Raw genomic sequence first — 56,563 nt, 5'->3', positions numbered from 1 at the left:
GGCGAGTTCGGCGTGCGGCAGGAACGCGCGCCCCATCGGGGTGAGGCGTACGCCCCGGGGCAGGCGCTCCAGCAGGGTGCCGCCGACCGACCTCTCGAGCGCCTTGATCTGGTGCGAGAGCGCGGGCTGGGTGACGTGCAGGGCGTCCGCCGCGCGGGTGAAGGACCCCTCCTGGACGACCGTCACGAAATACTCCATCTGCCGCAGACTCAACGCCGCGTCCCCCCATGAAGATCGTGCATGGACTCCACAACAACATTGCCTTGGACTCATGACAAGGGATGGACGGAGGGTTGATGCCATGACCATCAACACATCCGACGTGATCGTCATCGGCGGTGGCACCGGCGGCTACGGCACCGCCCTGCGCGCGGCCTCCCTCGGGCTGGACGTCGTCCTCGTCGAACGCGACAAGGTGGGCGGCACGTGTCTGCACCGGGGCTGCATCCCGAGCAAGGCGATGCTGCACGCCGCCGAACTGGTCGACGGGATCACCGAGGCCCGTGAGCGCTGGGGCGTGAAAGCGACCGTGGACTGCGTCGACTGGGGGGCGCTGGTGGCGACCCGGGACGACATCGTGCGCCGCAACCACAAGGGGGTGGAGGCTCATCTCGCGCACGCGGGCGTGCGGGTCGTACGGGGCAGCGCACGGCTGACGGGCGCGCGCACGGTGCGGGTGGAGGGCGTACGTGCCGAGGGTGCGCCGGCCGTGCCCGCCGGCAACGCGCCTCACGGACACGGCAGCAGCACACCGGATGGGTACGGCAGCTCCGTGTCCGGCGCGCAGGACCTCACCGCGCGCCGTGCGCTCGTGCTCGCGACCGGCTCGCGCCCGCGCCTGCTCCCGGGGCTCACGCCCGACGGGCGGCGCGTGGTGACCAGTGACGACGCCCTCTTCGCGCCGGGCCTGCCGGAGTCCGTGCTGGTGCTGGGCGGTGGCGCGATCGGCGTGGAGTACGCCTCCTTCCACCGGTCCATGGGCGCGCGGGTCACCCTGGTGGAGGCGGCCGACCGGATCGTGCCGCTGGAGGACACCGAGGTGAGCCGGCATCTGACGCGCGGCCTGAAGAAGCGGGGCATCGACGTGCAGACCGGCGCGCGGCTGCTGGACGCGGAGCTGCTGGACGACGGCGTACGCGCGCGCGTACGGACCGCGCGGGGCGAGACCCGGACCGTGGAGGCCGAGCGGCTGCTGGTGGCCGTCGGCCGGGCCCCGGTGACCGAGGGCCTCGGGCTGGCCGCGGCCGGCCTGAGGACGGACGAGCGGGGGTTCGTCGCACCGGCGGACTGGAGCCGGCTGGAGACGGCCGTGCCGGGCATCCACGTCGTCGGCGACCTGCTGCCGCCGCCCTCGCTCGGCCTCGCCCACGCCTCGTTCGCGGAGGGTCTGCTGGTGGCCGAGACACTGGCCGGGCAGCCGACGGCCCCGGTCGACTACGCGGCCGTGCCCCGGGTGACGTACTCATCGCCGCAGACCGCCTCGGTCGGGCTGAGCGAGGCGGAGGCACGCGCGCGCGGGCACGAGGTGGAGGTGAACTCGATGCCGCTGACGGCCGTGGCCAAGGGGATGGTGCACGGTCAGGGCGGCGTGGTGAAGGTCGTGACCGAGGCCGGCGGCGGGCAGGTGCTCGGCGTGCACCTGGTCGGCCCGCACGTGTCGGAGATGATCGCCGAGGGCCAGCTGATCGTCGGCTGGGACGCCGAGCCGGCGGACGTGGCCCGGCACGTGCACGCGCACCCGACGCTGTCGGAGGCGGTGGGCGAGGTGTTCCTGACGCTCGCGGGACGCGGCCTGCATCAGCAGTGAACCCACGGCACGCAGAGGCCGGGACCCCGGCGGCAACTGCGTCCGGGCGCCCCCGGTAGCCTCCCCCGCCGCACGCTTGACAGTTCACCCGTCCCGTGCGGCACTGGGAGGGCGAAGCCGGGCGGACTAGTCGGGGGTGAGTCTCCTGCCGGAGCTGCGCTACCCCAGCGTTCCCGAACTGGTCGCCTGCGCTCAGGCGTTGGCCGCTCAGGAACCCGGGCTGTGCGGGCTGCGCGAGGTGGGCGTCTCGCGCGCGGGAAGACCCTTGCACCTGCTGTCGGTGGGACACGCCCGGCGGGCGGTCCTGGTCGTCGCAGGTGCCCACGCCAACGAGCCCACGGGTGGCTGCACGCTCCGGGTGCTGGCCGAACGGGTGGTGGCCGAGCGGGAACTGCGGGCCGACATCTCCTGGCACTTCCTGCTGTGCGCGGACCCGGACGGCGCGAGCCTGCACGTGACCCCGGCGCCGCGCAGCCTGCTCGACTACCACCTCGGGTTCTACCGGCCGACGGGTGCGGAGCAGCCGGAGTGGTCGCCCTCGGTGCTGCCGCCGGACCGGCTGCCGCCCGAGACCCGGACGCTGACCGGGGTGATCGACGAACTGCGCCCGTACCTCCAGGTGACGCTGCACGGAACCGATCTGGGCGGCAGCTGGGTGCAGTTGACGAAGGACGTGCCGGGCCTGGCCGAACCGTTCGCCAAGTCCGCGGCGGAACTGCACATTCCGGTGGAGGCGGGTGCCTCGGACGCCGCGGGCTGGCCGGCCTCCGGTCCCGGGGTACACGTGATGCCCGGCCCGGAGACGGGGGTGGCCTACCCGAGCATGCCGGACGACGCCCGGCACAGCACCTGGTACCACACGCACCGCTACGGCGGTCTGACGGCCGTGGTGGAGGTGCCGATGTGGGCCAGCGACCTGGTGGGCGACCCGGCGCCGCACCCGGCTCCGGCAGCGGCCATCCGTCGCCTGGCCGAGCGGCTGCTGCGGGACTCCCGGGAGGTGGAGCGGATCCTCGCCGAGGCGCTGCCCCGGCTGGACGGCAGGGACGGGCCGCTGCTGCGGGCCGCACGCTGGGCGCTGGAGCTGATCCCGGGCCTGGCCGAGGACTGGGTCCACACGCCTCCGGCCGGCACGACGATGGCGTACGTGGGGAGTGTGGACGCCTTCGGGCGGCGGTTGCCGCTGCGGGCCGCGGCGATGCTGCTGCGGGTGCTGCGGGAGGCGGACGACCGGGCGGCACCGCGGCTGGAGCAGCTCGTCGCCACCTGGTGCGACGCCTTCGCGGCGCGCTTCCGGGCCCGCTGGGTGCCCCTGGAGAACCAGGTCGAGCACCAGTCCAGGACCGTGCTGGCGGCGGCACAACAGGCCCGGGAGCGGGCGGCGTGAGCAGGCGGCGCGAGCGGGCGGCACGAGCCGGATCCACGACCCGACGGCGGCGCGAGCCGAAACCACGACCGTGCCGACGGCGGCACGAGCCGGACCCACCACCGTCCCGACGGCGGCACGAGCCAGATCCACCACCGTGCCGACGGCGGCACGACAGGGCTGGGGGCGGGCGGCGGTGCCGCCTCCCCCGGTCACGGGCGCGCGTCACGCGTCCCGGTCACGCCGTCCCGTCACGGAGCGCCGGTCAGCCCTCCTCCAGGCTGAAGACGGAGCCGGTCCGCGCCCTCATCACGCACGCACTGGTGTACGTCTCCTGGAATTCGACCGGCCGGTTGTTCCACTGCCCGCGCGCGTGGACGGTCACCGGCGCGTAGATCATCGTGCAGAAGACGTGCGCGGCCGGGATGCGGTCGATGTGGCCGTCGGCGGCGGCCAGTTCGGCGCAGGCCGCGGCCGCGCGCGCATGTCCCTGGGGCGGGTCGCACAGCAGCAGGGTGCCACTGCTGTCGCTGGACCGGGCGTCGCCCCTGGTGACCGTCAGGTAGAGCCAGCTGCCCGGGAGACTGTCGTGGGAGGCCGCCCGGGCGGGGCCGGCGGCGAGGAGACCGGCGGCGGCCAGCAGGGCGCCGACCGCCGCTGTCGCTCTGGTGATGTGCGTCATGTCCGTTGCATCGGCACGGCGGACCGCCTTCCACAGTCCGGCTCACCCGATCGGGACGGCACCCGCGCGGGCGCGGCCGTCAGTTCGAACCGCGTCGGCGACGGCCCTCAGCTCGCCGCGAGCCGGAACGCCATCCGGCCGAAGGCGACCTGGTCGCCCTCGCGGACGGCGACCGACCCGATCACCCGGCGCCCGTTGACGGTGGTGCCGTTGGTGGAGCCGAGGTCCCGCAGGACCCACAGGCTGCCCTGGCGGCGGAGTTCGGCGTGCACCCGGGAGACGGTCTCGTGGTTCAGGCGCAGCCCGTTCGCGGGGTCGCGGCCGATGCGCAGCGGGTGGGTGTGCGCCGGATGCGGCAGCAGCAGTTTGGGCAGCCGCTCGGCCTGCCAGGCGCGCCGCAGCCGCACGGTGAACCCGGAGACGGCCTCGACGGTACCGAAGACCGCGCGGGAGAAGCGATTCTCCCGGGGCAGGTCGGCGACGAGGGCGGCCAGCTCGTCGGACCGGCGCGCGGCCAGTGCCAGCTCCATGCGGCGCACGAACGTGTCGTGCGAGAGCCGGCCCATGGCGACGCCGTCCCGCAGCACCTGCAGCGCCTTGTCACGCTCCGCGTCGGACAACCGCGCGGGGTACGTGGAGAACTCGAAGGACGACGTCACGGAGGTGATTGTCGGTCAGTGAACCTCCGGTGTCCAGAAAACGCGGAATCGGTGCGAACCGGCGGGTACCGGCACGACACCTGCCGCCAAAGGGCGGATTCGAAAGCGGATGGACCGTGTGGGCGGCACGATGGAGGACGCGGGACATCACGGTGAGCAGACGAAGGGGAACCGTCCGTGCAGTTCGAGGTGTGGGCACCGCAGGCAGAACGAGTGACGCTCCATTGCGAGGGCGGCACACACGCGTTGGAGCGCGACCCCGGGCGCGAGGGCTGGTGGACGGGCGAGGCGGAGGCTGGGCACGGCGCACGGTACGGCTTCGCCCTGGACGACGGTCCCGTGCTGCCCGATCCGCGGTCCCGCCGCCAGCCGGACGGCCCGGACGGGCTGAGCGCGGTGGTGGACCACGAGCGGTACGCATGGCGCACCCGGTGGGCGGGGCGCGGGCTGCCGGGCGCGGTCCTGTACGAGCTGCACGTGGGCACGTACACCCGCGAGGGCACGCTGGACGCCGCCGCCGAGCGGCTGGAGCACCTGGTGGAACTGGGCGTGTCACACGTCGAGTTGATGCCGGTGTGCCCGTTCCCGGGCCGGCACGGCTGGGGGTACGAGGGGGTGTCGCTGTGGGCGGTGCACGAGCCGTACGGCGGCCCCGAGGCGCTGAAGCGTTTCGTCGACCGCGCGCACGCGCTCGGACTCGGTGTCGTCCTCGACGTCGTGCACAACCACTTGGGCCCGTCGGGCAACCATCTGCCCGCGTTCGGACCGTACTTCACCGACACGCATCACACGCCGTGGGGCACGGCGGTGAACCTGGACGCACCCGGCTCGGACGAGGTCCGCGCGTTCCTCCTGGGCAATGCGCTGGCCTGGCTGCGGGACTACCGGATCGACGGGCTGCGCCTCGACGCCGTGCACGCGCTGTACGACACACGCGCGTGCCACTACCTGGAGGAGCTGTCCGCGGCCGTGGACGGGCTCGCCGACGAGCTGGGCCGGCCGCTGTTCCTGATCGCCGAGTCCGACCTGAACAACCCGCGGTTCATCACCCCGCGCGCGGGGAACGGCCTCGGGCTGCACGCGCAGTGGAACGACGACTTCCACCACGCCGTGCACACCACGCTGACCGGCGAGTCCCAGGGCTACTACGCCGACTTCGCGCGTGCCCCGTTCACCGCCCTCGCCAAGACCCTGACCGGCGGCTTCTTCCACGACGGCACGTACTCCAGCTTCCGGGGCCGCCGGCACGGCCGCCCGCTGGACCGCGCCCACGTGGCCGGGCACCGGCTGGTCGGCTACAGCCAGACCCACGACCAGGTCGGCAACCGCGCCCAGGGCGACCGGCTCGCCGCGCACCTCTCCCCCGGCCTGCTGGCCTGCGCGGCCACGCTCACGCTCACCGCGCCGTTCACACCGATGCTGTTCATGGGCGAGGAGTGGGCGGCGGGCACGCCCTGGCAGTTCTTCACCGACCACACCGACCCCGAGCTGGCCGAGGCGGTACGGCGGGGCAGGCGGCGGGAGTTCGCGGCGCACGGCTGGGCCGAGGAGGACGTGCCGGACCCGCAGGACCCGGCGACGCGGGAGCGGTCCTGCCTGGACTGGTCGGAGCCGGAACGCGAGCCCCACGCGCGCATGCTCGCCTGGTACCGGCAGCTGATCGCGCTGCGCCGCGCCCAGCCGGACCTCACGGACCCGGACCTCGCCGACACGAAGGTGGCGTACGACGAGGACGCCCGCTGGCTGGCCTTCCGGCGCGGGGACGTGCGGGTGGCGGTGAACCTGGGCAAGGAGCCGGCGGCGATCCCGCTGGGTACCGGCCGGGTGGAGGTGCTCGCCGCCTGGGACCCGGTCGAGGCACCGGGCCGGGACGGCCTGCTCCAGGTGCCCGGGGAGTCGTGCGTGGTGCTCATGCAGCCCTGAGCGGGCGGCTCCGGCTCGGCAGCTCGCGCGGCCGGCGGACGGGCTGCGGCTCTGCAGCCGGGCGGCTGCGGCTCTGGAGCCGGGCGGCTGAGCGGGCCGCTACGGCTCTGCAGCCAGGCGGCTGGGCCGCTGCGGCTCTGCAGCCCTGAGCGGGCGGCTACGCCTGCGTCTCGCCCTCCTGGAAGTCCGTCACCCGCTCCAGCAGGATCGGCTCCCAGACGCGCCGCAGCTGGGTCCGCAGCAGGGGCAGCGAGCCGGTGGCGCGGCCTTCCAGGTGGTCGGTGAGCCGGATGACGGTGTCGCAGCGGGCGAGCCACAGGCCGCGCAGGCAGGGACGGGCGCCGTAGCCGGCGAGGGTGGCGGCGCGGACGGCGGCCGGGGAGCCGACGGCCAGGGCGAGCCCGGCGATGTCCTCCGCGGGGTCGCCGAGCGCCGCCGCGGTCCAGTCCAGGATGCCGCGCACCCGTCCGTCGGCGCTGACCACCACGTGCGCGCCGGTCAGTCCGTGGTGGATCAGGACCGCGGTGCCGGACTGCGCGGCGAGCTGGGCCGCGCCGGGCGGCGTCAGCTGGTGCAGCCGGGCCGCGTCGAACTCGTCGGCGGCGGCGAGCCGTTCGGCGGCGTGCACGGCCATCCGGCGCAGCGCCTCCAGCGAGCGCGGTGCGGCGCGCGGCACACCGAGGGCCTCCGCCTGGCGGGCCGGCACCGCGCGCAGCCCGGTGAGCAGCCCGGCGAGGTCGGCCTCGCCGACGGCGGAGACGTCGTGCTCGTCGGCCGTGCCGCCGGGCACCCGGATGTCGAGGGTGTAGGCGAGACCGGGCGCCCAGTCGCCGTGCGCGACGCTGACCGGAACGGCCACGGGCAGGTGCGGGCGGATCAGGTCGCGCAGGCGCAGTTCCCGGCGGCGGCGGACGGCGGCCTCGCGGTCGGGTGCGAGACGCAGCACATGGCGGCCGCCGATCCACCAGGTGTGCTCGCGGTCCTCCGTCACGGGCCGCACGTCGGGGCCTCCGGTGCCGTCGTCGCCCTCCTTGAGCAGCGAACGGACCAGTCTGCGGACGCTGTCCGCGGTGGGTGTCGGTGCCTGGGTCATGAGGTGTGCGTCGCCGTTCCGGGTGTCTTCGAGAAAAGGGTCCTTCCGAGCCTGTCAGTCCACTATGACCATCTCACGGGTGGTGTTGTTGAGGCGGCGCCCGCCGTCCTCGGTGACCGTGACGATGTCCTCGATGCGCACCCCGAACCGGCCGGGCAGGTAGACGCCCGGTTCCACGGAGAAGCACATGCCGGGCACGAGCGGCTGCTCCTCGCCCTCGATCATGTACGGCGGCTCGTGCGTGGTGACGCCGATGCCGTGGCCGGTGCGGTGGATGAAGTATTCGCCGTACCCGGCGTCGGCGATCACCGCGCGGGCGGCGCGGTCGACCTCCTGACAGGCCACGCCCGGGCGTACGGCCCGGAAGCCGGCCTCCTGGGCGGCGCGCACGACGTCGTGGACCCGGCGCTCCTCCTCGGTGGGCTCGCCGACGTGGACCGTGCGGGTGGTGTCGGAGCCGTAGCCGTCCTTCAGGCCGCCGAAGTCCAGGACGACCATGTCGCCCCGCTGGATGACGCGGTCGCCGATCTCGTGGTGCGGGTTCGCGCCGTTGGGGCCGGAGCCGACGATGGTGAAGTCGACCTGGGAGTGGCCGAAGCGGCGCAGCAGGCCGGCGAGGTCGTGGCCGACGTCGGACTCGCGGCGGCCGGCGAAGGTAACCTTCCGGATCTCCTCGAACGTTGCATCGGCAGCCGCTCCGGCGGCTGCCAGCAGTTCCAGCTCGGCGCTGTCCTTGACGGCGCGGAGCATGGGCAGGGCGTCGGTGAGGGAGGCGTAGGAGGTGCCGGGCAGAGCGCGTTGGAGACCGAGCAGGTGCATCGCCCAGGTGTTGTCGCTGATGCCGAACCGGCCGCGGTCGTCGAGGAGTGCGGCGGTGACGCCGTAGGGGTCCTTGCCGTCGGTCCAGTCGCGCAGGGTAAGCGCGGCGGCGCCGGCCGCCTCCTCGGCGTCGGGGGCCTCGAGGGTGGGCACGACGAGCACCGGGTCCCGGCCGGGGGCGAGGACCAGCACGGTGAGCCGTTCGGTGACCGCGGTGGGCGTGTAGCCGGTGAGCCACACCATGTCCGGTCCCGGGGCCACGAGCAGCCCCGCGAGGCCGGCGTCGGCGGCGGACCGCACGGCACGCGCCATGCGGGCCCGGTAGTCGGCGGCGGTGAAGGGCGCGGGCGTGGTACCGGTCATCCGGGCCTCCGGGCGCGGGTGAGGAAACGGGGCGACGGCGTCTCGGGCAGCATCCTGCCCGCCCGGACAGGGCCACGCGAGCCGGCCCCGGGGACCGGCGTCCCGTGGTGTGCGGCGAGGGGGCTGGGCATGGGCCCATGATGACGCCTGGGACGGAGGGCGACCAGCGGGTTTCCCGGCGTGTACGGGACCGGGGCAGCCGTTCCGGGGACGCGGCCGGTCCGTGGCCGGGGGCGGACGCGGGTGCAGCACCGGCAGTCAGGCCCGGCTCCGGCTCCGGCTCCGGCTCCGGCTCCGGCTCCGGCTCCGGCTCCGGTCAGGGTTTCGGTTCCGGTTTCGATCGAGGCTTCGGCTCCGGCTTCGCTCAGGGCTTCGGTTCCGGTTTCGGTCGAGGCTTCGGTCAGGGCTCCAGTTCCGGCTTCGCTCAAGGCTCCAGTTCCGGCTTGGGTCAGGGCTCGGGTTCCGCTTCGCTCAGTGCTCGGGTTCCGCTTCGGTCAGGACTCCGGATCTGTCAGGTCACCACCCCGGGGATCACCGGCAACTGCTGGTAGCCGCCGGCGCTGTGGCGCACGGTGAGGAGCACCGCCTTGCCGGGGCGGCAGCGGACGACCGCTCGGGCGAGGTCGACGGCGGTGTCCACGCGGACCGCGCCGAACTGGAGCACAACGTCCCCGCGGACCAGTCCCGCCGAGTAGCCGGGGCCGGGCACGTGCACGCCGACCACCAGCGCACCCACCTTCCCGGCGTCCACCGCTTCCACACCGAGGGTGGCAGAGGGCGGGAGGGGGGCGGGGCTCGGCGCGGCAGGGGGCGCGGCCGGGGCGGGGGAGGCGTGCGGCGCGGCCTGGCCCTGCAGCTCGGCGAGCCGGCTCATGCCGATCACCGTGGCGCCGACCGTGCCGAGGCCGGCACCGCAGAGCAGCAGCACGGTGCCGGTGCACACGCCGAACAACAGGGTCCGCAGCCGCCGTCCGCGCCGGCGAGCGGCGTGCGGTCGCTTGGCCGGGCCGGACGTGCCGTCCTTCCGCCCCCGGTCCTGGCCGGGCATCGGCTTGGGACGCAACGCAGTCTGTTCCATGGTTCGCTCGCCTCCGGCTGGTGCTCTACCCGGGGCGGTGGGCCGCGACAAGACACGAACGAGTGAGAATGGCCGAAGGGTGGCGGAGGGTAGCCATAGCTGGCACCGGCTCGCACCCGCACCCGGTGGTCCGGGTGCCGGCGCGAGCCGTGGCCGAGCACGCGGGTTTCCGGCTCGTCCGGCCGGAGTGACCGTCCCCCCGTCGCAGCCCGTGTGACCGCCGTCGTCGCAGCCCGTGTGACCGCCGTCGTCTCAGCCCGTGTGGCCCCCGCCGTGGCCGCCGTGCGCCCCGCCGTGGTCGAACTTCAGGGCCTCGGGCGGCATGACGACGAAGGGCCGCATCATGCCCATGTCCTCGTGCTCCAACAGGTGACAGTGGTACATGAACCGGCCGTACGCGCCGTCGAAACGGCCCATGACCCGGAGCAACTGGCTCCCCGGCACCCGGAAGACGTCCTTGTGGCCGCGCTCGTTGGGCGCGAGCGGTACCGCCGTCCCCGCGTCGTGCCGGATCGGTGTGCGGGTGCCGCCCACCGCCGGGTCGAAGCCGGAGACGTCGTAGGCGTCCCGGCCCAGCAGCTGGAAGTCGGCCAGGTGGATGTGCATGGGGTGCACGATCGGCGCGAGGTTGAGGAAGCTCCACTGCTCGTGGCTGCCCTCGCCGATCGTGAAACCGAGCCCGTCGTTGAAGGTGCGCGCGCCGCGCCGGTACGTCTTGGTGGTGCCGTCGGGTCCGGTGATCTGGACGATGCCGTCGGCCGGGAGCTTGAGGCCGGTGGTGTCCTGGACCTCGGTCATCTCCCAGATCTCGGGGTGGCCTCCTGCGCCCTTGGTGGCGGGCGGGGTGAGCAGCACCAGGCGGTGGCCGTGCGGGATGTCGTGGGTGAGGCGGCGGAAGGAGCCGGACAACACCTCGGGCAGTTCGAAGGTGTCCTCCTCGCAGCCCTCCCCGACCCGGAACTCCAGCACGGCCGGGTACGGCACGTCGCCGGCCGGGTCGGGCACGCCCGCGGGCTGGTTGCGGCCCTTGTTCACCAGCCGCAGGGTGCGGCCGGCCAGGGCCCGGAAGTCGACCAGCAGGTCGAAGCGCTCGGCCGGTGCGGCGGTCAGCGCGGGCAGGTCGGCGTCGAAGTCGACCGGCACCGGGCGCGGCAGCAGTCCGCCGTCGCTGCCGATCTGGTGGACGGTCCCCGGCACCGGCTCGCCGTCCTCATCGATCAGGACGAGGTCGAAGATGCGCGCGTTGGAGGCGTTGACCAGCCGGAAGCGGTACCAGGCCGGGTCCACGTCGGCGTAGGGCCAGATGCGGCCGTTGACCGTGGTGTACGGGCCGGTGAACGGGATGGAGACCGGCTTCCCGGTCTCCGGGTTGCGCTGCTGGACGATCACCGTCTTGTGCAGCAGCCGTCCGTTGAGCCGGCCGTCCTCGTCGGTGTCGAGATTGCGGTCGGCGATGAGCAGCGGGATCTCGCGCTCGCCGGAGGGCAGTTGGAGGGCGTCCTCCTCCTCGTCACGGACGAGGTAGGTGCCGTACAGGCCCGCCATCACGTTCCAGCGGGTGATGTTCATCGCGTGGTCGTGGTACCACCACTGCACCGCCTGGTGGTCGTTCGGGTACTCGGCGAGCTGGGCGTCGCCGTGGCCGACGGCGTTGTCCGCCCAGCCGTCGTTGCCGCCGCCGGTCTGGGCGCCGTGCAGATGCGTCACCGACCAGGCGGGCAGGGCGGCGACGTCCTTGTTCGGCTCGGCCCCCTCGCGGCCGGGCTCGGTGGTGGCCTGTGGGCGGCCGTCCGTGCGCAGCGGCACCTCTACCGAGGTGACCGGGTACTCGCTCTCCTTCGGGATGCGGTTGGTCCAGGCGATGCGGATGCGCTGCCCGCGCCGGACCTCGATGGTCGGGCCCGGCACATGACCGTCGTACCCCCACATCAGGGTCGGCGGGAGCTGCGGGTGCAGGCGCACCCAGGTGGGGCGCAGGGCGATCTCGGTCTCGTGCAGGACGTCGTCCGCGGCGGGCCGCAGCACGGGCGGGACGGCCAGCGGCGCTACGTAGGGCGTCAGTTCGCCGGCCTCCGCCGCAGCCCTCTCCACCGCCGACCCCTCCGGCTCGGCCCCCTCCGCCGCGGTCCGCTGGGCCGGAGCCGGCTCCGCCGCGCTCTGTCCGGTGAGCCTTTCGATCGTCTCGGTCAAGGTCGAACACCCCCGTGTGTTCAGCGGTCTGTTGTTCCCCTTGCTCCGCAAGACTCCCGGAGACTCACCGAAGTTCCCTGAATGCCTCGTTCCGTACGAAAAGATTCCGAGATCGTCAGCCGAGGCTCAGCGCCGGCAGGGCGGGCGCACGGTCGGGCAGGAATCCGTGGGAGCGGCGGCCGAGCCACTCGGCCCTGTAACGGTCGACCTCCCGGTGCCAGTGGAGGATTCCGGCCAGCCAGTTCTTCAGGTCCAGCACATAGGCGTCCATGACCGTCCGCGCCTCGGCCGACAGCCGGAAGTCCTCGTACAGGACGGGCAGTTCGTTGGCGATCACGTGCTCGAACTGCTGCATGCGCTGGGTCATCAGATCGCTGACGACGCCGAGCGCTGCCGGGTAGTCCACGCCGAAGAAGTTCTGCACGACCAGGACGGCGTTGTGGATCTCGCCCTCGTGCTCGATCTCCTTCTGGTACGAGAAGACGTCGTTGACGAGGCAGGCGTAGTCGATGGCGGCGTTCTCCAGGGAGCGCACCGGTCCGCTGGCGTACACCTCGGCGGGGATCGCTGGGCCGTGGCCCATCCGGCACAGGCTCAGGGTGAGGTCGGAGCCGAAGGTCGCCCGCCGCATCTCCAGGTAGTCGACCGGGTCGGGGATGCGGTTCTGCAACTGGTTGGACAGTTCCCAGACCCAGCTCTCGGTCATGGCGTCCACGGAGGCCTTGAGGGTGCGCCGCTGGTCGGGGGTCATCCCGGCCGTGGTCCGCAGCCACAGGTCGGCCAGTGCCCGTTCCATGGCGTCGGCGGGTACCACGGCCGGCTCGCCCTCCACGGGCATGCACTCCGAGAGGCGGGCGGTGGTCAGCCGGGCGGCGGCGATGTCCCTGCGGTGGCCGTACACCAGCGGGTAGTAGTCGTCGGCGTAGGTGCCCCAGGCGAGCCACTGCGCGCTGAGGTCGAGGGCCGCTGGGGTGGCGTCCGGGTCCAGGCCGGCGGCGCACAGGGCGAGGTCGCAGGCGGCGAGCTTGTCCTCGTCCCAGACGCCCTCCCGGAGGATGCCCGTCCGGTGGCACCAGTCGACGAGGCGGGCGCGGGCCACGTCCAGGTGCGGGCTGAGCCGTACCTCGAAGGGCATGTACAGGTCGGGGATCCGGGCCGGACCGACCTTCTGGTAGGGCACGTGGGAGTAGGCGCGTACGCGCTCCTGGGCGGCCGATGCGAGGAGCGCGCCGACGTCGGCGGCGGAGATGCCGGGCCCCTTCGTCAGCTGCCAGGGCGAGTCGGACCGCGCCCCCTTGTTCATGTAACGGCTGGAACGCATGTGCCACTCGTGGCCGCCGGACTGCCAGTCCTGCAGCCCCTTCGTGTAGGCGGCGACCGCGGCCACCTCGGCGGCACCGAGGCCCTTCTCGAGGGCGACGGCGGGGACTTCGGTGAGCGCGGTGTGCTCGAACTGGTGGAGCCGGGAGGTGAGGATGTCGTTGACGGTGTCGGCGGCCTCCTGGGTGGTGCTGCCGAAGAACTTCTCCAGGACGAGCACGCCGTTGCTGTTCTCGCCCTCGTCCTCGACCTCCCGCTGGTAGGAGAACAGGTCGTTGCGCAGGTGGACGGCGTCGGAGAACGTCTCCATGAGGACGCGCAGCGGCCGGGTGCCGGCGACGGCCGCGGGCACCTCGGCGGTCGCGTACTCCACGAGCCCCGCCGACCAGGGTGCGCCGCCCACCTTGCGGCGCATCTCGATGTACTCGACGGGGTTGGCGATGCGCCCCTCGTTGATGTTGGACAGCTCCCACATCGACTCGTTGAGCAGATGCTCGGTGGCGACGGAGAAGCGGCGGCGCCACTCGACGGACATCGCCGGCACCGTCCGCGCCCACAGGTCCTTCAGGCCCGCCTCCACCGGGTTCTCCGGTTCCGGCACGGGCGTTGCCGGGTCGAGCGGCATGAACAGCGGCAGGCGGTCCAGGTGGGCCTTGCCGGCGGCGCGGTCGGGGGTGCGCTTGAACATGTCGAGGAAGTGGTCGTCGAAGAAGAACACCCACACGTACCAGTCGGTGATCAACGAGAGGGCGGTTCCGTCGCAGTCGGGGTGGGTGTAGGAGCACAGGAGCCCGTAGTCGTGCGCCTCCAGGTCGGCCTGCTCCCAGATCCCGGAGCCCTCCAGCATGCCCATCTCGCGTGCCCACCGGGTCGAGTGGGCGCGGGCCTCGTCCAGGTGCGGATTGAGCCGCGCGGGATACGGCATGTAGAAGTGCGGGAGTTCGAACGGCTGCGTCATGGCCGGGGCCCTACCCGCCGCCCCGGAGCCCCATCCGCCCGTCGGCACATGATCACACCATCGCGTGAACCGCCCCCGAATCCGGGAACTCCGGCGCGCGGCTGTGGCGTTCGAGCCCTTGCCGCACCCCCGCGCGCGGGCCACGGTAGGCGCATGACCTCCTTCGTGCTGCCCCATGAGGTGCACGGCGACGGCACCCACGAGCTGTTCGCGGTGCACGCCTGGTTCGCCGGCCGGTCCGTGTGCGCGGCCGTCCCGCCGGACCTCGGCCGCGTCTCCTTCAGCTACGTGCCGGCCGGCCGGCGCGGCTACGGCGAGGCCCGGGACGCCCCGGGCTCCTCCACGACGGCCGCGACGGACGCGGCGGACGCGGCGGACGCGGCGGTCCAGCCGGGGGAGGCCCGCGCGGCGCACGGGAGTGAGCCGGCGTGAGTGTTCGCGAGGCGCCGCCGGTGCCGGACGTCTTCGATCCGCTCAGGTACGCGGCCGGGGTGCCCCACGCCGACTACCGGGTCCTGCGCGACCACCATCCCGTGGCCTGGCAGGAGGAGCCGGAGGTGCTGGGCTGGCCCGCCGGGCCCGGGTTCTGGGCGGTGACCCGGCACGCGGACGTCGTCCGTGTGCTGAAGGACGCGACGGCGTACTCCTCGTACGCCGGCGCCACCCAGATCCGGGACCCCGACCCGGAGGATCTGCCGTTCATCCGGCGGATGATGCTCAACCAGGACCCGCCCGGGCACGGCCGGCTGCGGCGGCTGGTGAGCCGGGCCTTCACACCGGGGCGGGTGGACCGGTTCGCGGCGGTCGCCCGGGGACGGGCGCGCTCACTGCTCGCGGACGCCCTGGCGGCGGCGCGGCAGGGGGACGGCACGGCCGACCTGGTGGCCACCGTCACCGACGAGTACGCCCTGCTCAACCTGGCGGATCTGCTGGGCGTCCCGGAGAGCGACCGGCGGCTGCTGCTGCACTGGACGCAGCGGGTCATCGGCTACCAGGACCCGGACGAGGCCGGTGCCCCCGTGCTGGACCGGGCGGGCAGGCCGGTCGATCCACGGTCACCGGCGATGCTGCGGGACATGTTCGCGTACGCCCGCGAGCTGGCCGCGCACAAGCGCCGGTCGCCCGCCGACGACATCATGACGACGCTGGCCCACGACCCCGAACTCACCGGCGCCGAGCTGGACATGTTCTTCTTCCTGCTCACCGTCGCCGGCAACGACACCGTGCGCAGCGCGGCCCCGGGCGGGCTGCTGGCGCTGGCGGAGCATCCGGAGGCGTACGAGCTGCTGCGCGCCGGGAAGGTGGGGATGCCGTCCGCCGTCGAGGAGTTGCTGCGCTGGCACCCGCCGGTGCTGACCTTCCGCCGTACCGCCGCGCGGGACACGGAGCTGGCCGGGCGCAAGGTCCGGGCCGGCGACAAGGTCGTGGTGTTCCACGCCTCGGCCAACCGTGACGAGCGCGTCTTCGCCGGGCCCGACCGGCTCGATCCGGCCCGCTCCCCCAATCCGCACGTCTCCTTCGGTGACGGCCCGCACGTGTGCCTGGGCGCCCACTTCGCCCGGCTCCAGCTGCGGCTGCTGCACGAGGAGGTACTGCGTGCCCTGCCGGTGCCGCCGCGCCTGGCCGGACCGGCCGGGCGGCTGGTGTCGAACTTCATCAACGGCGTCAAGTCATTGCCCCTGCTGCTCACCTGACGGGTCGACCTGGATCAGCGCATGCGTGCCGCCCGTACGCCAGCGCTGTCCCTCAGCGGCCACCAGGGCGGACTCGGTCGCGGCCGACAGGCCGGTGATCACGTCGGACTTGAGGGTGCGCAGCGCGGCGACCGGCCCGGGGAAGTACGCCGTCGTCCGCCGGAACGCCGTGGTGGGCGGCCAGAGCCGGTCGCCCACCAGACGGCGGTAGTTCAGGTCGCCCTTGACGACGGTCAGCGTTGCCGCCGCGAACTCGGCGCGCAGATCGTCGGGCATCGCGGAGTACGGCAGCGGGGCGCACCAGAAGGGGTGGGTGCGGACGGTGAGCCGGCCGTCGGCCATGGCCGCCCACAGCGCGCGCCCGTAGGCACCGGCGGCCCCCGGCGCCGTGCGCAGCCGGTGCAGGGCGTCGACCACGTCGGCGGTGGTGGCGTCCGAGACGTAGTACGGGTACGGCTTGACGTGCAGCACCGCCCGGGCGGCCCGGCCCTCGGCGAGGAGGTGTGCGATCAGCAGGAGATCGGGGACGAGTTCCCGGCCCGCGTTGTCCGCGACCAGCACCAGCGTGCCGTTTCCGGCGGGCGGCAGCAGGGACCACAACGTCTCGCTGTCGTCGGCGACCAGGGCGGGGGCCGGTTCGCGGTCCCCGGCGCCCTCGGCGGAGAGCCGGAAACCGAGGTCGGCCCGGTTGCCCCACAGCGAGCCGTGCAGCAGGGCGCGCGCCCGCTCCTCCTCCGGCAGCTTCTGCAGGGCGTCCAGGGCCGCCAGTTCCTCATCGGTCTCGGAGGCGTCGAGTTCGGCGCGTTTGAAGGGGCGGAAGGGGTCGATGCCCTGCCAGGAGCCCGGCCCGAACCAGCCGACGGCTTCGAGCAGCCGGCGGTAGAAGTAGCTCTCGGACCACAGCCACGGCACGTCGTACCAGGAGCGCCCGGCATGTCCGGCCAGGCCCCAGGCGAGCCACCGGTCCCCGTCCGGGGCGCCGGCGGGGAGCGGCTCGACCGTTCCCTCGGTGCAGCTGTGCAGCAGTTCGTCCAGCGCCTCGTGCTGCCCGGGCCCGTAGGGGAAGGCGTCCCGTACCTGCCGGATGATCGCGGGGTGCCGCTCGGCCAGCACGCTGTGCGGGAAGGAGCCGGGCTCGTTGCCGAGGATCACGGGTGCGAAGGGGGTGTCGGGCATGTCCGTCACCGTATCGCCCGGCTCAGGCGCTTCTGGTCTCCCGCTCCAGCTGCGTGGCGAGACCGACGTAACGGGGGCGGCGGTGCACGGGGACGAGTCCGCGGATCATCAGGTGCCACATCTCGGCGACTCTGCGCGGCAGCCGTCCGGCGGGCTCGAGCGAGCGGCCGGCGACCCGGGTGCCGATGAAGAAGCAGACGAGGGAGTGGGCGACGGCACCGACGTCGAGGTCACCGTGCACATCGGACTCCCGGACGGCTCCGTTGAACTTGCGGGTCGCGAAGTCCAGCCACTCGGTGAACGGGTGCCGCAGCGGCGGCCGCACGGCAATGTCCGCCGCGGCCAGGCGGAGTCCGGCGCGCGGCACCGGGTCCTCCACGGCGAGCCGGGCGATCCCGAACGTGGTGCGCATCAGGGACTCCAGCGAGGAGCAGCCGCGGCCCTCCACATCCGCTACCAGCCGTTGAGCGGCCCTGGCCTGGAGTTCCAGGATGGCGTGCGCCAGGTCCTCCTTGGCGGCGAAGTGGAAGTACAGTGCGCCCTTGGTGACCTTCGCGTGTGCGACGATGTCGCTCAGGCTGGTGGACTCGTAGCCTTGCCGGTCGAACAGGTCGGCGGCGGCCGTGATGATCGTTGCGCGGGTCTGTTCGGCGCGTAACTGCCTCGCCATGACGGGACCCCTCCTGCCGTGCGTGCGAACGGGACATGCGGTTTGTTTTTAACCCCCCGCATACGATAACTCACAGAATGGCAACAGGTTTGCGGAGTCCCCAGGTCACGGCGGTAAACGTGTGATCTTCACGGCCGGCAGCGGACGGATTCCCGGCGACTTCGTGAACGGACAAGACCAGAACGGCTCCTCCTCTCGTCGGCGACGGCGCCCGGCGGCCCTCCGCCGACCGGCGTCGGCACCCATGATCGCCACGATACGAGGCTTTCGGGCGGCTCCTCAACGGGGTCCGGGAGCAGGCGCAAAACAGCCGAACGAGTCGGTGCTTTCGCGCCCCCGAGGCCGCTTCTGCGCGCCGGGCGGCCTGAACGCGACGGAGGCCCGGACCGTACTGGACCGCACAGTCCCCGTTCCCGTGCCTGCCGAGGAGACGTCCCGGATGACTCGGATGACCGCCCGACTGGGCGTCAGGGTGGCCGCCGCCGCGGCACCGCTCCTGCTCCTGCCGTGGGCGGCGGTGCCGGCCCAGGCCCACGGCGCCCCCACTGACCCGGTCAGCCGGGTCTACGCCTGCTCCCCCGAGGGCGGCGGTGCCGCCCGGTCCGCGGCCTGCCGTGCCGCCGTCGCGGCGAACGGCGCTCCGTTCACCGCGTGGGACAACCTGCGCGTGGCAGGGGTGGGAGGGCGCGACCGGCAGGTGATTCCGGACGGCAGGCTGTGCAGCGGGAACCTGCCGGCCTACCGCGGCCTCGACCTGGTCCGGCGGGACTGGCCGGCGACGCGGCTGACGCCCGGCGGCCGGCTGACGCTGACGTACGCGTCGACCATTGCGCACACCGGCACGTTCAAGCTGTATCTGACCAAGCCGGGTTACGACCCGGGCAAGCCGCTGGCCTGGGACGACCTCCCGGAACGGCCCTTCGCCGAGATCAGCGACCCGCCGCTGCGCGACGGCGCCTACCACCTTGGGGTGACACTGCCGAAGGACCGGACGGGTCGTCAGATGCTGTACACGATCTGGCAGAACACCAGCACGCCGGACACCTACTACTCGTGTTCCGACGTGGTCTTCCCGGAGCGCGGGCGAGCCGCCGGTCCGGGCCGGGGCACGAAACCGGCGGCTCCGACGGCGACTTCACCGAGCCCGCGCTCCGCATCGCCGGCCGCGCCCGGGTCACCGACGGCGAACCCGACTCCCGCGGCCCGGCCGGGCGACGCCTCCCCCGCGGGCACCGCGCACGACGGCGCACCGGTGGCACAGGCCACGCACGGTGACACGGGGCCGTCGGCACCACTGGTGGCGGGCGGTGCCGCCGCGGTGCTGCTGATCACCGGGGGCACCGCCCTCGCCGTCCGGCTGCGACGGCGCTGAAACCGGCGCGGTCTACGGGTCAGTTGACGTAGACCCGCGCGCCGGAGTCGGTGACGGGGGCGTACCTGGCCGTGAAGTAGCCGTTGGCGAAGCACAGGGACGAGCCCGAACTCTTGGTGAACTGCTGGTTGGTGAAGGTGATGCTGCTGTCGGCGTTGTCGGCCTTCCCGGTCAGGCCGGCCGCCTGGTAGACGCAGGTGACGCTGCCGAGCAGGGTGCGCAGCTTGACCGTGGCCTGGACGACGGAGCCGCTGGCGGGCTGGACGGTCAGGGTGCCGTCGGAGGCCACCGTCGCGGAGTAGGGCAGGTTGTCGATGGTGATGCCGTTGACCCCGAGGACACCGGTGACGTTGCTGGAGCAGGTGCTGCTGTCGAAGGTGTGCGCGGTGACGGACTCGGTGGCTGTGCCGGGGGCTGCCGGGTTGCCGGTGACGGTCGCGGTGAACCGGGAGGACGTGCACTTGACGCCGCTGGTGCCGGTGGCGCTGGAGTAGAAGTTCGCTGTCGTGCCGGAGGCCAGCGGCGCGGTGAGGGAGTCGCCGACGGCGACCGCGGTGCCGCCGGTGCCACCGGTGGTGAGGACCGCGCCGTCCGCGGAGGCGGGGCCGGCCCAGCTGAGGGCGAGCGCGGTGGCGGTGCCGGCGACGGCGAGGAGGGTGCGAGTACGCATGCGGGTGCCCCTTTTCCGAAGTGGGGGATCAGATGAGGTGAGGTGGGGGGTTGGGGGTGCCGGAGGGGTGGCGGTGGTCCGGCGGTGCCGTCGGCCGCCCGAGAGGTGGCGGTGGTCCGGTGGTGCCGTCGGCCGCCCGAGAGGTGGCGGTGGTACCGCGATGCCGCCGGCGCTGGGCCGTTGCGCCTTCTCCGTACGCGACGGACCGGCGACGGCGGCGGGCCGGACACCGGCCGGAGGCCTCGGGGGAAGGCCTCCGGCCGGGCCGGGCAGGGGGGCGGACGGACACGGAACGGCCGGGGGGAAGCGACCGTGCCGGAGCCTCGCCGAAGGTGCTGAACCGTGGAGCGCTTGCCGCGTGGGCCGGGAGTGCGGCCGAGGACGCGACCGGTGCGGCCCGGAGGAACGGGCCGTGGCCATGCCGGGAGTCCATGGTGGTGCCGCTTGCCGGATCCGGCGCCACGGATCCGTGGAAACAGGGGAAGTTGTAGACCTGATTAACCGTCAACGTCAAGCGGGAGAAGGGCAGTTGGTGCAGGCGGGCGCCGCCCGCGCACATCCGACACCCTTTTTTCACATTTCCCTTGACCCTTCAAAGTAACCGGCGGTAACTTCCTCGGAGGCTACTGCCGCGTAACGAGAAAGCCCTTGCATCCGCCGGGAGTTGCGAGGAGGTGTACGCGACAGCCGCTGTCCGCGCCAGGACACCGCGCCACTGAAGCCCAACCCGCATTGATCCATGCCCATGGGAGCAGACATGGCCTCGTCCCCGGACGTCCCGTCCGCCGGCAACACCCCCGAGAACCCGGAAAGCGGTTCCCCTCCCGAAGCCCCGCAGACCACCGGAACCGCCGGCGCCGAGAGACGGGGACGCGTCCGGGCCCGCCGTGCCGCGGTGATGGCGGTACCCGCCACGCTGGTCGCCGCCACCCTCGCGGTCCTCACGGCACAGGGGGCGCTCGGTGTGCAGTTCGCGATCTCCGGCATGCCGTTCACGGTCACCGCGACGGAGCTCAACGGCACCGGATTCGAGCAGTTCGGCAACCTCGACAACATGGCGGAGGGCAGCCCGAACGCCGGGGACACCGGCGGGCAGGTGCTCGTCGTCACCTCCGCGATCAAGAACGCCACGCTGACCAAGCTGTGCCAGAGCGTCGACCTCGGCGGCACCAACCTGCTGATCACCGCGGGCAGCGGGGCGGAGAAGGTCACCGCGAGCGATCTGACGACCGACTCCACCGAGCTGTCCGGTGACGCGGCGTTCAACAACATAGAGATCGGCAACGACGCCAGCACGCTGACCAAGGCCGGGGTGAAGGGCCCGATCGGCGTCTTCAGCCAGCAGGCCGACACCGTGCGCATCGCCAAACTCCGGCAGACCAACTACGCGACCATCGCAGGCGTGTTCAAGCTGCCGGGCCTCAAGCTCCGGTTCAGCGAGTCGGGTTGCTGATCACCGTGCCGGACCGTCCACGTCTGGGGCCGAGGCTCGCCTTCCGCGGATGGCGGGCCCGCCGGCCGTTCTGGGGCGGGCTGCTGCTCGCCCTGGGCGGCGGCGAGATCCTGCTCACCGAGAAGGCCTCGCTGAAGGTCGTCATGCACATCGGCATGCAGGGTCTGGCCGGCTATCTGCTGCCGACCCTGATGGTGCTGCTGGGCCTGCTGATCCTGTTCAACCCGTCCCAGCGGCTCTTCTACTCCATCACCGGCGTCCTGCTGTCGCTGGGCACCTGGCTCACCTCGAACCTGGGCGGCTTCTTCCTCGGTCTCCTCCTCGGCGCCACCGGCAGCTGCCTGGCCTTCGGCTGGCTGCCCGACCAGGAGCCCCGCACCGGCCGCCGCAAGCGCCGCAGGCAGGCGCGGGCCGCGGCACGCGCGCCGGCCCCGAAGGGAGCGCAGGGGGCGGCCTGAACGCGGCCGGGGAGAGTCCGGGGCGGGGACGCCGCGATGCCTGCCGGCGGGCGGCCCCGGTCCCGGGTTCAGAGGCCACGGAGCCCGGGGGCCGGTACGGCGGCGAGCGTCTCCCCCTTGGTGAACCGGCCGACGAGGAGGCGTACGACGTCGACGACGGCGGCCTGTTCGGTGGTGTCGACGAAGTACACCTGCCGCCGGCCCTCGCGACGGGAACGGACGAGTCCGGCGAGCTTGAGCTTGGTCAAGTGCTGGCTGACGGCGGGCAGCGCGCCGCCGACACGCTCGGCGAGTCCGGTGACGTCGCTCTCGCCGTGCGCCAGCGCCCACACGAGGTGCAGCCGGGCGGGCGAGGCCAGCAGCCCGAAAGCGGCGGCCGCCCGGTCGAGCACCTCGGCGGAGGGGTCCTGGTGGCCGGTGCCGGGCGCTGTCGCCACTGTCGCCGTCCTCCCCTGGTGTGGTTGCTGTGTCCCGGCTGTGTCCCCCGGATCTTCGTGCTCAGTCTAGATCCGCGGAACTTCCCGGCCACCCCACTAGTTTCTACGTTGCTGTAGAAGTTTTCGTCGGGGCGCCGGGGAGCGCCGGACAGCCGATACGAGGAGTACGGATGGCCCTGTGGGACCGCGTCAAGGAGTCCGCGTCGCAGATGCAGACCCAGTTGGTGGCGAAGAAGAACGACTTGAAGAGCGGTGCGTTCCGCGATGCGAGCATGGCGATGTGCGCGCTGGTGGCAGCCGCCGACGGGACCGTCGACCCGTCGGAGCGGCAGCGGGTGGCCCAGCTCATCGCGACGAACGAGGTGTTGCAGAACTTCCCGGCGGACGACCTCCGCCGCCGCTTCGAGGAGAACCTGAACAAGCTGACGACGGACTTCTCCTTCGGCAAGGTGAGCGTGCTGCAGGAGGTCGCCAAGGCGAAGAAGAAGCCCGCCGAGGCGCGTGCGGTCGTCCAGATCGGCATCGTCATCGGCGGCGCGGACGGCGACTTCGACAAGACCGAGCAGGCCGTGGTGCGCGAGGCGTGCTACGCCCTGGACCTGCCGCCGCACGAGTTCGACCTCTGAGGACGGCGACGCGAGCGGAGCGAGGGCACCGGGCCGGGCAGAGGGAGGCCGGTGCCGTCGAGGGCGACGCGGGTGTCCCCCGTCATCGGGGGCACCCGCGTCGGTATGCCCGTGGTCGTTCCGGGCGGTGGTCCGTCAGCCGAGTCCGACGGACTTCAGCCAGGCCTTGGCGACGTCCATCGGGTCCTTCTTCTCCGCCTGCAGCTGGGTGTCCAGCTTCAGCAGGGTCTCGGTGTCGAGCTTGGCGGAGACCGCGTTGAGCGCGGCGACGCCCTCCTGGGACAGCGTGCCCTTGTGGACGAGCGGCTGGACGTTCTGGAACCCGAAGAGGTTCTGCGGGTCCTGCAGGACGACGAACTTCTCCTCGCTGATCTTCGGATCCGTGGTGAAGATGTCCGCGACCTGGACGTCGTCGTTCTTCAGCGCCGCCCGCGTGAGCGGACCGCCCACGTCCAGCGCCTTGAAGGACTTGAACTCCACGCCGTAGACGGACTTCAGGCCCACCAGGCCCTGCCGCCGGGTCTGGAACTCCGGCGAGGCGCCGATGACCAGGTCCTTGGCGACGTCCTTGAGGTCGGCGATGGAGGACTTCTCGGTCAGGTGGTACTTCTTCGCGGTCTCCGCGTTGACCGTGACCGAGTCCTTGGCCTGCGCCGACGACGGGTCCAGCAGCATGAGCCGGGAGTCCAGTTCGGCGTTGACGGCCTTCGTGGTCTCCTCGAGGGTCTTCGGGGCGGCCTTCTGGTCGAGGTGCGCCAGCAGCGCGCCGTTGTACTCGGGCATCACGGAGACGGAGCCGTTCTTGATCAGCCCGTAGGTGGTCTCGCGGCTGCCGATGTTCTGCTTGTACGTGACCTTGATCCCCTTGGCCTTGAGGGCCTCGCCGTAGATGTCGGCGAGCAGGTTGCTCTCGGGGAAGTTGTTGGACCCGACGACCACGCTGTCGCCGCTCGCCTTGCCCCCGGTGAGGGGGTTGTCGTTCGTGCCGCCGTCGGAGGAACAGCCCGCCAGCAGAGCCGTCGCCGCCGCGAGGGCGACCACCGCCGCGCCTCGGCTCTTCCGGATGGACCTGCTGATGTGGGTTGTTGAAGTCACTTGTCGATCCAATCCAGCCAGATCTCGGTCAGTCAAGTGCCACAGATCACCAATTGGCTTCGATCTGCGCTCACATGGGCACGGTGACCGCCAGCCGCCGGCGGTCGCATCCGCTCGCCGGCCGTCAGTCGCCGGCGGTCGTATCTGCTCGCCGGCCGTCAGCCGCTCCGCCGTACTCCCGGTGACACGGTGAGCCGGGACACCGCCCAGAACACGGCCAGGGTCACGAGCGCCAGGCCAGCGACCAGGGTGGCGCCGCCGACGACCTTCTCGTAGTCCTTCTGGTAGAGGCCGTCGATGATGTACCGGCCGATGCCGCCGAGGCCGACGTAGGCGGCGATCGTGGCGGTGGACACGATCTGGATGGCCGCCGTGCGCAGGCCGCTGTAGATGAGCGGCAGCGCCACCGGCAGCTCCACCTGGAACAGCACGCGCGCCTCGGGCATCCCCATGCCCCGGGCGGCGTCCACCGGGGAGGGGTCGACGGAGCGCACCGCCTCGTAGGTGGTGACCAGGATCGGCGGTACGGCGAGGACCACCAGCGGGATCATCACCGGCAGCGTGCCGAGGCCGAGCCAGATGACCATCAGCACGAGCAGACCGAAGCTGGGCAGGGCCCGGCCTGCGGTGGCGATGAGCGCGAGGGTGTTGCCGCCGCGGCCGTAGTGGCCGGTGACGAGCCCGACGGGCAACCCGATCACGGCGGCGATCACCAGGGCTTCCAGCGAGTACCCGACGTGCTCGGCGAACCGGGTGGGGATGCCGTCGTACCCGTGCCAGTGGGCGCTGTCGGTGAAGAAGGCGCGTGCGAAGTCCAGGACGTTCACCGGCCGGCCCCCTTCTTCGGCATCCAGGGGGTGAGGAGGACCCGGACGAGGACCAGCGCGCCGTCGGCGAGTACGCCCAGCGCCCCGATGGTCAGGACCGAGTTCACGGCGAGGGCGGAACGCTCGTAGGTCTGGGCGTCGTACAGCATGTTGCCGAGGGCGCCCTGGTTGCCGATGAGCATGCCGACGCTGACCAGGGAGATGCTCGACACGGTCGCCACCCGCAGACCCGCGATGATGGCGGGCACGGCGATGGGCAACTGGACCTGGAGATAACGGCGTACGGGCCCGAAGCCCATGGCCTGCGCGGCGGCCAGGGTCTCCGGCGGCACCGAACGGACGCCGTCCACGATCGCCGGTACCAGCACCACCAGGCTGTAGAGCGCGAGCGGGACCATGACGGTCGTCTCGCTCTGCCCGAAGTAGTCGATGAGGACGACGAAGAAGGCGAGCGACGGGATCGCGTAGAGCACGGTGGTGATGCCCAGGACGGGCGGGTAGATCCAGCGGAACCGCACGCACAGCTGGGCCACGGGCAGCGAGACGATCAGCCCGGCCAGCACGGGCAGCAGGGCCTCGCGCAGATGCAGCCCGACGAGACCGAGGTAGCTGTGCTGGAGGTCGCTCGGGAGGTCGAAGAAACCGTTCATCGCCCGGCCTTCGCGTCGGCCCGCTCCGCCACCCGGCTGTGGGCGTCCCGGATCGCCTCGCCGATGACCTGCTGGGAGACCACGCCGACCGCGCGGCCCTCGCCGTCCACCGCGACCGCCCATCCGGTCGGCGAGAGCACGGCACCGTCGAGCGCGGTGCGCAGCGAGTCGGTCGCCGGCAGGAACGGCCTTCCGTAGTCGAGGAGCTGTTCCCGGTCGACGGCGCCGGCGGTGAGCTTGTCCGGTTCGCTCCAGCCGAGCGGCCTGCCGTCGGAGCCGGTGACGAGGAGGTAGGGTGCCGTGGCCCGGGAGGCGATCTCGCCGGCGTCCGCGTCGACCGGGACCACGGGTGCGGTCTCCAGCGCCAGCCCGTCGGCCGGGAAGAAGGAGAGCCGGCGGATGCCGCGGTCGGCGCCGAGGAAGTCCTCCACGAAGGAGTCCGCGGGCGCGCTGAGCAGTTCGGCGGGCGGCGCGAACTGGGCGAGCCGGCCGCCGGTGCGCAGCACGGCGACCTTCGTGCCCAGCTTGATCGCCTCGTCGATGTCATGGGTGACGAACACGATCGTCTTGCCCAGCTCCTCCTGGATGCGCAGGAGTTCGTCCTGGAGCCCCTTGCGGACCACGGGGTCGACGGCGGAGAACGGTTCGTCCATCAGCAGCACCGGCGGGTCGGCGGCGAGGGCGCGGGCCACGCCGACGCGCTGCTGCTGGCCGCCGGAGAGCTGGTACGGGTACCGCTTGGCGAGTGCGGAGTCGAGGCCGACCCGTTCCATCAGCTCGGCGGCCCGGGCCCGGGCCTTCTGCTTGTTCCAGCCGAGCAGCCGGGGCACGGTCGCGATGTTGTCGAGGATGGTCCGGTGCTGGAAGAGCCCGGCGTTCTGGATGACGTAGCCCATGGACCGGCGCAGGGTGTTGACCGGCTGCTGCCGGATGTCCTGGCCGTCCAGCAGGATGCTGCCCTCGCTGGGCTCGACCATCCGGTTGATCATCCGCAGGGTCGTCGTCTTGCCACAGCCGGAGGGCCCGACGAGGACGGTGATCGCGCGGTCCGGTATCTCCAGCGAGAGCCGGTCGACCGCGACCGTCCCGTCCGGGTACCGCTTCGTGACTGACTCTATCCGTATCAAAACGCCGCGTACCCTTCGGGTCCGACCGATCCTGGGCTGGTCCGTTGAGAGTCTAGACCGCGAGTGTTTCCGCAGTTCGGCCGGACAGTACTCGTCAGCGGCGCAGCACCGGGGTGTCCGGCCGGCGAGACCGTACCGCGCGGCTCCGGGCCCGGCCTCGGTGCCACCACCACCGCCACCACCGCCATCGCCACCGGCACCGGAACCGGCGCCATCGAGCCCGCTGCCGCACCGTGCCCGGAGACCGGAGAGCGCCACCGGGCGTGCGCCTACGATGGGCGACGTGTCGTCACCTGTGGAACGTGATGAACAACTGGCCCTGCTGTGCAGCCAGTTGCCCTTGCTTCGCCGTCTGCACCAGGGACCGGTCGGTGCGGCCCGGCGGCGGACCGTCGACCAGGCCGTACGGGCCGCCCGCACCGGTGAGCCGGTCGAGGCGCACCTCGTCGCACTCGGCCTGCTGGGCGATCGTACGGACCCGGTGCACTCCGAGCCGGACGGCCGCTCGTCCCTGCCGACCCCCGTCGCCGACGACGGCCCGCACACCGTGCCCGGCACGCACGTCTGCCCGCGTGGCGTCTGCGCACGGCGCGAACAGCGGCGCCCGGACCGGGAACTGCCGGTGTGCGAGGTGTTCGACGTGGCCCTGCGCTTCGACGCCGAGAGCTGAGCGGGCCGGCCGTGCTCACGGGACTCGTCACCGACGTCGGCCGCAAGCTCGCCGAACGCTGGGCCGCGGCACTGGTGCTGCCGGGGCTGGTGTTCACCGTGCTCGCGGCCGCCGGCCTGACCCTGGGACAGCGGCACTGGGCGGACGCCGAACTGCTGCGGCAGCGGCTGCGCACCCTGACCTCGGGCGGCTCGGGCTCCACCCGGACGGCGGTGCTGCTGCTCGCGGTGCTGGCCGCGTCCGTCGCCGCCGCACTGCTCGCCGACGCGCTCGCCGGACCGTACGAGCGTGCGCTGCAGGGCAGTTGGCCGCGCCTGCTGCGCGGACCGGCGGGCCGGCTCACCGAGCGGCGCAGGCGCGCCTGGGACGCCCGGGACGCGGCCTGCGAGGCGGCCCGGGGCACCGGCACGCTCGCCGCGCGGGAGGCCGAGCGGAACGCGATCGCCCTGGTCCGGCCCGAGTGCCCGACCTGGACCGGGGACCGGCTGCACGCCCCGGCCGCCCGGATCCGGTTGCACTACCGGATCGAACTCACGGACGCCTGGCCCCGGTTGTGGCTGCTGTTGCCGGACACCACTCGGCTACCGCTGGCCGAGTCCCGGCAGCGGCTCGACGAGGCGATGCGGCTCGGCGGCTGGGCGGTGCTGTACGCGCTGCTGAGCACGGTGTGGTGGCCGGCCGCGGTGGCCGGGGTGGGAGCCGGCCTGGTCGCCCGGCGGCGGGCACGGGAACGCGCCGAGGAGTACGCGGAGCTGGTGGAGTCCGCCGTGGACCTCCATCTGCCGGAGCTGTTCGAGCGGTTCGACGAGGAGACGCACCCGGTGCGGGCGAGCCTCGGCCACGCGGTCACCGAGCGGTTCCGCAAGGGTGCGGGCGCACGGCGCCGATGACGGGAACCGGACGCGCGGGGCAGGGCTCCGCGGACAGGGAGTGGGGACCATGGCGACGGAGACGGGGTACGAGCGGGAGCCGGCCGGCGAGGGCCGGCGGGCCGACCGGGAACGGCTGGTGGGGTCGGTCCTCGCCCGGCTGGACCGGCTCGCGGCGCCCGGCGGGGCCGCGGACCTGCTCAGCGAGGCGGCACTCACCGAGGCCGACGCGCTGCTGAGCCACCTGGTGCTCACCCCCGCGGAGGGCGGCCCCGGCGTGGACCGGGAGGTGGCGTACACGCTCGGTGTGACCCTGCTGGCCCGGGCCGGGGCCCGCCAGGACGCCGCCGCGCGCGAGGCGGACGCCCGCACGGGCCTGCTCCTGCTCGGCCCCTTCCACTGCCATCCGCCGGACAGCCCCGACGTGCTGGCGCCGCCGCTGCGCGCCCGGCTCGACGAACTGCTCGGCACCGGGCGCCCCGAGGACCGCGGTGCCGTCGTCCGGGCGCACGCCGCCGCCCTGGCCGATCTCGGGCACCTGCTGCTCCGGCTGGGCATCGGCCTGTCCTGGACCCAGGCGCTGGAGGCGTGCGCCGAACTGACCCGGGGCGCCCTGCCGCACCTGGCCACGGAGGGACCCGCCCGGGCGCTGGCCGGCTGCAATCTGGGCTACGCGCTGCTGATCCTCAGCCACGGGACCGGAGACGGGACCGGAAAGGGGACCGGCAGCGAGACCGATGACGGAACCGGAAACGGGACCGGCGACGGAACCGGAAAGGGAACCGGAGACCCGACCGGCGACGGGACCAGAAGCGGAACCGATGACGGGACCGGCGACGGAACCGGAAACAGGACCGGAGAGGGAGCCGGCAACGAAACCGGCGACGGAACCGGAAAGGGAACAGGAGACCCGACCGGAGAAGGAGCCGGAGAAGGAACCGAGGAGGGAGCCGGGGACGGGGCCGGCCCTCGGCGGCGGGCGGCCGGCCGCCGGACTCGTGGCGGCCGTACCGGGCACGGCCGTCTCGACGAGGCGGCCGACGTGTTCCGCACCGCGTACGCGGCCACTCCCCCGGACCACCCGAACCACGCCCGCTGCGCCAACGGCCTCGCCCTCACGCTGCTGGGCATCGCGGCGAGGACCGAGGACCGCACCCGGCTGCCCGAGGTGATCGATCTGCTGCGCACGGCGACCCGGAGCGCCGGCCCGGCCGACGGCAACGCGGCGCAGATGTACTCCGACCTCGGCCACGTCCTCACCCTGTACGCCAGGGGCGCCGAGCGGGCCCAGGACATGTCACCCGAGGTCCGGGAGGAGGCCGTCGGCGCGCTCCGGCGCGCCCTCGACCTCACCCCGGCCGAGGACCACGCGGCGCTGCGCACCCATCTCGACCGGCTGGCCGAGGCCGCGCTGATCGGTGCCGCCCGGGCGGAACCGGCGCGCGCCGCCGCACTCGCCGCGGAGGCCGCCGAGGCGTTGCGCCGGCTGCTCGGCCTGACCCCGCAGGGCCACCCCGACCGGGAGGGTGTCCGGCTGCGGCTGGCCGTCCATCTGGTCGCCGCGGGGCGGCTCGTGGACGGCATCGCCCTGCTCGCCGCCGCCGACCCGATGTTCGCCGGGAACGCCGGGAACGCCGGGAACACCGGGGACGCCGGGAACGCCAGGCTGATCGCCGAGGCCGCGGCACGGGTGCGCGCCGATGCGTTCCGCCCCGACGAGCCGCCCGGCGCGTCCGCCCTCCCGCCCGGGCTGCAGGCCGACTCGGACGCCGTCGACGCCATCGTGCGCGACGCGATGTCCGGGGCGGACCCGGGCCATCCCGTCGCCGCCGTACTGGACCTGCTCGGCATGGGCCCGCAGGGCGGCAACGGCGCGCGCGGCCAGGAGCTGACGGACCTCGCCGGACTGGTCGTGGGCCACCCCGGCCAGGCCTCCCCGGCCGACATCCTCGAGCGCGGCGCGGAGCTGGAGTTGCGGCGTCTGGCCCGGCTGCCCGAGGCGGAACGCGTCCGGGCCCTCGCCGCCGTCCTGCGGGGCGGCACCGGGGAGCCGGAGCCGCCGGAGCCGGTCGACACCGGCCTCCTCGGGGAGATCCTGGCCGTGTACGACCGGCTGCTCGCCCTGGCCGCGCCGGGCTCCCGCACGCACCGGCTGCTGCGCAGCGGACGCAACGGGCTAGCCGTGATGAAGTCCCTGCAGGACTCCCAGAACCTCCGGGAGGGCGACCCCGCCCGGCTGGACCTGGTGCGCGGGACCCTGCCCCAGCTGCGCGAGCTGTACGAGGAACTGCCGCGGCAGCTGACGGACCTGGGCTTCGAGCCGGAACTCTTCGCCGGACAGGTGGCGCTGTCGTTCGCCGAGGAATCCCCCTTCGAGCGGATCCAGGCACTGGAGGACGGCATCCGTGCCTGCCGCAGGAGGCTGGCCGGTCTGTCGCCGGGCACCGGGGAGTACGACGAGACGCGCACGACGCTGGCCGTACAGCTGTTCAACCGGCACCTGATGTGGTCGGAGGAGACGGACTACACCGAGGCCGAGGCCCTCACCCGGGCGCTCACGGCGACCACCGAGCCGGACGGGCGCAGCGCCCTGCTGCTGCACCGGTGGGCCGCCGCCGTGCACCACCGCCTGGACAACGGCCGCCGGTTCGGCGCCGGACCGGCGGGACCGGGCCGCTCCCCCAGTCTGGTCATCCGGCTCGCCTCCGACGCCGCGGCGCGGGCGCTGGACCGGCACGACCCGGTGGACGCCCTGGAGACCCTGGAGGACGGCCGGGCCCATCTGCTGTCCACCGCGCTCAACGCCCGCCGGGAACTGGCCGCGCTGCACGGCGCCGACGCCGCCCTGCACGCCCGGCTGCGGACCGCCCTCGACCGGCTGCGGGCGGTGCGCCGGAGCATGGAGCCCGGCCGCCGGCCCACCCCGGAGGAGACCACCGAGCAGCGCGCCGTGCTCGACCGCGCGGCCCGGCTGATCACCGAACTGAAACAGCGCCCCGGCTTCCAGCGCTTCCTCACCCCGCTGCCCCTCGCCCTGGCCGACCTGCGGCCGGCCGCGGCAGAGGGCCCGGTGGTGAGCGTCAACGTCCATCCGCGCCGCTGTGACGCACTGGTGCTGCGTCCCGAGGGGGTGCTGACGGTGCCGCTGCCCCGGCTGGCCGCCGCCGACCTCACCGCCCAGGCCGAGGCCCTCCGGCCGGCCCTCGCCGCGCTCATGGCGGGCCCGCGCGATCCCCTGTACCCGGGGGCCCGGGACATCTTCACCGGCACGCTGGCCTGGCTGTGGGACGTCCTCGCCGAACCGGTCCTGGACGCCCTGGACTTCTCCGGCCCGCCGGCCCCGGGCGCCCCCTGGCCCCGCCTGTGGTGGGCGCCGTCCGGAGTGCTCAACTCCTTTCCGCTGCACGCCGCCGGGCACCACGGGCCGGGCGCGCCCGCGGGAGCCGCCGTGCTGGACCGGGTGGCCTCCTCGTACACGCCCACCCTGCGGGCCCTGCTGTACAGCAGGGCCCGCAGGCGCGCGGCGCCGGGCCGGCGCGGTGTCGTGGCGGTGGCCATGCCCGAGACGCCGGGGCAGGTGCCGCTGCCGCGGACCGTGGCCGAGGCCGCCGCGGCACTCGCGGCGACCGGCGGCACCCCGCTGACCGGCCCCGACGCCACCCGGGCGGCGGTGCGCGACGCGCTGCTGGACGCGGCCGTGGTGCACTTCGCGTGCCACGCCGGCAGCGACCCCGAGGACGTCACCGCGGGCCGGCTGATGCTCGCCGACGGCGACCTGTACGTCGGCGAGCTGGCCGGACTCCGCCTGGAGACGGCCGAGTTGGCGTATCTCTCGGCCTGCGGTACGGCCCGGGCCGGCACCGCGCCCCCGTTCGCCGACGAGGTCATCCACCTCGCCTCGGTCTTCCAGCTCGCGGGCTACACCCAGTCGGTGGCGACGCTCTGGGAGGTCGGGGACGCCTTCGCCGCACGGGCGGCCGCCGCCTTCCACCACGCCCTGGCCCCGTCCCTCCCGTCCCCCGCCCCGCTGCCCGCGGCGCTGGCCCTGCACGACACGGTCCGCACCCTGCGCACGGCCGACCCCGAGCGGCCCTGGACGTGGGGGGCGCTGGTGCACGCCGGGGCGTGAGGCGGGGCGGCTGATGCGTGCGCCGGAGGCGGTGCGGTGCCCCTGCGGCCCCGTGGCGGACGGGACTCTGCCGCGCTCCCCCGCCGCACGGCCGAAGCCGCGCCCCGCCGAGGCGCGACTCGGCCGACCCGCGCGCTGCGGCACGGTTCAGCCGCCGCCCACCGCGGGCGGGTTCAGCCACCTCCCGGCCCCTGCGCGTCCGCGTCCGCCGGAGCCGGGCGCAGGTGCGGCCGGGCCGCGAGGATGGCGACGTCGTCCTCCGCGTGCTCGGCGTCAAGACGGGCGAGGACGGTGTCCAGGACCTCGCCGACACCGCCGTCTGCGGGGAAGCGCAGGGCGGCCAGCCGGGCCAGGGAGTGGTCGATGTCCTCGCCGCGGCGCTCCACGAGTCCGTCGGTGAACAGGACGAGGGTCTCACCGGGCTCCAGCCCGTGGTTGGCCGACTCGTACCCGCCGAGCCCGGTGCCCAGCGGCGGTCCGACGGGCGCCGGCAGCAGCACGGCCTCGCCCTGCCGGCCGATGAGCACGGGCGGCAGGTGTCCGGCGCTGGCCAGCGTGATCTGGCCGCGGCCGGGGTCGACCCGGGCGAGCAGGCAGGTGGCCGGTCTGCGCTCCTCCTCCCCGGAGGCGATGTCGTCCATCTGCCGCAGCACCCGGTGCGGGGGCAGGTCGGCGGAGGCGATGTAGCGCAGGGAGGAGCGGTAGGCGCTCATGTCGACGGCGGACTCCAGGCCGTGTCCCATCACGTCTCCGACGACCAGCAGGGTCCGGCCGAAGTGCAGTCGCACCGTCTCGCACCAGTCGCCGCCGACCAGGGTGCGCCGTCCGGCGGGCAGGTAGCGGATGGCGACGTCCAGGTTGGGGTGCGGGCGGCCGGGTTCGGCGAGCAGGGCGCGCTGCAGATCACCGGCGGTGCGGCTGACCTGCTCGTACGCGCCGGCGTGCCGGATGTGGACGGCGGCGCGCTCGGCGAGCATGGCGAGCAGTTCGGCTTCGGCACGGCGCAGCGCCGCTCCGGGGCGGGCCCACACGAGGACGCCGTACCACTCCTCGCCGCTGGTCAGCAACAGGCAGAGGGCGGCGCCGGGGCGGGTCCCGCCCGCGTACTCCAGCCAGGGTTCCGGTGCCGCGTCGACGGCCGGTACGCCCACCTCGCGGGCCGCGGCCCTGGCCCAGCGGGCGTCGGGCAGCAGTTCGGGGTTCCCGTGGATCGCGTCGTAGCCGGAGAAGCCGTCCCCCGTGCGCCGCAGTACGGCGGCCGTTCCGCCGGCCAGCCGCACGGCGGCCCGGGTCAGCTCGGTGCAGATGGCGTCCGCGTCGAGGGTGGTGCCGACCCCGGCCAGCGCTTCCCGCAGGTCGCCCAGCCGCACCGCGGCCTCCGCGGCCTGCTCGTCCTCGCCCCGGACGCTGTCCTTGCGGCGGTCACCGTGGACTGCCAGGGGCCTGCGACGGGACTGGATCCACCGCGCCACACCCCACACTCTCACAGAATCTCAAACCGTGACGATCAGGGCGTCAGGCCCGTCCGTCCCGGCAGCCCCCACGGCCGGGCCGCCTCGACGGGGCGCCCCGGCCGAGTCGTCGGCGGCCCGGCGCAGGCGTCTGCGACACGGCCGAGGCGGCGGAGCGCCCGGCCGCGGGCTCAGTCCTCGTCGGGGGTCAGCCGCAGGGAGATGGAGTTGATGCAGTACCGCTGGTCCGTGGGGGTCGGGTAGCCCTCGCCCGCGAAGACATGGCCCAGGTGCGAGCCGCAGCGGGCGCACCGCACCTCGGTGCGGACCATGCCGTGGGAGCGGTCCTCGATCAGCTCCACTGCGTCGGTGTCCTTCGGGTCGAAGAAGGACGGCCAGCCGCAGTGCGACTCGAACTTGGTCTCGGAGGTGAACAGTTCCGCGCCGCAGGCACGACAGGAGTACACGCCCTTGGTCTTGGTGTCCGTGTACTCACCGGTGAAGGCCGGCTCGGTGCCGGCCTGGCGCAGCACGGCGTACTCGGCGGGATTCAGCTCCGCGCGCCACTGCTCGTCCGGCTTGTCGACCTCGTACGACATGAGCCTCAGCCCCTTTACTGCGACAGGCGATCCAGGATCAGCGGGCCCAGGTCCGTCACGTCGCCCGCGCCCATGGTGATAACCAGATCACCGGGCTTCGCCATTCCCGCGATCACCGCGGGGGCCTCGCCCTTGTCGTGGACGGCGGTGACGTCGGCGCCGGCCGCGCGCGCGGCCTCGATGATCAGCTCGCTGGTCACGCCGGGGATCGGGTCCTCGCGGGCCGGGTAGATGTCCAGGACCACCGAGGCGTCGGCGAGGGCCAGCGCCTGTCCCATCTCCTTGCCCAGCTCCTGGGTGCGGGAGAAGAGGTGCGGCTGGAAGACGACGAGGATGCGGGCATCACCGGCGGCGGCGCGCATGGCCTCCAGGTCGGCGGTCATCTCGGTGGGGTGGTGGGCGTAGGAGTCGATCACCTGGACCCCGGCCGCCTCACCCTTGAGCTGCAGGCGCCGCTTGACGCCGGTGTAGGCGGCGAGCGCGGGTGCCAGCTGTGCGGCCGGGACGCCGAGCGCGGCACCGGCGGCGAGCGCGGCGACGGCGTTGAGGGCGTAGTGGCGGCCGGGCACGGACACCGCGAAGGTCAGCTCCTGCCCGTCGAGCACGGCGGTGACCTGGCTCTTCAGCCCCTGCGGGACGATCGACAGGACACGCACGTCGGCGTCCTCGGCCTCGCCGTAGGTCACCACGCGCACCGCGTGCGTACGGACGCGCCGGGTCAGTTCCCGGGCGCCCTCGTGGTCAGCGGAGACGACCAGGGTGCCGCCCTCGGTGACGCGGCCCACGAACGTCTCGAAGGACTCGTAGATCTCGTCCATGGAGGCGTAGTTGGCGTGGTGGTCCAGCTCGACGTTGAGGATGATGGCGACCTCGGGCGCGTACTTGTGGAAGCTGCGGTCCGACTCGTCGGCCTCGGCGACGAAGATGTCGCCCTCGCCGTGCAGGGCGTTCGAGCCGGGCGCGTCCAGGTCGCCGCCGATGGCGTACGACGGCTCCAGGCCCAGCTCGGTCAGGGAGACCGCCAGCATGGAGGTGGTGGTGGTCTTGCCGTGGGTACCGGCCACGGCGATCGGGCGCAGCCCCTCCATCAGCGCGGCCAGCGCGTCGGAGCGGTGCACCACCGGGATGCCCAGCTCGGCGGCGCGGGCCAGCTCCGGGTTGTCCTCGCGGATCGCCGACGAGACGACGACACAGCTGGCGTCGTCGGCGAGGTGTGCGGCGGCGTGCCCGATGTGCACGGTCGCGCCGAGCGCCCGGAGCGCCTCGGCGGTCGCGGAGTCCTTGGCGTCGCTGCCGGCCACCGCGGCCCCGCGCTGGGCGAGGATCTTGGCGATGCCCGACATCCCGGCGCCGCCGATGCCGATGAAGTGCGGTCGGTCCATGGCGGTAGGAAGGCCGGGTGCCATGCGTTTCTCCCAGGGACGGTACGAGCTGAAGCAGCCCTAGCCTATGCGCTGGGGCACCGGGTCCCCCGCAAGGAGGGTGGGCCGGTCCGGCCCGGGGCCCGCGGAACGGCGCGGGGAGCCACCACGCGCCCGCGTCCGGCGGACGCACCGCGCCCCGGACGCCGCCCGGCCCTCACTCGCCCTGCGCCTTGCTGTGCGAGAAGAGCTTCAGCACCGGCACCCCCACCTTGTGCCGGGCCCGGGAGGCCCAGTCCCGGTGGAAGAACTCCTCCACGTAGTGCGGATCGGTCAGCACGATCACCTCGTCGGCGCCCACCTCGGCCACCAGCGACTTCAGCGCGTCCAGCGGGTGATCCTCGACCAGCCGCCCCTCGGCCCGGCTCCCCGCGGCGCGCAGCGCCTGCAGCGACACGTCCAGGGCCTGCTGCCCCACGCTCCGGGCCTCGTGCCCCTCCGGCGTCTCCCCCTCGCGCACGGCCTCGTCCAGTTCGCCGAGCGCGATGTCGTCGATGGCCCGCAGCAGCCGGTCCGCCTGGTCGCCGCGCGGCTGGAGCAGCACGTGGAAGGTGACGGGCTCGTCCCCGTGCAGGGTGGTGACGAACTCCACGTCCACGGACGTCAGGGCCTTCTCGATCATCAGAACGCTTGTGAACACCAGGCGCCTCTTCTCCTTAGTGGGCCCGGCAGGGCCCCTGCGGAAACCATCCTTCCCCGTGATCGCACGGGTACTGCCGACTAAGTCTGCCCGCCGGAAGCAAACCGGAACGAAGCATTCCGCTGAATTCAGGAGCGACGGTAGCGACTGAACAGGAACCCGTCCTCTTCCAGCAGGGACACGAGCCCGAACCGGCGCGGTACGGCGACCGAGGGTCCTCCCGCGATGCGCTGGGCGTCCCCCGCGGTGAGCATCGGCGAGACGGTCAGGCACAGCTCGTCCAGCACCTCAGCGGCGATCAGCTGGCCGAGCAGCCGGGGACCGCCCTCGGTGAGCAGACGGGTGTGGCCGAGGCCGGCGAGGGCCTGGACGGCGCGGGCCGGCTCGACGCCCATGCCCTCGCCGGCGATCACCACCCGTGCCCCGGCCTTCTCGGCGGCGGCGACCCGGTCGGGGGCGGCCGCGGCTCCGGTCAGGATCAGCGTCGGGACCGTGGGGGAGGTGAACAGCGGGAGCGTGAAGTCCAGTTCCAGGCTGGCGGTGACGATCGCGATGGCCGGGACCGGGGTCTGTCCGGCGGCGGCGCGGGCCCCGGCGAAGTCCGCGCGCACCCGGGCGGGACGGTAGCCCTCCTGCCGCACCGTTTCCGCGCCGACCACGACGACGTCCGCGAGCGCCCGCAGGGTGCCGAAGATCCGCATGTCGGCGGCGCTGGAGATGGGCTGCGAGCGGCCCTCGTGCTGGGCGGCGCCGTCGAGGGAGGAGACCATGTTGGCCCGCAGCCAGGGCCGCGGGGCGCCGGGGGCGGGCTCCGGGTAGGCGTAGGCGGCGGCCAGCTCGGCCAGGCTCCACTCCCGGTCCCCGGCCGTGGCAGCCCCGGCGGATGCGTCTGCCGGGGCACCACCGGGAGTGCCGGCCGGGGCACCGCCCGGAAGGCCGGCCGGGCTACCGCCGGAAGCGCCGGTGCCGGTGGTTGCGGGAGTCCCACCGGCGGGAGCACCCGCCCGGGCCGCCGCCCCCTCCCCCTCGGGTCCGGCGGCCGCCGCGCCTCCGCCGGGGGCCTGGGCTGCTGTTTCTTCGGTCACAGGGAAGAGCCGTCGCATGTCGTGCAGTGTGACACGGCGCTTAGCATGGGTAACTGTGTCGTCCTCCACCGCCGCCCCAGGATCCAGCCCTCTGCCGGACGCGGGCCCGCTGTCCCTGTGCGCCCGCGAGCCGCACGTCCCGGCGGACCGTCTGGTCGCCGAGATGGTGCCGCCCCCGCGCTTCGACTCGGTCCGCTTCTCCACGTACATCCCGGACCCGAACCAGCCCAGCCAGACCGAGGCCGTCCGGGTGCTCGAGGGCTTCGCGGCCGGACTCGGCGGGGCGCACGCCGTCGGCGGCGGCAAGCGCGGCTTCCTCGGGTTCGGCAGGCCGAAGGCCCCGAAGACCCCGGCCGGCCCCCGGGGCGTCTACCTCGACGGCGGCTACGGCGTCGGCAAGACCCACCTGCTCGCCTCCCTGTGGCACGCCACCCCGGCCGAGCCCGCGCTGAAGGCGTTCGGCACCTTCGTGGAGCTGACCAACCTGGTCGGGGCGCTCGGTTTCCAGAAGACCGTGCAGACCCTCAGCGGTCACCGCCTGCTGTGCATCGACGAGTTCGAGCTGGACGACCCCGGCGACACGGTCCTCGTGTCGACGCTGCTCGGCAAGCTGGTCGATGCCGGCGTGGCGCTCGCCGCCACCTCCAACACGCTGCCCGGCAAGCTGGGCGAGGGCCGGTTCGCCGCCGCCGACTTCCTGCGCGAGATCCAGGGCCTGTCGGCCCGCTTCCGCACCCTGCGCATCGACGGCGAGGACTACCGTCACCGCGGCCTGCCCGAGGCCCCGGCGCCCTTCTCCGACGAGGAGGTCATGAAGACGGCCTTCGCCACCGGGGGCGCCTCGCTGGACGACTTCTCCAGCCTGCTGGAGCACCTGGCCAAGGTGCACCCGAGCCGGTACGGCGCGCTCACCGACGGACTGCGCGCGGTGTGCCTGACCGGCGTCCGGCCCGTGCCGGACCAGTCGACGGCGCTGCGCCTGGTGGTGCTCGCCGACCGGCTCTACGACCGCGAGGTCCCGGTACTGGCCTCGGGCCTGCCGTTCGACAAGCTGTTCAGCGAGGAGATGCTGAACGGCGGCTACCGCAAGAAGTACTTCCGTGCGATATCCCGGCTCACCGCGCTGGCCCGCGACGCGAAGGGACTGGTCGGCGCCTAGGGCCCCTCATTACCCGGGCGGCCCCTGCGACGGCAAGGGCGAGTTCAGGCCAGGCCACCCGCATTTTTCACGCTCTCTCGTGCGCATGACGCGCAGTTAACCCTGCAAAGGACTTTGCAGGGTTAACGTGTTTCTTGACCATCCATTGACCAATGCTTGGTCCGGACAAGAGACGTGAACAAACCGAAGGGGGGCTCATGTTCCGAGGTACGACGGCCCGGACCCTGCTCACCCTCCTCGGCATGACGCTGCTCACCCTTCACCTCTTCGCCCCCACGGGAAACTTCGCACCCGCGCACACCGTCGGTCAGGCACTGGCCAAGACCGAGACCGGAATTGCTCCCTCCGTGCAGTCGGCGAAGGGCACCGAGACGCTTCGCGCCCCGGGCCGCCCGGCCGATCCCGCGGGCATCCCGCAGGTGCGCGACCGGCACCGCGGACCCGCCTCCGGCTGCGCCCAGGAGCACCCGCCCATATCCGGCCGGGCGGCCGAGGCGGCGACGGCGGCCCACTCCGGCGTCCCGCACGGTCACACCCCCGGAACTTCCAGAGCCCGCACACCGGCAGCGCTCCAGGTCTTCCGCTGCTGAGGCCGGGCCGCGTTCCCTCCCCCCACAACCGTCGTTCGAGCCCGACGCGCCAGGCAGGCGCGCCAGGAGGAACCCACCCATGCAGCCCCTCATCGACAACGCCCGTTCGTTCGGACAGCGCCCTGAGGAGTTCGCCGGACTCGCCGAAGGCCAGTCCCCTCAGGTCCTGTTCATCACCTGCTCCGACTCCCGGGTCGTCCCGGCCCTGATCACGGGGGCCCGCCCCGGCGAGCTGTTCGAGCTGCGCACCGCGGGCAACATCGTCCCGCCCTACGCCTGCGGACGGCCCACCAGCGAGGCCGCCACCATCGAGTACGCCGTCGAGGTGCTCGGCGTCCGCGACATCGTGGTCTGCGGACACTCGCACTGCGGTGCGGTCGGCGCCCTGGTCCGCGGCGACGACCTGACCGCCGTACCGGCCGTGCGCGACTGGCTGGCGCACGCCACTCCGCGCCCTGCGGGCGCCGCCGAGGACCCGGAGGTCGCCGAGGGCGTGCAGAGCCACGTCCTGACCCAGCTCCTGCGGCTGCGCTCGTACCCCTGCGTCGAGCGGAAACTGGCCGGGGGTCAGCTGGAACTGCACGCCTGGTACTACGAGGTGCACACCGGCGCCGTACGGACGCACCGCCCGCAGACCGACACCTTCGAGGCCCTGTGAGCGCGCCCATGACCAGCAACCGCACCCTCATATCCCGATTCCCCCATCTGCGGCAGGACTTCGCCGCCTCCCTCGTCGTCTTCCTGGTCGCGCTGCCGCTGTGCGTGGGCGTGGCCGTCGCCTCCGGTGTCCCGGCCGAACTGGGCCTGATCACCGGCATCGTGGGCGGCCTGGTGACCGGCGTGCTGCGGGGCAGCAGTCTGCAGGTGTCTGGCCCGGCGGCCGGCCTGACCGTGCTCGTCTTCGAGGCGGTCGAGGAGTTCGGCCTGCCGGTGCTCGGCGTGATCGTGCTCGCCACCGGGCTGCTGCAGGTGGCCATGGGCATGCTCCGGCTGGGCCGCTACTTCCGGGCCATCTCCGTCTCCGTCGTCGAGGGCATGCTGGCCGGCATCGGTCTGGTACTCATCGCCGGGCAGCTGTACCCGGCGCTGGCGGCGAAGGCCCCCGACTCCGGGCTCGGCAAGATCGCCGGGCTGCCCGGCGCGTTCCTGGACGCCCTCGGCGACACCGGCGCCCTGACCTCGCTCGCGGTGTGCGCGGGCACGGTCGCGGTGCTGCTGCTGTGGAAGCACGCCCCGGCGAAGGCGCGCACCGTGCCCGGACCGCTCGCCGCGGTCGGGCTCGCCACCGTGGCCGTCCTCGCCCTGCCCGTGCCGGTGGCCACGGTCGAGGTCAAGGGCCTGCTCGGCTCCGTCCAGCCGCCGACGGCGAGCGCGTTCGGCGAGCTGGCCGGCCTCGGCCTGCTGGGCACGGTCGTCGCCTTCACGCTGATCGCGTCCGCCGAGTCGCTGTTCAGCGCGGCGGCCGTGGACCGGCTGCACTCCGGCCCGCGCACCCAGTACAACCGGGAACTCGTGGCCCAGGGCGCCGGAAACGCGGTGTGCGGGCTGCTCGGCGCACTGCCCATGACCGCGGTGATCGTGCGCAGCGCGGCCAACGTGCAGGCGGGCGCCCGGACGAAGGCCTCCCGGGTGCTGCACGGGGTCTGGCTGCTGCTGTTCGCGGCGCTGCTGCCCGGCGTCCTCGCCTACATCCCGCTCCCGGCCCTCGCGGGCGTCCTGATCCACGCCGGCGGCAAGCTGGTCCCGGTGCGCGCGCTGGCCGTGCTGTGGCGCGAGCACCGCGGGGAGGCACTGGTCCTCGCCGTCACGGCCGTCTCCATCGTGGCGGTCAGCATGTTCGAGGGCGTGCTCATCGGTCTGGCGCTGGCGGTGGTGAAGACGGCCTGGGAGGCCTCGCACGTCAAGCTGGAGGTCGTGGACAAGGGCGCGGGCCCGGTGGACGCGCACCTGTCCGGCAACGCGACCTTCCTGCGGCTGCCGAAGATCCTCGACAGCCTGGAGTCGCTGCCCCAGGACCGCCCGGTCCGGCTGGACGTCTCCGGCCTGCACCACCTGGACCACGCCTGCCGCACCGCCCTGGAGAACTGGGCCGCACGGCACAGCGCGGCGGGCACGGAACCGGTGGAGCTGCGCATGGCCGCGTGAGGGTCCTGCCCGTGGGGCCGGGACGCCGGGAAACCTCGGCATCCCGGCCCCACGGGCCTATCGTGGCAACAGCAGACATAACCGGCCTCTGTGCAAGGAGGTCACCATGGTCGAGGACCTGCTGGTGGCCGCGGCGGCGGTGGGATCCGCCGGTGTGGTGTACCTGGCTATGGCGGCGCGAGTGGTCAAGCAGTACGAGCGGGGCGTGCTGTTCCGGCTCGGCCGTGTCGCCGGTGACGTGCGGTCGCCAGGCCTGACGCTGATCATCCCGTTCGTGGACCGGCTGCAGAAGGTCAACCTGCAGATCGTGACGCTGCCGATCCCGGCCCAGGAGGGCATCACCCGCGACAACGTCACGGTCCGGGTGGACGCGGTGGTCTACTTCCGTGTGATCGACGCGACCAGCGCCCTGATCAAGGTCGAGGACTACAAGTTCGCGGTGTCGCAGATGGCGCAGACGTCCCTGCGGTCGATCATCGGCAAGAGCGACCTGGACGATCTGCTCTCCAACCGCGAAAAGCTCAACCAGGGCCTGGAGCTGATGATCGACAGTCCGGCCGTGGGCTGGGGCATCCAGGTCGACCGGGTCGAGATCAAGGACGTCTCGCTGCCGGACACGATGAAGCGGTCCATGGCCCGCCAGGCCGAGGCGGACCGCGAGCGCCGGGCCCGGATCATCAACGCGGACGCCGAACTGCAGGCCTCCAGGAAGCTCGCCGAGGCCGCCCAGCAGATGTCCGGCACCCCGGCCGCGCTCCAGCTGCGGCTGCTGCAGACGGTGATGGCGGTGGCGGCCGAGAAGAACTCCACGCTGGTCCTGCCCATCCCGGTGGAGCTGCTGCACTTCCTGGAACGGGGCGGGCAGTCACCGGTTCCGGAGGCCCTGCAGGGGAAGCCGGAACCGGACGGCGAACCGCACCCCGACGGCGAACCTCGGCCCGGCTAGCAGACGCCGTCGCCACCCCCGACCGGGACGGAAGGAGCGCCCGTGCCGAAACACCCGGGCAGCCAGCGCAGAGAAGCCCTCCGGGAGCAGCTGCGGCTCCCGGAGGGCGAGCGCATCGATCTCGCCGGGTACGACGCCCGGGCCACGCCCGGCGCCCCGGACGGCAAGCAGGCCGGGCTCGCGGACACCGCCCGGTCGGGCAGGCGCCTGGCCCGGCTGCAGGAGCGGCTGTGGGCGGCGGGCACGGCGGGTGACCGGCGCCGGCTGCTGCTCGTGCTCCAGGGCATGGACACCAGCGGCAAGGGCGGCACGGTCAAGCACGTGATCGGCCAGCTCAACCCCTCGGGGTGCCGGATCAAGGCGTTCAAGGCGCCCACCGAGGAGGAGCGGCGCCATGACTTCCTGTGGCGGGTGCGCCGCGCACTGCCCGAAGCCGGCGAGATCGGCATCTTCGACCGCTCGCACTACGAGGACGTGCTCATCGCCCGCGTCCGGCACCTGGCCCGGCCCGCCGAGGTCGGCAGCCGCTACGGCCTGATCAACGACTTCGAGCGGTCCCTCGCCGAGGACGGCGTCACCCTCGTCAAGTGTTTCCTGCACATCTCCCCCGAGGAGCAGAAGCGCCGTCTGCTGCGCCGCCTCGACCGCCCCGACAAGCACTGGAAGTTCACCCCCGACGACATCGAGGAGCGCGCCCTGTGGCCCGCCTACCAGGAGGCGTACGAGCTGGCCCTGGAGCGCTGCGCGACGCCGTACGCGCCCTGGTACCTGGTCCCTGCGGACCGCAAGTGGTACCGCAACTGGGCCATCACCCGGCTGCTGCTTGAGCACCTGCGGGAACTGGACCCGCGGTACCCGGAGCCCGGTTTCGACCTGGCGGAGTGCCGGGAACGGCTGCTGGAACAGCCGTGAGCCGGACGGGGCGCGGCACGCGTTCGGCCGCCGCGGCCCGCAGCCGCTCCGGTGCGCGGCGCGGGAGGGAGCCGGCACACGTGAGCCTCACCGGCGGGGGTACCCGGCGGCCATGCGTGAGCAGCGGAAGGTCACCGATTCGTACTGGTTGCGGACCGCCCCAGGGCCGGCCCACCCCGCCCTGGACGGAGATCTCGACGTCGACGTGGCCGTCGTGGGCGCGGGCATCGCCGGCCTGAGCACCGCCCACGAGCTGGCCCGGGCCGGGCAGCGGGTGGCGGTGCTGGAGGCCGGGCGGGCCGCGGGCGGGGTCACCGGCTACACCACCGCCAAGCTGACCGCCCAGCACACCCTGATCTACGACCGGCTGCGGCGCACCCGCGGGCCCGAGGGGGCGCGGCTGTACGCCCGGTCGCAGACGGAGGCGATCGAGCACGCGGCGGCGCTGGTGGCCGCGCTGGACATCGAGTGCGAGTGGGAGACCAGGGACGCCTACACGTACGTCCGGGACCGCTCGCGGGTGGCCGAGGTGCGTGCCGAGGCGAAGGCCGCCCGGGAGGCGGGCCTGCCGGCCGGGTTCACCGCGGAGACCGGGCTGCCGTTTCCGGTGGCGGGCGCGGTCCGGGTGACCGGGCAGGCGCAGTTCCACCCGGTCAAGTACCTGCGGGCGCTCACCGCCGACCTGCTCGCGCACGGCGGCCGGGTGTACGAGCAGACCCGGGTCACCGGTCTGACGGAGGGCGAGCCGTGCCGGCTCCGGACGGAGGCGGGAGCCACCGTGACCGCCCGGGACGTCGTCGTGGCCACCCACTATCCGGTGTTCGACCGGGCCCTGCTGTTCGCCCGGCTGTCGCCGCGCCGGGAGCTGGTCGTCGCCGGGCCGCTGGGCGACGGCGCGGACCCTGGGGCCATGTACATCACGCCGGACGAGAACACCCGCTCGGTGCGCACCGCGCCCTACGGCGAGGACGGGCAGCGCCTGCTCGTCGTCACCGGTGAGCACTTCACGCCCGGCACCGGGGATCCGCGGGCCGGCTTCGACCGGCTCGCCGGCTGGGCCGAGGTGCACTTCCCCGGGGTGACCCTGGACCAGGCCTGGGCCACCCAGGACAACGAGTCCACCGACACCGTCCCGCTGGTCGGCCCCTTCCACCCGGGCGCCCGGCACACCTACGTGGCCACCGGCTTCGGCGGCTGGGGCCTGAGCGGCGGCATCATGGCCGGCCTGCTGCTGACCGCGCTGATCACCGGCCGGGACTGCGCCTGGCGGGAGCTGTACGACCCGCGCCGGCTGAAGTCGGTGGTGCGTGAGGCCCCGTCGCTGCTGAAGACGCAGGCGGAGGTGGCCCGGCATTTCGTCGGCGACCGGCTGAAGCCGGCGGCCACGGTCGACGAACTGGCGCCCGGCGACGGCGCGCTGGTCCGCTCCGGCGGCGAACGGGTCGCCGTGCACCGCGACGCGGACGGCGTGCTGCACGCGGTGTCGGCCCGCTGTACCCACCTCGGCTGCCTGGTCTCCTTCAACCGGGCGGAGGGCGCCTGGGAGTGCCCCTGCCACGGCTCCCGCTTCGCCGTCGACGGCACGGTCCTCCAGGGCCCGGCGGTACGGCCGCTGGAACGCCGCGAACTCGGCTGAGGGACACCCGGGCACGAGCCACGGGCCGGACCCCGGCCGGCACCCGGACCCCGCCGGCACCCGGGTCACCCGTCGGGTCACCCGCCCGCCGGGCGGGTGACCGCACCGCCGCGCCATGTGTCACATCACCATATAAATAGACATCCAGGCCTACGTTCGTACGGTGACCCCCTCAGTACGCCGCATCGCCGCCGCCCTGTGTGCCCTGGGCGCGGCGCTCACCGCCTGCGGAACCACGGGCACCACCCGCCCCGCCCCGGCCGGGTCCCCCGGCTCCGCCCGCCCGTCCGCCACGCGCCCGCCGGTCCTCGCCCCGGGCCCCGGCGGGCTGACCCCGGTGTTCGAACACGGCCCGCGCACCCTGGGCAAGACCGTGGCGTTCACCTTCGACGCAGACATGACCGCCGACCAGGGGCCCCGGGCGGCCTCCGGCGAGCACTTCGACAACCCCGGTCTGATCGCCGCCCTGCGCACGCTGAAGGTGCCGGCGACCGTGTTCATGACCGGCCGGTGGGCCGACCAGTACCCGGATCAGGCCCGCAGTCTCGGCCGCGACCCGCAGTTCGAGGTCGCCAACCACTCCTGGAGCCACTACGCGTTCACCGCCGGCTGCTACGGCCTGCCGACCGTCACCGCCGACCGGATGCGGACGGACGTCCAGCGGGCGTACACATCCCTGCGCAAGGCCGGCGTACCGAACCCGATGCCCTACTTCCGTTTCCCCGGCGGCTGCTACGACCAGCAGGCGCTGCGCGCGCTCAGCGGGCTCGGGGTGACCGCGGTGCAGTGGGACGTGGTGAGCGGTGACGCGTTCGCCACGGACGCGGACGCGGTGGCCCGGCAGGTGCTCGACGGGGTGAAGCCGGGCTCGGTGGTCGTCATGCACTGCACCCGCAGCGCCGCCCCGACCACCGAGAGGGTCGTCCGCGCGGTCGTACCGGAGCTGCGCAGCCGCGGCTACCGGTTCGTGAAGGTCTCCGAGCTGATCGGCCGGGCGAACGCACCGGCACCGACCGGGCACCGGCCCCCGTCCCACGCGAAGACGTGAGCGACGACGGCCACCGCACGACCGCCGGGGCGGTGAAGCCGGCCGAGACCGACGGCCCGACCAGCGCCGGCTCAGGGTGACCGGCGGGCGGTGAGCCAGGACGCCGCGGCGAAGGCGGCGGCCGTGAGCAGGGCCGCCGCGGCAAGCGGCAGCAGCGGTACGGCGGCCCGGCCGGTCTGCGAGCCGGTGACCAGGCCGCTGACGGCGGCCTGCGCCGGGGAACCGGTGAGCACCACCGCGAGCAGCGCGCCCAGCAGCGTCGCCGGCACCGCGCGGCCGGTGGAGCGCAGCACCGGGCGGTTGGCGAGCGCGCCGACGGCCGCGCCGAGCAGCGCGCAGACGAGGGCGGCCGGCAGCCCTGCCGCGGCGGCCCGGAGCAGCGGGACGTGCACCCGGTGGCCGTCGCTCACCGGCGCGCTGATCAGCGTCACCACCACGGTGGCCGACATCCCGAGCAGCACGGCCGCGAGCAGGGCGGTGAGCAGGCAGGCGAGGTGCGCCCGGACGGGACCGCGCACGGCGGCGACACAGGCACGGGCCGCGGGCGGCTCACCGGTGACACAGATCCGTACCAGCCAGGCGGTCACCGGCAGCAGGGCCGCGGCCGCGTACCCGAGCGAGTTGAGAACCGGCTCGCCGCCGCGCACCCCGATCCCGAGGAACGCGGCGTACAGGATCACCGGCGGGAGCCAGCGCTGGGAGCGCAGCAGCAGGTCGGCCTGGTAGCGCAGGAGAGCGGTCATGGGCGGCTCCCGGGATCGGGGGGCGGGGCGCCGGCGGGTTCGACGCGGACCACGTGCCAGGGCGGCCGGGCCGTGAGCAGAGCGCGCAGCAGGACGTCCGAGCGGGCGGCGGGGACGCCGAGGAGGTGGCAGCCGTGGGCGGTCTCCTCGACGGAGACGGCGAGCCGTGCGGCACCGGCCGGCAGCCGGCCGTCCGCCGGGCCCCGCACGGTGACGCGGGTGACCGGCCCGGCCGGTGGACTCACGCCGCCGGTACGGCGTTCCAGGCCTCCGCCGGTCACGGCGTACCGGGCGGCGGGAACCCCGGCGAGCCGGCCGGGGTCGTGGTCCACGAAGACGACGGCGCCTCCGGCGGCCGTCCGCTCGGCCACCGCCCGCTCCAGCTCCGCCCGCGCCGCCGTGTCGAGACCCGTCCACGCCTCGTCCAGCACCAGCAGTTCCGGGTCGCCGAGCAGCGCCTGGGCGACGGCGACCTTCTGGCTGCTGCCCTTGGACAGCCGCGCCATGGGCGTGGCGGCGTACGCGCCCGCACCGAACCGCTCCAGCCAGGTGGCCGCGAGCCGGGCGGCGGGGCCGCGGGACAGGCCGTCGATCATGCCCAGATGGGTCAGGTAACCGAGGGCCGTGAAGGGCAGGGCGGACGGGAACCGCTCCGGCACGTACGCGGTGCGCGGGCGCCCGGTGACACATCCCTCGGTGGGCGCGTCGAGCCGGGCGAGCAGCCGCAGCAGGGTGGACTTGCCGGTGCCGTTGGCCCCTTCGATCCGGGTGAGGGTGCCGGGGGCGACGGTGAGGTCGACGCCTCGCAACACCCAGGGGCCGCGGATGCCGTAGCGGCGGCCCACGTCGGCCAGGCGCAGACACGGTGCACGGGGCTCGTCCCGGGGTGGCGGGCAGGGCTCCGGGGGCGGGGTCACCGGGGCATGCCCCGGCTCAGCTCGGCCGCCCGGGCACGCACCGCCGCGGCCCAGGGTCCCCCCTGCGGCGGCCCTGACGTCCCGGCGGCCGAGACCTGCACGTCCGTCAGGGGGCCGTCAGGGAAGGCCTCGAGCCCGGCCCAGTCGATGCCGATCCCGGCGCGCTCGGCGAGGACGACGACGATGCCGACGAAGTTCTCGGAGAGGGCCTGGATGATGCTGTGGCCGGTCCGCCGGTGCCGGGCGAGCAGCGCATGCGTGAAGATCCCGAGCACGGCCGGGTCGATCTTGCACTCGTCGTTGCGCATCGGCCCGAGGCCGGACGGCAGCTCCAGCTCGGCCTCGAACACCGCGACCTGCCGCAGGAACAGCTGCGCGGCCCGGGTGGCCGGATTCCACAGCGAGTCGTCACCGATCTCGAAGTACTGGCTCATCGTCATCCCCTCCGGTCGATCAAGACGGGTCGGAACAGCCCGTGGGTTCATCGCCGGTCGCCACAATTTCCCGGGCGGGCACCGCGCGTTGATCCGCCCGTCCGGGCCTTCGTAGGGTGGGCTTCCGTGAGCCATGTTCCAGCCCCTTCCGGTGACAGTCCCTTCCGTGCCGAGCGCACCGCGCGCGACGAGGCCCCGCAGTTCGTGCTGCCGCTCGTCGTACGGATCGAGCGCAGCGCCCCGCCCGCCCGTACCGACGCGCTGGAGACGGCCGCGCGGGCCGTGCTCGTCCTGCTCGGCGACGAACGTGCGCACGGTGACGGAGAGTGGGCCGAGGCCGTGCGGAACTGGGAGGACGCGCGGATCCGGAAGGTGGTCCGGCGGGCCAGGGGCGCCGAGTGGCGGCGCGCCGGGGCCCTGCCCGGGATCACGGTGACCGGGAAGTCCGCGGAGGTGCGGGTCTTCCCGCCGGTCCCGCTGGACGGCTGGCCCAAGGACCTGGCGAAACTCCAGGTCTCGGGCACCGAGCTGGACGACCCCGAGCCGCCCCTTCCGGCCGGCCCCGCCGAGCCGGTGCTCTGGCTCAACCCGGACCTGGAGATGTCGGCCGGCAAGGCGATGGCCCAGGCCGGCCACGGCGCCCAGCTGGCCTGGTGGGCCCTCCCCGCGCCCGCCCGGACGGCCTGGCGGGACGCCGGCTACCCCCTCGCCGTCCGCACGGCCACTCCGGCCGCCTGGCCCCGCCTGACCGCCGGCGGGCTGCCCCTCGTACGCGACGCGGGCTTCACCGAGATCGCCCCGGGTTCGTGCACGGTGGCCGCGGAGCATCCGGCACTGCGCCGGGACGGCTGACGAAGGCCGGCACCCGTGCCGAACCTCAAATGTTGCTCTGAACGCGTCAGGGAGGGGGTTCGACCGCAGCCGCCGGGGCCATACCCCCCTCACTCGACGCACGAGCACGGGCCGAGGAGGGGGAACAGCATGCGGCGACTGGGGACGGGGATCGGCTGGCGGCCGGAGATCGCGGACGTCGTGGAGCGGATGCCGGGCATCGACTGGGTGGAGGTCGTGGCGGAGAACGTCTGTCCCGGCCACGTCCCGCAGTCGCTGCTGCGGCTTCGCGGGCGCGGCGTGACGGTGGTCCCGCACGGCGTCTCCCTCGGCCTCGGCGGTGCGGACCGTCCCGACGAGGGGCGTCTCGCGGCGCTCGCCGAGCGGGCGCGGGTGCTCGGCGCTCCGCTGGTCACCGAGCACATCGCGTTCGTCCGGGCGGGCGGCGCGCTCACGGCGTCGCCGCAGCTGGAGGCCGGTCACCTGCTGCCGGTGCCGCGCACCCGGGACGCCCTGGACGTGCTCTGCGAGAACGTCCGGATCGCCCAGGACGCGCTGCCGGTGCCGCTGGCCCTGGAGAACATCGCCGCGCTGTTCTCGTGGCCCGGCGAGGAGCTGACGGAGGGGCAGTTCCTGTCCGAGCTGGTCGAGCGGACCGGCGTACGGCTGCTGATCGACGTCGCCAACCTGCACACCAACCACGTCAACCGCGGTGAGGACCCGGCCGAGGCGCTGGCCGCGCTGCCCGTGGAGGCCATCGCCTACGTCCATGTCGCGGGCGGCTTCGAACGCGACGGTGTCTGGCACGACAGCCACGCCCACCCCGTGCCGCGCCCGGTCCTCGACATCCTGACCGGCCTCGCCTCCCGGGTCGCGCCGCCCGGAGTGCTCCTGGAGCGGGACGAGAACTTCCCCGGACCGGCCGAGCTGGAGGGTGAGCTGACCGCGATCCGGAAGGCCGTGGCGGTGGGGCGGGCGCGTGCGGGGCGGGTCGCCCCGGGCCGCACCCCGGTGGTGGCGGGCGCCGCCGGTGAGCGGGCCGGGGGTGTCGGGGTGCTGGCGCGCCCGCTGACCGGTGTGCGTGAGCGGCTCGGGATGGCGCAGGCCGCCGTGCTGTCGTCCCTGGTCGCGGGGACGCCGGTGCCGGAGGGGTTCGACCGGGCGCGGATGGGGGTGCAGGCGCGGGCGCTCGCGGCGAAGCGGGCGGGTGTGGTGGCGAAGGTGGCACCTGAGCTGCCGGTGATCCTCGGGGAGGGCTACCGGGAGGCGTTCCTGGAGTACGCGCGGCAGCGGCCGATGAGCGACGGGTACCGGCGGGACGCCCTGGATTTCGCCGGCCATCTGCTGAAGCTGGGACGCCCGGCCGACAAGAGGGCGCACCGCGAACTGCGGAACTGGTGGCTGCACCGAGCAGGCCCGGCTCCCCACGAGACCCCCTTGCCGGCACGCCTGCTACGCGGAGCCCTCCGACGCCGGACCCGGCCGGCCCCCTGAGAACACCGACCGCCGACCCCGACTCCCAGGGGCGCGGGGCACCACGCGACCGGCCACGACGCACCTGCACCCGGCCACCCGGAAACCACCGCCAGGATGCAGACCGACGGCACCGCAACCCCCAGGGGCGCGGGGAACCGCCCGACCGGCCACGACGCACCCGCACCCGGCCGCCACCCGGACCCGCGCCCACCGCGCCGCACAAGCCCCCTCCCCCGCGGGCGAAAGCCGTTGCGGTTCCCCCAGTAATATGCCAACCCCGCACCCACCCCCGAGCACCCCCTGGCGTGCGGTGCAGGAGGCACCATGCGACCGCGACCCCCCATCAAGGGCCGAGGCATATTCAGCGGTACCGGACTCGTCGTCGTCGCGCTCGCGGCGACACTCGTCGCGCTGCTCGTTCCGCTCTGGACCTACCCCGGCCGGCAGGACCCGGCGAGCGCGAACGTGTTGAGCGCGCAGACGGTCACGACGCCGTACGGCCCGCTGTCCGCGCAGGACCGGGACTTCGTCACCAAGGTCCGGCTGGCCGGACTGTGGGAGCTGCCCGCCGGACAGCTCGCGCAGCGCAAGGGCACCAGCGCCGCCGTCCGCACGGCCGGCCGGCACCTCGTCGACGGCCACACCTCCCTGGACGCGCACGTACGGACCGTCGCGACCCAGCTGGGCGTGCCCCTGCCCAACGAGCCCAACGCGCAGCAGAAGCAGTGGCTCGACACGCTGGACGCGGCCGAGGGCCAGGACTTCGACCGGCAGTTCGCCGCGATCCTGCGGCTCGCGCACGGCCGGGTGTTCTCGCTGGTCGCGCAGGTACGGGCCGGCACGCAGAACTCCCTGGTCCGTGACCTCGCGGACGACGCCAATGCGACGGTCCTGGACCACATCAAGGTCCTGGAGGCGACGGGGTACGTCGACTTCGCCGCGCTGGCCGAGGATCTGGCGGCCTCCGCCTCCCCGGTGCCGGCCCCGCAGGAGGTCGATCCGAACGCCGCCGTGCCGGTCGTGCCCTCGCCGGGCGAGTCGTACTCGCTGCCGCCCGCCGCCGCGAGCCCGCCGCCAGGGACGACCAGCCCCTGAACTGCGCAGGAAACGGAACGTCACATCCCGGCAACACTCCGTCCGGATGATGAAAAGGGCATGGCGTCCGCCCGGACCCCTGGCATACAAACACGTCATGTTCTGGGTCCTTCTCCTGCTCCTGGCCTGGGTCTTCGCCGGCACGGCCTGCGCCCGGCTGTGCCTGTCGGCCCTCCGCACCGCGGCCGCGGAGGCGCACGGCGCACCGGCCGACCGCGAGCGTGATCTGACGCTGTACGAGGCGGCCTTCCTGTCCGGCGGTCCCGCGCGGGTCGCCGACGTCACGCTGGTCTCCATGGCCCGGCAGCGACGGCTGCTGCTCGCGCACACCGGCTGGGCCACGGTGGTCGACCCGGAGGGCCACGACGAGATCGAGGACTCCGTCATAGGGGCCATAGGACCCGGCGGACAGTCGCGGATCGCTCCGGTGCGGGCCCGGGCGGCCGGCGCGGAGGCCGTACGCCGGCTCGCCGACGGGCTGGTGCGCGCGGGGCTCGCGGTGCCCGAGGGCAGCGGGTCCGGCGTGGGGGCCGCCGTACGCCGGGTGCGGGCCGCCGCGGTGGCCGTGGTCGCGTCCGGGGTGACCGCACTGCTGCTGCCCGTCCAGACCGGCACGCCACGTCTGCTGGTGGCCCTGTGGTTCGCCCTTCCCCTGACGCTGTCGCTGAGCTGCCTGGCCATCGCCCGGTTCGAGGTGCACCCGTACTCACGCTGGGCCTCCCCTGCCGGGCAGCGTCTGCTGAGCACGCTGGCCGGCACACCCGCCGGCGACGAGCGGTCGTTCCTCACCTCCGTCGCCGTGCGCGGCGTCCGCGCCGTCGGCGAGCCGGAGCTGCGCGCGGCCTTCGCCCACCGCGACCAGCCCTGGCGGGAGTGAGAGAGCTTCCGCGGCCCTCGGGGCAGGTGCCGGGGGCGCATCGGGGGCATTGCCGGCGACACCGGCCGAACGGTGCTTGCCTTCCCCGACAGTCGTACGAAACATCCCTTTTGTCGTCGCCGGGCCGTGGCAGCCGTGCCATCGCCGCCGCGCGCACCGAAGGGAAACGCGATGAAAGCTGCCGCCCTCTACTCGGCCGCCGGGTCCTTGCTCCTGACCACCCTGGCCGCGGCCCCGGCGAGCGGCGCGCCCGGCGGCACCGGCCGGCCGGGTGTCCCCGGCGCGGCCGAGCTGCACGGCACCGCGACCGCCGCGGCCCGCGCCCGGGCGGCCGGCATCGACTTCGGCCGGTGCTCCACCGCCGACCTGCCGGAGGCACCGGCCGGCGTGCAGTGCGGCACGGTGACCGTGCCGCTGGACTACGCGCACCCCGACGGCAAGCAGATCCGGCTGACCGTCAGCATCTCCCGCGCCACCCAGAAGGACCCGCACAACAGCAAGCGGAAGGTCCCCCGGCAGGGCGCCCTCGTCTACAACCCGGGCGGCCCCGGCGCGTCCAGCATGTACTTCCCGCTGATCGGGACGGTCCCGCAGTGGGAGCGCATCGCCGCCGCCTACGACCTCGTCGGCTACGCCCCGCGCGGCGTGGGCCGTTCGGCGCCGCTGTCCTGCGTGGACCCCGAACGCTTCTTCAAGGCGCCCACCGCCTCACCCGTCCACCCGTCGGAGGCGTACAAGCAGCAGCGCATCGCCCAGGCGAAGGCGTACGCGCGCGGCTGCGCCCTGCGGTCCGGCAGCAGGCTCCGCCACTACACCTCGCTGAACAACGCCCGCGACCTGGACGTGCTGCGGGCGGCGCTGGGCGAGAACCGGCTGACGTTCATGGGGGCGTCGTACGGCACCTACTTCGGCGCGCTGTACGCGGCGATGTTCCCCTCGCACCTGCGGCGCATGGTGCTGGACTCGGCGGTGAACCCGGACCCGCAGCAGATCTGGTACCGCAGCAACCTCGACCAGTCGGCCGCCTTCGAGGAGCGCTGGGCGGACTTCCGGGACTGGATCGCCCGGCACCACGACGTCTACCGGCTCGGTGACACGCCGGCACGGGTGCAGCGCAGCTACGACACCGCGCGGGAGCGCCTGGCCGGGAAGGCGGCGGGCGGCAAGGTCGGCCCTAGCCAGCTGCAGAAGACGTTCCTGACAGCCGGGTACTACGACGATTTCTGGCCCAGCCGGGCCCAGGCCCTCTCGGCCTATCTGCACGGCGATCCGAAGCCGCTGGTGCGGCTGGCCGCGCCGCCCCCCGAAGGGGCCGCCGCCGCGGAGAACGGCAGCGCGGTGTACACGGCCGTCGAGTGCAACGACGCCTCCTGGCCGACGGACTGGAAGGTGTGGGACCGCGACAACACCCGGCTCGCCCGGGTGGCGCCCTTCGAGACCTGGGACAACGCCTGGATGAACCTGCCGTGCGCCTACTGGCCGGCGCCCCGGCAGCGGCCGCTGGACGTGCGGACCGGGCCGGGCGAGCTGCCGCCGGTGCTGATCCTGGCGGCCGAGCGGGACGCCGCGGCCCCCTATCAGGGCGCCCTGGAGATGAACCGGCGGCTGGCCGGCTCGGTGCTGGTGACCGAGCGGGACGCGGGCACGCACGGGATCGGGGGCGGCCCGAACCAGTGCGTCAACGCGTACCTGGAGGCGTATCTGCTGGCGGGCCGCCTGCCTGTGCGGCACGCGTCGTGCGCGCCGCGCCCGGAACCGGTCGCCTCCGGCGGCGCGGCCGACGCCAAGGTGCGGCGGGACACGCTGAAGGGGAAGGCCAGGGTGCGCTAGGCGCGACCACCGCTCCGAGAAGGGACCGCCGGGGGCTTCGCCGCCGCCCGCACCGGCCTCGCCTTCTGCGGCGTCGTGGCGCGTGCCGGGCCTCAGGCCAGGTCCGCCACCAGGTCGGAGACCGACTTGCGGCGGCCCGTGAAGAACGGGACTTCCTCGCGGACGTGCATGCGGGCCTCGGAGGCGCGCAGGTGGCGCATGAGGTCGACGATGCGGTACAGCTCGTCGGCCTCGAAGGCCAGGACCCACTCGTAGTCGCCGAGGGAGAACGAGGCGACCGTGTTGGCGCGCACGTCCGGGTAGCCGCGGGCCATCTTGCCGTGGTCGGCGAGCATGCGGCGGCGGTCCTCGTCGGGCAGCAGGTACCAGTCGTAGGAGCGCACGAAGGGGTAGACGCTGACGTAGTTCCGGGGCGTCTCGTCGGCGAGGAACGCCGGGATGTGCGACCGGTTGAACTCCGCCGGGCGGTGCAGCGCCATGTTCGACCAGACGGGCTCGAGCGCGCGGCCCAGCTTCGTGCGGCGGAAGAGGTTGTACGCCTCCTGGAGCTGGTCGCTGGTCTCGGCGTGCCACCAGATCATGAGGTCGGCGTCGGCGCGCAGACCGGAGATGTCGTAGGTGCCGCGGACCGTCACGTCCTTGGCGGCGAGCTGGTCGAACAGCTCCTGGACCTCGTCGGCGTATCCCGCGCGGTCCTCCGGCAGTGCGTCCTTCAGCCTGAACACCGACCAGAGGGTGTAGCGGATGACCTCGTTGAGGTCCTTGGCCAGCTTGCCCTTGTTCGGGATCCTGCCGGACTCGGTGGTGGGGGCGTCGTCACTCATGGTCCCTATTCTCCCGCTCCGCCGTGCAGGCTCTGCACCGGGTCGGCCGTCAGCGCCCGGACCCGGTCCAGGTCGCCGCCGAGCTGGTCCACGGCCGCGTACGCGCTCGCGATGCACGCCGGGATGCCGACGCCGTCGTACTGCGCGCCGCACACGGCGAGGCCCGGCAGCCGGGCGACCCGCTCGCGGATGCGGGCCACCCGTGCGTGGTGTCCGACCGGGTACTGCGGCAGGCCGTCGGTCCAGCGGGTGACCCGGGTCTCCAGGGGGACGGCGTCCAGGCCGGTGGCCGCCCGCAGGTCGTGCCGGGAGACCTCGACGAGGCCGGCGTCGTCCCGGCCGAGGATCCCGGTCTCGCCGTGGCGGCCCACCGACGTGCGCAGCACGACCACGTCCGGGTCCTCCTCGGCGATCCAGCCCCACTTCCGGGAGGCGAAGGTGGACGCCTTGATGGTGCGGCCGTCGACGGGGGGCACCAGGAAGCCGCTGCCCTCGGGCAGGTCCAGGCCGGCCCGCCGGTAGGCGAGGGTGACCAGGGCCATCGAGGCGTACTCGACGGCGGCCAGCTCGGCGGCGGCCCCCGGGGACTCGGCGCGCAGCAGTGCGGCGGCGGCCGGGGCGGGAACGGCGACGATCACCGCGCCGGCGTGCAGCACGCGGTCCCCCGCGGTGATCCGCCAGCTGCCGGCCGCCTCCCGGCGCAGTTCCCGCGCGGGTGTGCCGGTCAGGATCGTGCCGCCCCGTGCGCGCACGGACTCGGCGACCGCGAGCGGCAGCCGTCCGACGCCGCCGGCGATGCCCATGAACACCGGGCCGGTCTGCTGCTGGGCGGCGGCCTTCGCCTGGATCTCGCGGACGCCCTCCGTGAGGGAGGCGTGGGCACGGGCGGCCTGGAAGAGCTGCGGGACGGCCGAGCGCATCGAGATGCGGTACGCGTCGCCCGCGTAGACCCCGCCCAGCAGGGGCTCGACCAGGCGGTCGACGACCTCGCGGCCCAGCCGGGCCGCCACGTACTCCCCCACGGCCACGTCGTCGCCGATCTCGGTGCGGGGCAGGTCCGCGTCGTGCGCGATGCGGGCCAGGCCCTCGTCGGACAGCACTCCGGACAGGGCCGCGGCCGTGCCGGGCACGCCCATCACGTGGCCCTTGGGCATGGGCCGCAGGGCACCCCGGGTCCAGATCGAGGCGGTCGCGGTGGCCGGCGGCCGGAGCTGCTCACCGAGGCCCGCCTCGCGGGCGAGCGTCACGGCCTCGGGGCGGCGGGCGAGCATGGACTCGGCCCCCAGGTCGACACGCACCCCGGCGATCTCGCCGGGCAGCAGCTTGCCGCCGACCCGCTCGGCCGCCTCCAGCACGGTCACGCGGGCGCCCCGCCCCAGAAGCCGGTGCGCGGCGGCCAGTCCGGCGATCCCGGCCCCGATGACGACGACGTGCCCGAGACCCCTGTCCGTTGCGCTCATGCCCCCACTCTCTCAGACCCCACCGACGCTCCCGCCGAGGCCCGGGGCCCGCGAGAACCCCACCGCGCACTCCCGCCGAGACCCGGCGTCCGGGCAGACCCCACCGGCACTCCCGCCGAGGCCCGCCGGCCCGGGGCCCGCGAGAACCCCACCGCGCACTCCCGCCGAGACCCGGCGTCCGGGCAGACCCCGCCGGCACTCCCGCCTGGCCCCGGTGTCCGGGACGAGTCCGGACCGTGACCGCATCGGGACCGGCCGCCTCA

The 56,563-nt window shown here is 73.8% G+C and carries 51 protein-coding genes (1 of these 51 only partly in view); 25 read left to right on the top strand and 26 right to left on the bottom strand.

What is annotated here, in order from left to right; all coding sequences use genetic code 11:
• On the bottom strand, window positions 1-213 hold the start of the coding sequence (locus JK359_RS20280) for a LysR family transcriptional regulator (RefSeq protein WP_201837519.1). It extends 729 nt beyond the left edge of the window; the window shows 213 of its 942 coding nt (coding positions 1-213); it begins with the start codon at window positions 211-213; its stop codon lies off the left edge, out of view.
• 88 nt (window positions 214-301) lie between these two features.
• Here JK359_RS20280 and lpdA point away from each other — a divergent pair, with 88 nt between their 5' ends.
• Window positions 302-1,807 (top strand): dihydrolipoyl dehydrogenase, encoded by a 1,506-nt coding sequence (gene lpdA / locus JK359_RS20275; RefSeq protein WP_201837518.1) that lies wholly within the window; start codon window positions 302-304, stop codon window positions 1,805-1,807.
• 136 nt (window positions 1,808-1,943) lie between these two features.
• Complete coding sequence (locus tag JK359_RS20270; RefSeq protein WP_201837516.1) at window positions 1,944-3,194, top strand: M14 family zinc carboxypeptidase; 1,251 nt, start codon at window positions 1,944-1,946, stop codon at window positions 3,192-3,194.
• 244 nt (window positions 3,195-3,438) lie between these two features.
• Here JK359_RS20270 and JK359_RS20265 read toward each other — a convergent pair whose 3' ends face one another.
• Both JK359_RS20265 and JK359_RS20260 read right to left on the bottom strand, forming a co-directional pair.
• A complete protein-coding gene (locus tag JK359_RS20265) occupies window positions 3,439-3,855 on the bottom strand; it encodes an SSI family serine proteinase inhibitor (protein ID WP_201837514.1) in 417 nt (138 codons plus the stop codon).
• 107 nt (window positions 3,856-3,962) lie between these two features.
• Window positions 3,963-4,514: an FHA domain-containing protein gene (locus tag JK359_RS20260; protein ID WP_201837513.1), complete on the bottom strand. Its 552-nt coding sequence runs from the start codon at window positions 4,512-4,514 to the stop codon at window positions 3,963-3,965.
• A gap of 177 nt (window positions 4,515-4,691) precedes the next feature.
• Here JK359_RS20260 and treZ point away from each other — a divergent pair, with 177 nt between their 5' ends.
• Window positions 4,692-6,437, top strand: coding sequence for a malto-oligosyltrehalose trehalohydrolase (gene treZ / locus JK359_RS20255; protein WP_201837512.1), 1,746 nt, complete (start codon window positions 4,692-4,694; stop codon window positions 6,435-6,437).
• Window positions 6,438-6,594: 157 nt separating this feature from the next.
• On the opposite strand, the gene JK359_RS20250 is transcribed toward treZ, so the two are convergent.
• From JK359_RS20250 to cyc2, 5 genes are all read right to left on the bottom strand, one after another.
• On the bottom strand, window positions 6,595-7,530 hold the full coding sequence (locus JK359_RS20250; protein WP_201837511.1) for an aminoglycoside phosphotransferase family protein: 936 nt from the start codon (window positions 7,528-7,530) through the stop codon (window positions 6,595-6,597).
• Between the two features lie 54 nt (window positions 7,531-7,584).
• Complete coding sequence (locus JK359_RS20245) at window positions 7,585-8,712, bottom strand: aminopeptidase P family protein (protein WP_201837510.1); 1,128 nt, start codon at window positions 8,710-8,712, stop codon at window positions 7,585-7,587.
• A 511-nt stretch (window positions 8,713-9,223) separates the two neighbouring features.
• Window positions 9,224-9,790, bottom strand: a complete 567-nt coding sequence (locus JK359_RS20240) for a PDZ domain-containing protein (RefSeq protein ID WP_201837509.1) — start codon at window positions 9,788-9,790, stop codon at window positions 9,224-9,226.
• A 252-nt stretch (window positions 9,791-10,042) separates the two neighbouring features.
• Window positions 10,043-11,980, bottom strand: coding sequence for an O-aminophenol oxidase PhsA (gene phsA, locus JK359_RS20235; RefSeq protein ID WP_201837508.1), 1,938 nt, complete (start codon window positions 11,978-11,980; stop codon window positions 10,043-10,045).
• 115 nt (window positions 11,981-12,095) lie between these two features.
• A complete protein-coding gene (gene cyc2 / locus JK359_RS20230; protein ID WP_201837507.1) occupies window positions 12,096-14,258 on the bottom strand; it encodes a germacradienol/geosmin synthase Cyc2 in 2,163 nt (720 codons plus the stop codon).
• 153 nt (window positions 14,259-14,411) lie between these two features.
• On the opposite strand from cyc2, the gene JK359_RS20225 reads away from it, so the two are divergent.
• Together JK359_RS20225 and JK359_RS40190 are read left to right on the top strand one after the other, a co-directional pair.
• On the top strand, window positions 14,412-14,690 hold the full coding sequence (locus JK359_RS20225; protein ID WP_201837505.1) for a hypothetical protein: 279 nt from the start codon (window positions 14,412-14,414) through the stop codon (window positions 14,688-14,690).
• Complete coding sequence (locus tag JK359_RS40190; RefSeq protein ID WP_201837503.1) at window positions 14,687-15,952, top strand: cytochrome P450; 1,266 nt, start codon at window positions 14,687-14,689, stop codon at window positions 15,950-15,952. Before JK359_RS20225 ends, JK359_RS40190 begins: the two co-directional genes overlap by 4 nt.
• Here the strand turns inward: JK359_RS40190 and JK359_RS20215 are convergent.
• Together JK359_RS20215 and JK359_RS20210 are read right to left on the bottom strand one after the other, a co-directional pair.
• Window positions 15,929-17,128, bottom strand: a complete 1,200-nt coding sequence (locus JK359_RS20215) for a damage-control phosphatase ARMT1 family protein (RefSeq protein WP_201837501.1) — start codon at window positions 17,126-17,128, stop codon at window positions 15,929-15,931. The two genes, JK359_RS40190 and JK359_RS20215, sit on opposite strands and share 24 nt — an antisense overlap.
• Window positions 17,129-17,150: 22 nt before the next feature.
• On the bottom strand, window positions 17,151-17,798 hold the full coding sequence (locus JK359_RS20210) for a ScbR family autoregulator-binding transcription factor (protein WP_201837500.1): 648 nt from the start codon (window positions 17,796-17,798) through the stop codon (window positions 17,151-17,153).
• A 439-nt stretch (window positions 17,799-18,237) separates the two neighbouring features.
• Here JK359_RS20210 and JK359_RS20205 point away from each other — a divergent pair, with 439 nt between their 5' ends.
• Window positions 18,238-19,170: a lytic polysaccharide monooxygenase auxiliary activity family 9 protein gene (locus tag JK359_RS20205; RefSeq protein ID WP_201837499.1), complete on the top strand. Its 933-nt coding sequence runs from the start codon at window positions 18,238-18,240 to the stop codon at window positions 19,168-19,170.
• Between the two features lie 19 nt (window positions 19,171-19,189).
• On the opposite strand, the gene JK359_RS20200 is transcribed toward JK359_RS20205, so the two are convergent.
• A complete protein-coding gene (locus JK359_RS20200; RefSeq protein ID WP_201837498.1) occupies window positions 19,190-19,840 on the bottom strand; it encodes a Tat pathway signal sequence domain protein in 651 nt (216 codons plus the stop codon).
• Between the two features lie 757 nt (window positions 19,841-20,597).
• Here JK359_RS20200 and JK359_RS20195 point away from each other — a divergent pair.
• Both JK359_RS20195 and JK359_RS20190 read left to right on the top strand, forming a co-directional pair.
• A complete protein-coding gene (locus tag JK359_RS20195; protein WP_201837605.1) occupies window positions 20,598-21,293 on the top strand; it encodes a DUF6230 family protein in 696 nt (231 codons plus the stop codon).
• 5 nt (window positions 21,294-21,298) lie between these two features.
• Window positions 21,299-21,751 (top strand): DUF6114 domain-containing protein, encoded by a 453-nt coding sequence (locus JK359_RS20190; protein WP_307788191.1) that lies wholly within the window; start codon window positions 21,299-21,301, stop codon window positions 21,749-21,751.
• Between the two features lie 68 nt (window positions 21,752-21,819).
• Here the strand turns inward: JK359_RS20190 and JK359_RS20185 are convergent, their stop codons facing one another.
• Window positions 21,820-22,188 (bottom strand): ArsR/SmtB family transcription factor, encoded by a 369-nt coding sequence (locus tag JK359_RS20185; RefSeq protein ID WP_201837496.1) that lies wholly within the window; start codon window positions 22,186-22,188, stop codon window positions 21,820-21,822.
• A gap of 170 nt (window positions 22,189-22,358) precedes the next feature.
• Here JK359_RS20185 and JK359_RS20180 point away from each other — a divergent pair, with 170 nt between their 5' ends.
• Window positions 22,359-22,814 carry a tellurite resistance TerB family protein gene (locus JK359_RS20180; protein ID WP_201837495.1) on the top strand — a complete coding sequence of 152 codons (456 nt, stop codon included), beginning with the start codon at window positions 22,359-22,361 and terminating at the stop codon, window positions 22,812-22,814.
• Between the two features lie 135 nt (window positions 22,815-22,949).
• On the opposite strand, the gene JK359_RS20175 is transcribed toward JK359_RS20180, so the two are convergent.
• The 4 genes from JK359_RS20175 to JK359_RS20160 all read right to left on the bottom strand — a co-directional run bounded on the left by JK359_RS20175 (window position 22,950) and on the right by JK359_RS20160 (window position 26,513).
• Window positions 22,950-23,909, bottom strand: coding sequence for an ABC transporter substrate-binding protein (locus tag JK359_RS20175; RefSeq protein WP_201837494.1), 960 nt, complete (start codon window positions 23,907-23,909; stop codon window positions 22,950-22,952).
• 158 nt (window positions 23,910-24,067) lie between these two features.
• Complete coding sequence (locus JK359_RS20170; protein WP_201837493.1) at window positions 24,068-24,736, bottom strand: ABC transporter permease; 669 nt, start codon at window positions 24,734-24,736, stop codon at window positions 24,068-24,070.
• Window positions 24,733-25,386: an ABC transporter permease gene (locus JK359_RS20165; RefSeq protein WP_201837492.1), complete on the bottom strand. Its 654-nt coding sequence runs from the start codon at window positions 25,384-25,386 to the stop codon at window positions 24,733-24,735. Before JK359_RS20165 ends, JK359_RS20170 begins: the two co-directional genes overlap by 4 nt.
• On the bottom strand, window positions 25,383-26,513 hold the full coding sequence (locus JK359_RS20160; protein ID WP_201837491.1) for an ABC transporter ATP-binding protein: 1,131 nt from the start codon (window positions 26,511-26,513) through the stop codon (window positions 25,383-25,385). Before JK359_RS20160 ends, JK359_RS20165 begins: the two co-directional genes overlap by 4 nt.
• A gap of 283 nt (window positions 26,514-26,796) precedes the next feature.
• Between JK359_RS20160 and JK359_RS20155 the strand changes: the two genes are divergently transcribed.
• Genes JK359_RS20155 through JK359_RS20145 form a run of 3 tightly spaced genes read left to right on the top strand, consistent with a single transcriptional unit; the run spans window position 26,797 to window position 32,181 of the window.
• Window positions 26,797-27,183 (top strand): hypothetical protein, encoded by a 387-nt coding sequence (locus tag JK359_RS20155; protein WP_201837489.1) that lies wholly within the window; start codon window positions 26,797-26,799, stop codon window positions 27,181-27,183.
• A gap of 11 nt (window positions 27,184-27,194) precedes the next feature.
• A complete protein-coding gene (locus JK359_RS20150) occupies window positions 27,195-28,073 on the top strand; it encodes a hypothetical protein (RefSeq protein WP_201837487.1) in 879 nt (292 codons plus the stop codon).
• Window positions 28,074-28,122: 49 nt separating this feature from the next.
• Window positions 28,123-32,181 (top strand): CHAT domain-containing protein, encoded by a 4,059-nt coding sequence (locus JK359_RS20145; RefSeq protein ID WP_201837485.1) that lies wholly within the window; start codon window positions 28,123-28,125, stop codon window positions 32,179-32,181.
• A 173-nt stretch (window positions 32,182-32,354) separates the two neighbouring features.
• Here JK359_RS20145 and JK359_RS20140 read toward each other — a convergent pair whose 3' ends face one another.
• From JK359_RS20140 to JK359_RS20120, 5 genes are all read right to left on the bottom strand, one after another.
• A complete protein-coding gene (locus JK359_RS20140; protein ID WP_372445440.1) occupies window positions 32,355-33,653 on the bottom strand; it encodes a PP2C family protein-serine/threonine phosphatase in 1,299 nt (432 codons plus the stop codon).
• A 170-nt stretch (window positions 33,654-33,823) separates the two neighbouring features.
• Window positions 33,824-34,231, bottom strand: a complete 408-nt coding sequence (gene msrB, locus JK359_RS20135) for a peptide-methionine (R)-S-oxide reductase MsrB (protein ID WP_201837481.1) — start codon at window positions 34,229-34,231, stop codon at window positions 33,824-33,826.
• 14 nt (window positions 34,232-34,245) lie between these two features.
• Window positions 34,246-35,637 carry a UDP-N-acetylmuramate--L-alanine ligase gene (murC, locus tag JK359_RS20130; RefSeq protein ID WP_201837479.1) on the bottom strand — a complete coding sequence of 464 codons (1,392 nt, stop codon included), beginning with the start codon at window positions 35,635-35,637 and terminating at the stop codon, window positions 34,246-34,248.
• Between the two features lie 172 nt (window positions 35,638-35,809).
• Window positions 35,810-36,292, bottom strand: coding sequence for an indole-3-glycerol phosphate synthase (locus JK359_RS20125; protein WP_201837477.1), 483 nt, complete (start codon window positions 36,290-36,292; stop codon window positions 35,810-35,812).
• A 128-nt stretch (window positions 36,293-36,420) separates the two neighbouring features.
• Window positions 36,421-37,404 carry a pyrimidine reductase family protein gene (locus tag JK359_RS20120; RefSeq protein WP_372445445.1) on the bottom strand — a complete coding sequence of 328 codons (984 nt, stop codon included), beginning with the start codon at window positions 37,402-37,404 and terminating at the stop codon, window positions 36,421-36,423.
• 28 nt (window positions 37,405-37,432) lie between these two features.
• Here JK359_RS20120 and zapE point away from each other — a divergent pair, with 28 nt between their 5' ends.
• The 8 genes from zapE to JK359_RS20080 all read left to right on the top strand — a co-directional run bounded on the left by zapE (window position 37,433) and on the right by JK359_RS20080 (window position 45,813).
• Window positions 37,433-38,536, top strand: a complete 1,104-nt coding sequence (zapE, locus tag JK359_RS20115; protein ID WP_201837475.1) for a cell division protein ZapE — start codon at window positions 37,433-37,435, stop codon at window positions 38,534-38,536.
• Window positions 38,537-38,733: 197 nt separating this feature from the next.
• Window positions 38,734-39,126, top strand: a complete 393-nt coding sequence (locus JK359_RS20110; protein ID WP_201837473.1) for a hypothetical protein — start codon at window positions 38,734-38,736, stop codon at window positions 39,124-39,126.
• A 79-nt stretch (window positions 39,127-39,205) separates the two neighbouring features.
• Window positions 39,206-39,784, top strand: coding sequence for a carbonic anhydrase (locus JK359_RS20105; protein WP_201837471.1), 579 nt, complete (start codon window positions 39,206-39,208; stop codon window positions 39,782-39,784).
• An 8-nt stretch (window positions 39,785-39,792) separates the two neighbouring features.
• Entirely contained in the window at window positions 39,793-41,271 is a 1,479-nt protein-coding gene (locus JK359_RS20100) for a SulP family inorganic anion transporter (protein ID WP_201837469.1), read from the top strand.
• Window positions 41,272-41,377: 106 nt separating this feature from the next.
• The gene (locus JK359_RS20095) at window positions 41,378-42,217 is read left to right on the top strand and encodes a slipin family protein (RefSeq protein WP_201837467.1); all 840 of its coding nucleotides are present in this window, start codon (window positions 41,378-41,380) and stop codon (window positions 42,215-42,217) included.
• Between the two features lie 42 nt (window positions 42,218-42,259).
• Window positions 42,260-43,129, top strand: a complete 870-nt coding sequence (locus tag JK359_RS20090; protein ID WP_201837465.1) for a PPK2 family polyphosphate kinase — start codon at window positions 42,260-42,262, stop codon at window positions 43,127-43,129.
• Window positions 43,130-43,241: 112 nt separating this feature from the next.
• Entirely contained in the window at window positions 43,242-44,765 is a 1,524-nt protein-coding gene (locus tag JK359_RS20085; RefSeq protein WP_201837463.1) for an FAD-dependent oxidoreductase, read from the top strand.
• A 163-nt stretch (window positions 44,766-44,928) separates the two neighbouring features.
• Complete coding sequence (locus JK359_RS20080) at window positions 44,929-45,813, top strand: polysaccharide deacetylase family protein (protein ID WP_201837461.1); 885 nt, start codon at window positions 44,929-44,931, stop codon at window positions 45,811-45,813.
• A gap of 71 nt (window positions 45,814-45,884) precedes the next feature.
• Here JK359_RS20080 and JK359_RS39235 read toward each other — a convergent pair whose 3' ends face one another.
• The 3 genes from JK359_RS39235 to JK359_RS20070 are packed head-to-tail and all read right to left on the bottom strand — an operon-like array spanning window position 45,885 to window position 47,907.
• Window positions 45,885-46,556 carry an ABC transporter gene (locus JK359_RS39235; protein ID WP_236678139.1) on the bottom strand — a complete coding sequence of 224 codons (672 nt, stop codon included), beginning with the start codon at window positions 46,554-46,556 and terminating at the stop codon, window positions 45,885-45,887.
• Entirely contained in the window at window positions 46,553-47,473 is a 921-nt protein-coding gene (locus JK359_RS39230) for an ABC transporter ATP-binding protein (RefSeq protein WP_307788189.1), read from the bottom strand. The genes JK359_RS39235 and JK359_RS39230 overlap by 4 nt, the downstream gene beginning before the upstream one ends.
• A complete protein-coding gene (locus JK359_RS20070) occupies window positions 47,470-47,907 on the bottom strand; it encodes a DUF6086 family protein (protein ID WP_201837460.1) in 438 nt (145 codons plus the stop codon). The genes JK359_RS39230 and JK359_RS20070 overlap by 4 nt, the downstream gene beginning before the upstream one ends.
• Before the next feature lie 126 nt (window positions 47,908-48,033).
• On the opposite strand from JK359_RS20070, the gene JK359_RS20065 reads away from it, so the two are divergent.
• The 5 genes from JK359_RS20065 to JK359_RS20045 all read left to right on the top strand — a co-directional run bounded on the left by JK359_RS20065 (window position 48,034) and on the right by JK359_RS20045 (window position 54,016).
• Window positions 48,034-48,759 carry an aminoacyl-tRNA hydrolase gene (locus JK359_RS20065; RefSeq protein ID WP_201837458.1) on the top strand — a complete coding sequence of 242 codons (726 nt, stop codon included), beginning with the start codon at window positions 48,034-48,036 and terminating at the stop codon, window positions 48,757-48,759.
• 129 nt (window positions 48,760-48,888) lie between these two features.
• On the top strand, window positions 48,889-50,232 hold the full coding sequence (locus tag JK359_RS20060) for an MbnB/TglH/ChrH family RiPP precursor modification enzyme (protein ID WP_201837456.1): 1,344 nt from the start codon (window positions 48,889-48,891) through the stop codon (window positions 50,230-50,232).
• Window positions 50,233-50,538: 306 nt separating this feature from the next.
• Entirely contained in the window at window positions 50,539-51,309 is a 771-nt protein-coding gene (locus JK359_RS20055; protein ID WP_201837454.1) for a DUF4142 domain-containing protein, read from the top strand.
• Between the two features lie 97 nt (window positions 51,310-51,406).
• Window positions 51,407-52,186: a TIGR04222 domain-containing membrane protein gene (locus JK359_RS20050; RefSeq protein WP_201837452.1), complete on the top strand. Its 780-nt coding sequence runs from the start codon at window positions 51,407-51,409 to the stop codon at window positions 52,184-52,186.
• A gap of 171 nt (window positions 52,187-52,357) precedes the next feature.
• On the top strand, window positions 52,358-54,016 hold the full coding sequence (locus JK359_RS20045; protein WP_201837450.1) for an alpha/beta hydrolase: 1,659 nt from the start codon (window positions 52,358-52,360) through the stop codon (window positions 54,014-54,016).
• A 92-nt stretch (window positions 54,017-54,108) separates the two neighbouring features.
• On the opposite strand, the gene hemQ is transcribed toward JK359_RS20045, so the two are convergent.
• Together hemQ and hemG are read right to left on the bottom strand one after the other, a co-directional pair.
• The gene (gene hemQ, locus JK359_RS20040; RefSeq protein WP_201837448.1) at window positions 54,109-54,840 is read right to left on the bottom strand and encodes a hydrogen peroxide-dependent heme synthase; all 732 of its coding nucleotides are present in this window, start codon (window positions 54,838-54,840) and stop codon (window positions 54,109-54,111) included.
• Window positions 54,841-54,845: 5 nt separating this feature from the next.
• Window positions 54,846-56,300, bottom strand: coding sequence for a protoporphyrinogen oxidase (hemG, locus tag JK359_RS20035; RefSeq protein WP_201837446.1), 1,455 nt, complete (start codon window positions 56,298-56,300; stop codon window positions 54,846-54,848).
• Window positions 56,301-56,563: the final 263 nt, after the last annotated feature.

It is taken from the genome of Streptomyces actinomycinicus, assembly GCF_016741775.1.
GTDB classification, from domain to species: Bacteria; Actinomycetota; Actinomycetes; order Streptomycetales; family Streptomycetaceae; genus Streptomyces; species Streptomyces actinomycinicus.
The sequence above is the reverse complement of the archived record's forward strand: the minus strand, read 5'-3'. Positions and strand labels throughout refer to the sequence as shown.

What these genes read in the sequence shown, in the direction of transcription:
- JK359_RS20050 (WP_201837452.1), top strand. Translation starts at nt 51,407, where the DNA reads ATGTTCTGGGTCCTTCTCCTGCTCCTGGCCTGGGTCTTCGCCGGCACG.
- JK359_RS20250 (WP_201837511.1), bottom strand. Translation starts at nt 7,530, where the DNA reads ATGACCCAGGCACCGACACCCACCGCGGACAGCGTCCGCAGACTGGTC.
- JK359_RS20210 (WP_201837500.1), bottom strand. Translation starts at nt 17,798, where the DNA reads ATGGCGAGGCAGTTACGCGCCGAACAGACCCGCGCAACGATCATCACG.
- JK359_RS20215 (WP_201837501.1), bottom strand. Translation starts at nt 17,128, where the DNA reads ATGCCCGACACCCCCTTCGCACCCGTGATCCTCGGCAACGAGCCCGGC.
- murC (WP_201837479.1), bottom strand. Translation starts at nt 35,637, where the DNA reads ATGGCACCCGGCCTTCCTACCGCCATGGACCGACCGCACTTCATCGGC.
- JK359_RS20245 (WP_201837510.1), bottom strand. Translation starts at nt 8,712, where the DNA reads ATGACCGGTACCACGCCCGCGCCCTTCACCGCCGCCGACTACCGGGCC.
- JK359_RS20110 (WP_201837473.1), top strand. Translation starts at nt 38,734, where the DNA reads ATGTTCCGAGGTACGACGGCCCGGACCCTGCTCACCCTCCTCGGCATG.
- JK359_RS20240 (WP_201837509.1), bottom strand. Translation starts at nt 9,790, where the DNA reads ATGGAACAGACTGCGTTGCGTCCCAAGCCGATGCCCGGCCAGGACCGG.
- cyc2 (WP_201837507.1), bottom strand. Translation starts at nt 14,258, where the DNA reads ATGACGCAGCCGTTCGAACTCCCGCACTTCTACATGCCGTATCCCGCG.
- lpdA (WP_201837518.1), top strand. Translation starts at nt 302, where the DNA reads ATGACCATCAACACATCCGACGTGATCGTCATCGGCGGTGGCACCGGC.
- hemQ (WP_201837448.1), bottom strand. Translation starts at nt 54,840, where the DNA reads ATGAGTGACGACGCCCCCACCACCGAGTCCGGCAGGATCCCGAACAAG.
- JK359_RS39235 (WP_236678139.1), bottom strand. Translation starts at nt 46,556, where the DNA reads ATGACCGCTCTCCTGCGCTACCAGGCCGACCTGCTGCTGCGCTCCCAG.
- JK359_RS20070 (WP_201837460.1), bottom strand. Translation starts at nt 47,907, where the DNA reads ATGAGCCAGTACTTCGAGATCGGTGACGACTCGCTGTGGAATCCGGCC.
- JK359_RS20045 (WP_201837450.1), top strand. Translation starts at nt 52,358, where the DNA reads ATGAAAGCTGCCGCCCTCTACTCGGCCGCCGGGTCCTTGCTCCTGACC.
- hemG (WP_201837446.1), bottom strand. Translation starts at nt 56,300, where the DNA reads ATGAGCGCAACGGACAGGGGTCTCGGGCACGTCGTCGTCATCGGGGCC.
- JK359_RS20095 (WP_201837467.1), top strand. Translation starts at nt 41,378, where the DNA reads ATGGTCGAGGACCTGCTGGTGGCCGCGGCGGCGGTGGGATCCGCCGGT.
- JK359_RS20085 (WP_201837463.1), top strand. Translation starts at nt 43,242, where the DNA reads ATGCGTGAGCAGCGGAAGGTCACCGATTCGTACTGGTTGCGGACCGCC.
- JK359_RS20060 (WP_201837456.1), top strand. Translation starts at nt 48,889, where the DNA reads ATGCGGCGACTGGGGACGGGGATCGGCTGGCGGCCGGAGATCGCGGAC.
- JK359_RS20100 (WP_201837469.1), top strand. Translation starts at nt 39,793, where the DNA reads ATGACCAGCAACCGCACCCTCATATCCCGATTCCCCCATCTGCGGCAG.
- JK359_RS20265 (WP_201837514.1), bottom strand. Translation starts at nt 3,855, where the DNA reads ATGACGCACATCACCAGAGCGACAGCGGCGGTCGGCGCCCTGCTGGCC.
- JK359_RS20195 (WP_201837605.1), top strand. Translation starts at nt 20,598, where the DNA reads ATGGCCTCGTCCCCGGACGTCCCGTCCGCCGGCAACACCCCCGAGAAC.
- JK359_RS20205 (WP_201837499.1), top strand. Translation starts at nt 18,238, where the DNA reads ATGACTCGGATGACCGCCCGACTGGGCGTCAGGGTGGCCGCCGCCGCG.
- JK359_RS20180 (WP_201837495.1), top strand. Translation starts at nt 22,359, where the DNA reads ATGGCCCTGTGGGACCGCGTCAAGGAGTCCGCGTCGCAGATGCAGACC.
- JK359_RS20165 (WP_201837492.1), bottom strand. Translation starts at nt 25,386, where the DNA reads ATGAACGGTTTCTTCGACCTCCCGAGCGACCTCCAGCACAGCTACCTC.
- JK359_RS20200 (WP_201837498.1), bottom strand. Translation starts at nt 19,840, where the DNA reads ATGCGTACTCGCACCCTCCTCGCCGTCGCCGGCACCGCCACCGCGCTC.
- JK359_RS20105 (WP_201837471.1), top strand. Translation starts at nt 39,206, where the DNA reads ATGCAGCCCCTCATCGACAACGCCCGTTCGTTCGGACAGCGCCCTGAG.
- JK359_RS20055 (WP_201837454.1), top strand. Translation starts at nt 50,539, where the DNA reads ATGCGACCGCGACCCCCCATCAAGGGCCGAGGCATATTCAGCGGTACC.
- JK359_RS20145 (WP_201837485.1), top strand. Translation starts at nt 28,123, where the DNA reads ATGGCGACGGAGACGGGGTACGAGCGGGAGCCGGCCGGCGAGGGCCGG.
- JK359_RS20225 (WP_201837505.1), top strand. Translation starts at nt 14,412, where the DNA reads ATGACCTCCTTCGTGCTGCCCCATGAGGTGCACGGCGACGGCACCCAC.
- msrB (WP_201837481.1), bottom strand. Translation starts at nt 34,231, where the DNA reads ATGTCGTACGAGGTCGACAAGCCGGACGAGCAGTGGCGCGCGGAGCTG.